Annotated in this window: 40 protein-coding genes, 1 tRNA gene and 1 pseudogene (1 of these 42 running past the window's edge); 23 read left to right on the top strand and 19 right to left on the bottom strand. The window is 61.7% G+C overall.

Annotated elements, in window-relative coordinates; translation table 11 throughout:
• A protein-coding gene (locus tag V7M64_RS05775; RefSeq protein ID WP_333677700.1) for a M48 family metalloprotease crosses the window boundary here: on the bottom strand, positions 1–100 show its 5' portion. Its footprint begins 1595 nt before the window's first position; the window shows 100 of its 1695 coding nt (coding positions 1–100); the start codon lies at positions 98–100; its stop codon lies beyond the left edge, outside the window.
• A gap of 111 nt (positions 101–211) precedes the next feature.
• Between V7M64_RS05775 and grxC the strand changes: the two genes are divergently transcribed.
• The 3 genes from grxC (at position 212) to V7M64_RS05760 (ending at position 2219) form a co-directional block, all read left to right on the top strand.
• Positions 212–475 carry a glutaredoxin 3 gene (grxC, locus tag V7M64_RS05770; RefSeq protein ID WP_333677698.1) on the top strand — a complete coding sequence of 88 codons (264 nt, stop codon included), beginning with the start codon at positions 212–214 and terminating at the stop codon, positions 473–475.
• Complete coding sequence (locus V7M64_RS05765; protein WP_333677697.1) at positions 472–864, top strand: carboxymuconolactone decarboxylase family protein; 393 nt, start codon at positions 472–474, stop codon at positions 862–864. Before grxC ends, V7M64_RS05765 begins: the two co-directional genes overlap by 4 nt.
• A gap of 341 nt (positions 865–1205) precedes the next feature.
• Positions 1206–2219 carry an isocitrate dehydrogenase gene (locus V7M64_RS05760; protein ID WP_333677696.1) on the top strand — a complete coding sequence of 338 codons (1014 nt, stop codon included), beginning with the start codon at positions 1206–1208 and terminating at the stop codon, positions 2217–2219.
• Between the two features lie 44 nt (positions 2220–2263).
• Here the strand turns inward: V7M64_RS05760 and V7M64_RS05755 are convergent, their stop codons facing one another.
• From V7M64_RS05755 to V7M64_RS05725, 7 genes are all read right to left on the bottom strand, one after another.
• The gene (locus V7M64_RS05755) at positions 2264–2725 is read right to left on the bottom strand and encodes a carboxymuconolactone decarboxylase family protein (protein WP_333677694.1); all 462 of its coding nucleotides are present in this window, start codon (positions 2723–2725) and stop codon (positions 2264–2266) included.
• 39 nt (positions 2726–2764) lie between these two features.
• Positions 2765–3664, bottom strand: a complete 900-nt coding sequence (gene sigJ / locus V7M64_RS05750; protein WP_333677692.1) for an RNA polymerase sigma factor SigJ — start codon at positions 3662–3664, stop codon at positions 2765–2767.
• Positions 3665–3724: 60 nt separating this feature from the next.
• A complete protein-coding gene (locus V7M64_RS05745) occupies positions 3725–4648 on the bottom strand; it encodes an aspartyl/asparaginyl beta-hydroxylase domain-containing protein (RefSeq protein WP_333677780.1) in 924 nt (307 codons plus the stop codon).
• Between the two features lie 90 nt (positions 4649–4738).
• Positions 4739–5521 carry a bifunctional hydroxymethylpyrimidine kinase/phosphomethylpyrimidine kinase gene (gene thiD / locus V7M64_RS05740; protein ID WP_333677691.1) on the bottom strand — a complete coding sequence of 261 codons (783 nt, stop codon included), beginning with the start codon at positions 5519–5521 and terminating at the stop codon, positions 4739–4741.
• 139 nt (positions 5522–5660) lie between these two features.
• Positions 5661–7040, bottom strand: coding sequence for a PhoH family protein (locus tag V7M64_RS05735; RefSeq protein WP_333677690.1), 1380 nt, complete (start codon positions 7038–7040; stop codon positions 5661–5663).
• 62 nt (positions 7041–7102) lie between these two features.
• A complete protein-coding gene (locus V7M64_RS05730; RefSeq protein ID WP_333677689.1) occupies positions 7103–7564 on the bottom strand; it encodes a peroxiredoxin in 462 nt (153 codons plus the stop codon).
• Positions 7565–7837: 273 nt separating this feature from the next.
• Positions 7838–8401, bottom strand: a complete 564-nt coding sequence (locus tag V7M64_RS05725; RefSeq protein ID WP_333677688.1) for an ACT domain-containing protein — start codon at positions 8399–8401, stop codon at positions 7838–7840.
• A gap of 118 nt (positions 8402–8519) precedes the next feature.
• On the opposite strand from V7M64_RS05725, the gene dapA reads away from it, so the two are divergent.
• Together dapA and V7M64_RS05715 are read left to right on the top strand one after the other, a co-directional pair.
• Complete coding sequence (gene dapA, locus V7M64_RS05720) at positions 8520–9413, top strand: 4-hydroxy-tetrahydrodipicolinate synthase (protein WP_333677686.1); 894 nt, start codon at positions 8520–8522, stop codon at positions 9411–9413.
• A gap of 51 nt (positions 9414–9464) precedes the next feature.
• A complete protein-coding gene (locus V7M64_RS05715) occupies positions 9465–10058 on the top strand; it encodes a hypothetical protein (RefSeq protein ID WP_333677684.1) in 594 nt (197 codons plus the stop codon).
• A gap of 73 nt (positions 10059–10131) precedes the next feature.
• On the opposite strand, the gene fdxA is transcribed toward V7M64_RS05715, so the two are convergent.
• Positions 10132–10455, bottom strand: a complete 324-nt coding sequence (fdxA, locus tag V7M64_RS05710; protein ID WP_333677683.1) for a ferredoxin FdxA — start codon at positions 10453–10455, stop codon at positions 10132–10134.
• Between the two features lie 31 nt (positions 10456–10486).
• Positions 10487–10562 (bottom strand) — tRNA-Glu (locus tag V7M64_RS05705).
• A 136-nt stretch (positions 10563–10698) separates the two neighbouring features.
• Here V7M64_RS05705 and pcnB point away from each other — a divergent pair.
• The 5 genes from pcnB to panD all read left to right on the top strand — a co-directional run bounded on the left by pcnB (position 10699) and on the right by panD (position 14826).
• Positions 10699–12096: a polynucleotide adenylyltransferase PcnB gene (pcnB, locus tag V7M64_RS05700; protein ID WP_333677778.1), complete on the top strand. Its 1398-nt coding sequence runs from the start codon at positions 10699–10701 to the stop codon at positions 12094–12096.
• A complete protein-coding gene (folK, locus tag V7M64_RS05695) occupies positions 12093–12575 on the top strand; it encodes a 2-amino-4-hydroxy-6-hydroxymethyldihydropteridine diphosphokinase (RefSeq protein WP_333677776.1) in 483 nt (160 codons plus the stop codon). The genes pcnB and folK overlap by 4 nt, the downstream gene beginning before the upstream one ends.
• A gap of 54 nt (positions 12576–12629) precedes the next feature.
• The gene (gene panB, locus V7M64_RS05690) at positions 12630–13460 is read left to right on the top strand and encodes a 3-methyl-2-oxobutanoate hydroxymethyltransferase (protein WP_333677682.1); all 831 of its coding nucleotides are present in this window, start codon (positions 12630–12632) and stop codon (positions 13458–13460) included.
• Positions 13461–13473: 13 nt separating this feature from the next.
• Positions 13474–14319, top strand: coding sequence for a pantoate--beta-alanine ligase (gene panC / locus V7M64_RS05685; protein WP_333677681.1), 846 nt, complete (start codon positions 13474–13476; stop codon positions 14317–14319).
• Positions 14320–14439: 120 nt separating this feature from the next.
• Positions 14440–14826 (top strand): aspartate 1-decarboxylase, encoded by a 387-nt coding sequence (panD, locus tag V7M64_RS05680; RefSeq protein WP_188792548.1) that lies wholly within the window; start codon positions 14440–14442, stop codon positions 14824–14826.
• A gap of 58 nt (positions 14827–14884) precedes the next feature.
• On the opposite strand, the gene queG is transcribed toward panD, so the two are convergent.
• Positions 14885–15946 (bottom strand): tRNA epoxyqueuosine(34) reductase QueG, encoded by a 1062-nt coding sequence (queG, locus tag V7M64_RS05675; protein ID WP_333677676.1) that lies wholly within the window; start codon positions 15944–15946, stop codon positions 14885–14887.
• Positions 15947–15981: 35 nt separating this feature from the next.
• Between queG and V7M64_RS05670 the strand changes: the two genes are divergently transcribed.
• From V7M64_RS05670 to V7M64_RS05650, 5 genes are all read left to right on the top strand, one after another.
• Positions 15982–17466, top strand: a complete 1485-nt coding sequence (locus V7M64_RS05670) for an NAD(P)H-hydrate dehydratase (RefSeq protein ID WP_333677674.1) — start codon at positions 15982–15984, stop codon at positions 17464–17466.
• A gap of 241 nt (positions 17467–17707) precedes the next feature.
• The gene (gene tsaE / locus V7M64_RS05665) at positions 17708–18190 is read left to right on the top strand and encodes a tRNA (adenosine(37)-N6)-threonylcarbamoyltransferase complex ATPase subunit type 1 TsaE (protein ID WP_333677672.1); all 483 of its coding nucleotides are present in this window, start codon (positions 17708–17710) and stop codon (positions 18188–18190) included.
• 225 nt (positions 18191–18415) lie between these two features.
• The gene (locus V7M64_RS05660; RefSeq protein WP_333677670.1) at positions 18416–19948 is read left to right on the top strand and encodes an N-acetylmuramoyl-L-alanine amidase; all 1533 of its coding nucleotides are present in this window, start codon (positions 18416–18418) and stop codon (positions 19946–19948) included.
• A gap of 117 nt (positions 19949–20065) precedes the next feature.
• Complete coding sequence (gene mutL, locus V7M64_RS05655) at positions 20066–21889, top strand: DNA mismatch repair endonuclease MutL (protein WP_333677668.1); 1824 nt, start codon at positions 20066–20068, stop codon at positions 21887–21889.
• A gap of 309 nt (positions 21890–22198) precedes the next feature.
• Positions 22199–23068: a DUF1684 domain-containing protein gene (locus V7M64_RS05650; RefSeq protein WP_333677666.1), complete on the top strand. Its 870-nt coding sequence runs from the start codon at positions 22199–22201 to the stop codon at positions 23066–23068.
• A gap of 95 nt (positions 23069–23163) precedes the next feature.
• On the opposite strand, the gene V7M64_RS05645 is transcribed toward V7M64_RS05650, so the two are convergent.
• Positions 23164–23946 carry an enoyl-CoA hydratase-related protein gene (locus V7M64_RS05645; protein WP_333677664.1) on the bottom strand — a complete coding sequence of 261 codons (783 nt, stop codon included), beginning with the start codon at positions 23944–23946 and terminating at the stop codon, positions 23164–23166.
• Between the two features lie 303 nt (positions 23947–24249).
• Here V7M64_RS05645 and V7M64_RS05640 point away from each other — a divergent pair, with 303 nt between their 5' ends.
• The 3 genes and pseudogenes from V7M64_RS05640 (at position 24250) to V7M64_RS05630 (ending at position 26664) form a co-directional block, all read left to right on the top strand.
• On the top strand, positions 24250–25002 hold the full coding sequence (locus tag V7M64_RS05640) for an FKBP-type peptidyl-prolyl cis-trans isomerase (protein ID WP_333677662.1): 753 nt from the start codon (positions 24250–24252) through the stop codon (positions 25000–25002).
• A 35-nt stretch (positions 25003–25037) separates the two neighbouring features.
• Positions 25038–25819 (top strand): annotated as a pseudogene (locus tag V7M64_RS05635) (CoA pyrophosphatase).
• A complete protein-coding gene (locus V7M64_RS05630; protein ID WP_333677661.1) occupies positions 25816–26664 on the top strand; it encodes a sulfurtransferase in 849 nt (282 codons plus the stop codon). Before V7M64_RS05635 ends, V7M64_RS05630 begins: the two are co-directional and overlap by 4 nt.
• A gap of 97 nt (positions 26665–26761) precedes the next feature.
• Here V7M64_RS05630 and V7M64_RS05625 read toward each other — a convergent pair whose 3' ends face one another.
• On the bottom strand, positions 26762–27520 hold the full coding sequence (locus V7M64_RS05625; protein ID WP_333677660.1) for an enoyl-CoA hydratase/isomerase family protein: 759 nt from the start codon (positions 27518–27520) through the stop codon (positions 26762–26764).
• 373 nt (positions 27521–27893) lie between these two features.
• On the opposite strand from V7M64_RS05625, the gene V7M64_RS05620 reads away from it, so the two are divergent.
• The gene (locus V7M64_RS05620) at positions 27894–28361 is read left to right on the top strand and encodes a hypothetical protein (RefSeq protein WP_333677659.1); all 468 of its coding nucleotides are present in this window, start codon (positions 27894–27896) and stop codon (positions 28359–28361) included.
• A gap of 391 nt (positions 28362–28752) precedes the next feature.
• Here V7M64_RS05620 and V7M64_RS05615 read toward each other — a convergent pair whose 3' ends face one another.
• The 4 genes from V7M64_RS05615 to V7M64_RS05600 all read right to left on the bottom strand — a co-directional run bounded on the left by V7M64_RS05615 (position 28753) and on the right by V7M64_RS05600 (position 36747).
• Positions 28753–32559 carry a membrane-targeted effector domain-containing toxin gene (locus V7M64_RS05615; RefSeq protein ID WP_333677657.1) on the bottom strand — a complete coding sequence of 1269 codons (3807 nt, stop codon included), beginning with the start codon at positions 32557–32559 and terminating at the stop codon, positions 28753–28755.
• 284 nt (positions 32560–32843) lie between these two features.
• On the bottom strand, positions 32844–33395 hold the full coding sequence (locus V7M64_RS05610) for a SpvB/TcaC N-terminal domain-containing protein (protein ID WP_333677655.1): 552 nt from the start codon (positions 33393–33395) through the stop codon (positions 32844–32846).
• 48 nt (positions 33396–33443) lie between these two features.
• Entirely contained in the window at positions 33444–33764 is a 321-nt protein-coding gene (locus V7M64_RS05605; RefSeq protein WP_333677653.1) for a SpvB/TcaC N-terminal domain-containing protein, read from the bottom strand.
• 154 nt (positions 33765–33918) lie between these two features.
• The gene (locus tag V7M64_RS05600) at positions 33919–36747 is read right to left on the bottom strand and encodes an RHS repeat-associated core domain-containing protein (protein ID WP_333677651.1); all 2829 of its coding nucleotides are present in this window, start codon (positions 36745–36747) and stop codon (positions 33919–33921) included.
• Positions 36748–38109: 1362 nt separating this feature from the next.
• On the opposite strand from V7M64_RS05600, the gene V7M64_RS05595 reads away from it, so the two are divergent.
• The 3 genes from V7M64_RS05595 to V7M64_RS05585 all read left to right on the top strand — a co-directional run bounded on the left by V7M64_RS05595 (position 38110) and on the right by V7M64_RS05585 (position 51216).
• On the top strand, positions 38110–42750 hold the full coding sequence (locus tag V7M64_RS05595) for a SpvB/TcaC N-terminal domain-containing protein (protein WP_333677650.1): 4641 nt from the start codon (positions 38110–38112) through the stop codon (positions 42748–42750).
• Between the two features lie 93 nt (positions 42751–42843).
• A complete protein-coding gene (locus tag V7M64_RS05590; protein ID WP_333677649.1) occupies positions 42844–46440 on the top strand; it encodes a Tc toxin subunit A in 3597 nt (1198 codons plus the stop codon).
• Positions 46441–46467: 27 nt separating this feature from the next.
• Positions 46468–51216: a neuraminidase-like domain-containing protein gene (locus V7M64_RS05585; RefSeq protein WP_333677647.1), complete on the top strand. Its 4749-nt coding sequence runs from the start codon at positions 46468–46470 to the stop codon at positions 51214–51216.
• Between the two features lie 86 nt (positions 51217–51302).
• On the opposite strand, the gene V7M64_RS05580 is transcribed toward V7M64_RS05585, so the two are convergent.
• Positions 51303–52757, bottom strand: coding sequence for a DUF4139 domain-containing protein (locus V7M64_RS05580; RefSeq protein WP_333677645.1), 1455 nt, complete (start codon positions 52755–52757; stop codon positions 51303–51305).
• Positions 52758–52988: 231 nt separating this feature from the next.
• On the opposite strand from V7M64_RS05580, the gene V7M64_RS05575 reads away from it, so the two are divergent.
• On the top strand, positions 52989–53657 hold the full coding sequence (locus V7M64_RS05575) for a response regulator transcription factor (RefSeq protein WP_333677774.1): 669 nt from the start codon (positions 52989–52991) through the stop codon (positions 53655–53657).
• A gap of 100 nt (positions 53658–53757) precedes the next feature.
• Here the strand turns inward: V7M64_RS05575 and V7M64_RS05570 are convergent, their stop codons facing one another.
• Positions 53758–56763 (bottom strand): ATP-binding protein, encoded by a 3006-nt coding sequence (locus tag V7M64_RS05570; RefSeq protein ID WP_333677644.1) that lies wholly within the window; start codon positions 56761–56763, stop codon positions 53758–53760.
• Positions 56764–57671: the final 908 nt, after the last annotated feature.

Below are 57671 nucleotides of genomic sequence, written 5' to 3'. Positions count from 1 at the left end.
AGCGGACGTCGTCGGGCTTGTCTTGCGCGCCTGCCCCCAAGGCCACCCCGGCGGCGGCCAGCGTGATGAGCAAGCGGTAACGGAAGGGTGAATGCGGCATGGTCATAGATGAACGACAATAGCACTCAGACCGTTCGGCAGTGTGGCAGTTCAGCTTGCTTTCGACACCGCTGCCGCCATCTATGCCGCAAGTTATCCCGGAGTTTTGGTGATGCCCAAGATCGAAGTTTATTCCACCGCGGTATGCCCGTACTGCGTGGCCGCCAAGAACCTGCTGAAGGCCAAGGGCCTGGCGTGGGAAGAAGTGCGGGTGGATACCGATCCGGCCCAGCGCGACCTGATGCTCCAGCGCAGCGGCGGGCGCCGCACCGTGCCGCAGATCTTCATCAACAACCAGCACGTGGGTGGTTACGACGACCTCGTCGCCGCCGACCGCAGCGGCAAACTCGCCCAGTTGCTGGGGGCGGCCGCATGAGCGCTGGGAAGGATCGCATCGCCGAGTTCACCGCCTTTCGCCAGCGCATGAACGAACGCATCCTGGCCGAAGACAACCAGGTGGTTCGCCGTTTCTTCGCGCTGGACACGCAGACCTACAAACCCGGCGCGCTGGACGTGAAGACCAAGGAGATGCTCGGCTTGGTCGCATCGATGGTGCTGCGCTGCGACGATTGCATCAGCTATCACGTGGCGCAGTGCAAGGAAGCGGGGGTGGGGCGTGATGAATTCTTTGAAGTGTTCAGCGTGGGCCTGGTCGTGGGCGGATCGATCGTGATTCCGCATTTGCGCCGCGCGGTGGATTTCCTGGATCAGCTGGAAGCGGGCGCGGCAGCCGGGCAGGCGGAAGGCTGCGGCGAGCACGCGTAACCTCCGTAGCGGTTGACTCCCTCTCCCTCTGGGGAGAGGGCTGGGGTGAGAGGCAACCTCGCGGTGAGCGCAAATGGAAGCGTCGCTCTGCGCTCTGATTGGAGGTTGCGGCAAGCCCTCTCCCCTCACCTCAATCCTCTCCCCAGAGGGGAGAGGACGCGAACGCGAAAAGCACATCATTCGAATAAAGGCGATGCTCCATGCGAGCATTTGCAACGCCCCGTGGCCACGCCCAGGCTATTCGCCGACAAGCCCATCAGGGATAATTACGCGGTTTTCAGCCAGGCGCCTCGTCTCAGCGCGCCGGCATCCCCGCTTCATTCCCCAAGGAGTTTCCCCTCATGAGCAAGACCATTGCGGTGATCCCGGGCGATGGCATTGGCCCGGAGATCATGGCCGCCACGCTGCACGTGCTCGACGCGCTCGATTGCGGTCTCACCTACGACACCGTGGAAGCCGGCATGATCGCGCTCGAAAAGCACGGCGATCTGCTGCCCAAGCCCACGATCGACGCGATCGCCAAGCACAAGGTAGCGCTGAAGGGGCCGCTGACCACGCCGGTGGGCGGTGGCTTCACCTCGATCAACGTTACGCTGCGCCGCCACTTCGATCTCTACGCCAACGTGCGTCCGGCGATCAGCTTCCCCGGCACCAAGGCGCGCTACGACAACATCGACATCATCACGGTGCGCGAGAACACCGAAGGCGCGTATCTCTCCGAGGGGCAGACGCTGTCGGAAGACGGCGAACTTGCCACCTCGATGATCCGCGTAACGCGCAAAGGCTGCGCGCGCATCGTGCGCTATGCCTTCGAGATGGCGGTGAAGAAAGGCCGCAAGAAAGTCACGGCCGTGCACAAGGCCAACATCATCAAGACCGCGTCGGGGCTGTTCCTCAACGTGGCGCGTGATATTGCGAAGGATTTCCCGCAGATCGAGTTCAACGAGATGATCGTGGACAACGCCTGCATGCAGCTGGTGATGCGTCCGGAGCAGTTCGACGTGATCGTCACCACCAACCTGTTCGGTGACATTCTTTCCGACCTGTGTGCCGGCCTGGTGGGCGGTCTCGGTCTTGCGCCCGGCGACAACATCGGCGAGCACGCGGCAATCTTCGAAGCCGTGCATGGTTCCGCGCCGGACATCGCCGGCAAGGGCATCGCCAATCCGTGCGCGTTGCTGCTTGCCGCTGCCGACATGATCGATCACTTGGGGCTGGTGGAGAAGGGCACCAAGCTGCGCGAGGCCATCCGCGACACCATGGCGAACGATCGCGACCACGTCACGCCGGATATCGGCGGCAAGGGTTCGACGCAGAGTTTTGGCGAGGCGATTGCCAAGCGGGTGAAGGCTTAATCGTTGTGCGCCCCTCTCCCTTTGGGAGAGGGGCGTTGTGCAAGTTACGCCACCTTGCGCTCCGGCAGCTTGTAATTCGGCTCCGTCTTCGACGGTATCGCGATGCGATTCCAGCCGTTGATCATGATCACCAGCAGATTCAGATCCATCAGCTCCTTCTCGCTGAACTGCGCACGCGCCTGCTCGTAGACCTCATCCGGCACGCCGTGCAGCGGATCGAGCCGCGTTACCGCTTCGCACCATGCCAGCGCTGCGCGTTCGCGATCGCTGTAGAACGGCGCTTCGCGCCATGCCGGCAGCACATGCAGGCGCTGCTCGGTTTCGCCTTCGGCGCGGGCTTCCTTGCTATGCATGTCCATGCAATAGGCGCAGCCGTTGAGTTGCGATGCACGCATCATCACCAGATGGGTGAGGCTCTTCTCAAGGCCGGATTTGTCGATGTGCGCCTTCATCGCAAACAGCGGCTTCAAGGCTTCGGGATAGGTGTAATAGGAAAAACGTGACATGGCTTTAAGTCCTCATGTGGACGGCCGTTATTGACCGTTTCAATGCAAGGACGAACCGCCTGGCGATTTCGTGACAGCGGCCAACCGCGCCAGTTTTTCCGGATTGCGCAGCGCATGTACGGCTATGATGTGCTCGCCGTCGCACTCGATCCAGCATGCGGTGACCAGTTGCCCATCTGCCCACGTGAGCAGCACGGGCGCGCCATTCAAGGTGCGCAGCTGGCGGCGCACTGTATGGCCGTCTTCCTGCTTGGCCACTTGCAGATACAGGCGGGCAATGCGTTCGCTGCCCAGCAACGGGCGCAATGCCGCCGTGACGATGCCACCGCCGTCTGAAATATGCACGGCATCTTCGGCAAAGAGCGCGCGCAGGTTTGCTTCCGTCGGTTGCTGCAAGGCTTGCGCAAATCGCTCGAGCAGGCGCCGTTGCGTTTCCAGGTTGGTGGTGAAGCGTGCACGTTCATCGTGCAGGCGCTGCTTGGCGCGGTGCGCGCGCTGGCGGCAGGATTCTTCGGTAATGCCAAGGATGGATGCAGCTTCCGCATGGCTATAGTCGAACACCTCGCGCAGCAGGAAGGCAGCGCGCTCTTCGGGATTCAAGCGTTCCAGCAGCATCAGGAACGAAAGAGTAAGCGTTTCGGCCTGCTCGGCCTGCGTATCAGGCTGTTCCCGCGTTTCGATCAGCGGTTCGGGCAGCCAGGGGCCGGTGTAGTGCGCGCGCTCGACCTTGGCGCGGCGCAGCCGGTCCAACGCCAGGCGAGTGGTGACGGTGACCAGCCAGGCTTCCGGATCTTCCAGGCTGGCTTGGTCCTGCGCGTGCCAGCGCAGCCAGGCGTCGTGCAGTACGTCTTCGGCATCCGCTTGCGTGCCGAGCATGCGATAGGCCAGGCCCAGCAGGCGCGGACGGTGTTTCTGGAAGAGTTCGGTAGCTGCGTCCATGGTCGTTTCCGGTAAGGGCCTAGAGCCAGGACGCTGGAGCTGCCGGAAACGTGACAAGCCTCAGCGCACGAACGGCCAGGGCGCGAGGAACACCAGCCAGATGAAGATCAGCATGCCGATGTACTTTATCGTGCGGAACAGGCGCGGGAACTTCCGTTTGAACATGCGGCTGCGCTCGCGGCTGCGCGCATTGAGTGCGAACACGCGATTGACGAAGCCGGTTTTTTCTTCCGGCGATTCGGTATTCGGCGAGGCGGTGATTTTGCCCATAAAGGCCCCCACGCGATGGTTGATGGCGCCCATGGCCCGCGTGCGCAGAGGACGCTCGACATCGGCAAACAGGATCACGCGCGTCTGGTCGGTGTTGTTTTCCACCCAGTGCACGTAGGTTTCGTCGAACACGACATCTTTGCCGTCCCCCCAGGCGTGTTCTTCGCCGTCGACGAAGATGCGGCAGGCGCGCGAGTTCGGCGTGATCAGGCCCAGGTGATAGCGCAGCGAGCCGGCGAAAGGATCGCGATGCGGGTTGAGCTTGCTGTTCGGCGCCAGCGTGGCGAACATCGCCGCCTTGATGGTGGGAATGGAGTTGAGCAAGGTCACGGTTTTCGGGCACAGCGTTTCGGCCGAGGCCAGCGGCTCGCCATACCACTTCAGGTAGAAGCGCTTCCAGCCTTGCTTGAAGAAGCTGTTGAAGCTGGCGTCGTTGTGCTTTTCGGCGGCGCGGATATGGCCATCGTCGAACAGCTGCAGCGCTTCGTCGCGGATGGTTTGCCAGTTGTCTTTCAAAAGATCCAATTGCGGAAAGCCGCTGCGATCCAGGATAGGCCGCGCCGGTACCGCCGAGAAGGCGTACATCAGCAGGTTGTACGGTGCGAACACGGCGGAATGGTCGACCAGCTGGCGATCGAAGCGCAGGCGCGTGCGGCCGCGCAGGTGGACCAGCAGCACGCACAGCACGAAGGCCAGCAGCACGTAGAGGATGATGAAGCGGGGACTGAGGAAATCCATCGTGAAGGCGGCTTGGCCTGGACATGTGGCCGGATGGCCGCCCGCCGATTTTACGGCAAATGCCGCTTAGTGACGGAGCACGAATGCGGCCCCGCCGCCGGGCCGGTAGCCGCTTTTCAGCGCGCGTTGCACGTAGGCCACGGCGCGGCGCACGGCCAGGCGAGGCGTCGCGCCGTTGGCCAGCTCCGCGGCGATGGCCGAAGCAAGCGTGCAGCCGGTGCCGTGGCCTTCGCGCGGCAGGCGGGCATGGCGGATTTCCATGACGCCTTGCTTGTCGAAATAACGGTCGACCACTTCGTTGCCGCGGCCATGGCCGCCTTTCAGCAGCACACCGCGTGCGCCCAATGCGAGCAGGGCTTGTGCAGCGTCCGCAAGTTGCTTTGCCGTACGCAGCGGACGGCCGAGCAGTGCCTCCGCCTCTGGCAGGTTGGGCGTGAGTACGTCGGCTAGCGGGATCAATTCGCTGATGACCGCTTCGATCGCATTTTCATCCAGCAAGCGCGAGCCGGTGGTCGAGATCATCACTGGATCGATCACCACCCATTGGGGCTTGTGTTTGCGCAGCGCCGTGGCCACCGCCCGTACTGTCGCCGCATTGCCCAGCATGCCGGTCTTGACGGCAGCGATGGGGAAGTCGTCGAACACCGCTTCGATCTGGCTGCGGATGTGCGCAAGCGGCACCGGATGCACAGCGGTAACGCCGCGCGTGTTTTGCGAAGTCACCGCGGCGATGACGGAAAGGCCGTGCACACCCTGCGCATGGAAGGTTTTCAGGTCAGCCTGGATGCCCGCGCCACCGCCGGAGTCGGAGCCGGCGATGGTAAGGGCGATAGGGGGTTGGTTCGGCATTACCTTTGCTCGTCATCCCGGCGAAGGCCGGGATCCAGTGAAGTGCGATGTGCGAAGCACGCGAAACCTTTTATGTTGCGTGCTTCGCACTGGTTATTTAACTGGATTCCCGCTTTCGCGGGAATGACGGCAGTGAGGATTACAGTGCTTCCGACGCAAAATCCGCCAGCCGCGAACGCTCGCCACGCCGCAGCGTGATATGCGCCGAATGCGCCCAATGCTTGAAACGATCCACCGCATACGTCAAACCCGAGGTGGTTTCAGTCAGGTAAGGCGTATCGATCTGCTCCACATTGCCCAGGCAGACAATCTTGGTGCCGGGGCCGGCACGCGTAATCAACGTCTTCATCTGCTTCGGCGTGAGATTCTGCGCTTCGTCGATAATCAGGTAACGCGACAGGAAAGTACGTCCGCGCATGAAGTTGAGCGAGCGGATCTTGATACGCGAAGCCAACAGATCGTTGGTGGCCTGTCGTCCCCAGCTGCCGCCTTCTTCCGGATTGGCAAGCACTTCCAGATTGTCGGTGAGGGCACCCATCCACGGCGTCATCTTTTCTTCCTCGGTGCCAGGCAGGAAACCGATGTCCTCGCCGACCGATACCGTCGCACGCGTCATGATGATTTCGCGGTAACGCTGCTGGTCCATCACCTGCGCCAAACCGGCCGCAAGCGCCAGCAGCGTCTTGCCGGTGCCGGCGGTGCCGAGCAAGGTGACGAAATCCACATCTGGATCCATCAATACGTTGAGTGCGAAATTCTGCTCGCGATTGCGCGATGCGATGCCCCATACGCTGTGGTTGGTATGGCTGTGATCGTCGAGCAATACCAGCGTGGCGCGTACTTCATCGACATGCAGCACGCGCAATTCCACGCTGTTGTCACCGGGCAGGAACAGGCATTGTTGCGGATGCCAGTCTTCGTCTTCGCGACGGTCGACCTTGTAGAACGTGCGGCCACGTTCGTTCCACGATTGCACTTCCGGATGGCGATCCCAGAAATTCTCCGGCAGTTCGGCCGAGCCGGTATACAGCAGGGCGAAATCGTCCAGCGCGCGGTCGTTTTCATAGTCCTCCGCATCGATGCCGTAGATCTTGGCCTTGATGCGCAGGTTGATGTCCTTGGTGACCAGGATCACCGAACGGCCCGGATTTTCTTCCTTCAGCTCGATCACCGCGGAAAGAATCAGGTTGTCGGCCTTGCCATGTCCGTTGGTGGTGCGCTGCTGGAAATATAGTCTGCCAACCGCGGCGCCGCGTCGGAGCGAAATGCCTTGAGGGCTTTGCAATGCCAAGCCGTTGCTGATGCCGTGGCCGTTGCCGCGTTCGATCAATTCATTGAGAAAGCGGCTGACCTGGCGGCCGTTGCGCGAGACTTCCGAAGCGCCTTTCTTCTTTTCGTCCAGTTCCTCCAGAACGGTCATCGGGATGAAGACGTCGTGCTCCTCGAAGCGAAACAGCGAGGTCGGATCATGCAGCAGCACGTTGGTATCGAGGGCGTAAATGCGCTTGCTTCCGGTCATGCGGAAGTAACCTCACGGGGCAGGAGGGATGGAAACGTTGGTGATGCAAACGGACGTAAGAGTCACCGAGCGGGAATGGCGTCGAGCACCGCCTGCGCATGGCCGGGCACTTTCACGCCCCGCCATTCCGCCGCGAGCTTGCCGTCGGGATCGATCAGGAAGGTGCTGCGCACCACGCCCATGTGACGTTTGCCGTACAGCACTTTTTCGTGGATCACGTCGAAGGCGCTGCACCAGGTTTCGTCCGCGTCGGATACCAGCGGGAACGGCAGTTCCTGCTTGGTGGCGAAGTTGGCGTGGGATTTCACCGAATCGCGCGAGACGCCGATGATTTCGGCATGGCGTTTCAGAAACTTGGGATAGAGGTCGCGGAAGTCTTTGGCTTCGGTGGTGCAACCAGGGGTGCTGTCCTTGGGATAGAAGTAGACCACTACCCATTGGCCTTTCAGTGAATCGAGTTTCAGCATGCTGCCGTCGCCGGTGACGGCTTGCAGCTTGGGGACTTTCTTGCCTAGTTCGGGCATGGGCTCTCCGGTAGCCAGACTTACGTTTAGCAACTGCTGGAGCGGAGACTAGCGCGTGTTATGTGACGGAAACAGCCTTGTCAGATGGCAAAAGGCGGAGCATTCTGAGGGACGCGCTAATCCATTTTCGTGGGCGTCACCAGCCCTATCTGTTCGCATCCCTTCGGTCCATCGTCTCGACAGACAGCCAGTCTGCCTTCGCCGATGGCCCTGTGGTCTGAGAACAGATAGGGCTGGCCCTAAGGGTGATGTCCAGAGGGGGTTAGCGCGGCCCTAAAATTTCACTGGATCCATGATGGCGTCGAGATTCAAGCCGTCGCAGAACTCAAGGAAGTCATCGCGCAAGGCGGCGATGTGCAACTTATCCGGCACCCCGATCGTGAACTGCGCCTGGAACATCGCGGCACCCGTTTGCATGGCCTGGTAGCGCATGGAACTGAGCTGCTCCACGCTGATGTCGTGGCGGCTGAAGAAATCGACGATCTTGACCAGGATGCCGGGTCGATCGGACGACACCACTTCCACCAGGTACGGCAGCAGATGGCCGCTCGGTTCGCGCGGACTGGTGCGGTAATGCGTAAGGCGCAATTCTTCCTCGCGCGCCAGTTTGGCCAGAGCCGTTTCCAGCTTGGCCACCGCATCCCACGCGCCGCTGGCGAGCAGGGTAAGCGAGGTATCGGCGCCGATCGTCGACACGCGTGCATCGGATAGATTGCAGCCGGCATCGGCAATGCGTCGCGCCAGTGCGAGCAACGGCGTGCGCATGGCGGGCGTCAGCGTCTGGATCAGCAGTTGATGGTCGTTGCTGGATCGCGCGGAAAAAGGGTTGGTGGACATGGATGGTGGCGACCCCGCGTCGTGCGGGATGACGACGAACGATACGCCAGCTTACTTGCCCGTCCCGCGAGGCCGCAAGTAAGATGCCATGTCCATTTTTTGTTGTGCGGTACGCGCCATGAAGATTCACGGAAGCGTCTGCGCGCTGGTCACTCCATTCGGTTCGGATGGGGCTCTCGACCTGGCGGCATTCGGCCGCCTGCTCGATTTCCAGATCGCGGGCGGCACCCAGGCGGTGGTCGTCGCCGGTTCCACCGGTGAAGCCCACATGCTCGAACACGATGAATACGATCGACTGCTGGCCTTCGCGGTCGAGCACGTCGCTGGTCGTATCCCGGTGGTCGCCGGAACCGGCGAAGCCGGCACCGCCAAAACCGTGGCGCTGACGCAGCGTGCCCGCGTGCTCGGCGCGAATGCCGCGTTGGTGGTGGCGCCGTATTACGTGCGTCCCACGCAGGAAGGCCTGCGCCGCCATTTCCTGGAAGTGGCCGATCGCGGTGGCCTGCCGGTGATTCTCTACAACGTACCCAGCCGCACGGCTTGCGACCTGGCGCCGGAAACCACGGCGGTATTGCGCGATCATCCGGCCATCATCGGCATCAAGGAAGCACGCAGCGACGCCGAGCGCATCCAGCGCACCGCGGAACTTGTGCGATCGGATTTCGTCTATCTGTCCGGCGACGATGGCAGCGGGGCGCAAGCCATGCTGGCAGGCGCCGCCGGCGTCATCTCGGTAGTGGCCAACCTGGCGCCCAGGGCTTTCCGTGCGTTGTGCGATGCGGCCACCTCGGGTGACCGCGCCGCCACCGCACGCTGCCACGCCGCGCTCGAACCGCTGGTGCAGGCGCTCAACTGCGCGCCCAATCCGATCGCGGTGAAGGCCGGCTTGCCGGAGCTGGGCCTGGGCACGGCCGTGCCGCGCCTGCCACTGATGGAGCTGGAACAAGGGCCGGCGCGCGAGCAGCTACGCAAGGCCTTGGCGACTCTGGCATCCTTGGCGGATGCCGCTTAAGCCTCTCGCCGGCTACTCACACTCATTTCGGAACACAACGGAATCCATTACATGAAGAAATCTTCCCTCGCCGTCGCCCTGCCGGCCTTGGTTTTGACTGGCTTGCTCCTCTCGGGCTGCGGCATCTTCCGTTCCGAAAAAGCCTGGCAGACGGCCAAGCAGGAGTCGCCGCTGGAGATTCCGCCGGGCATGGATACCCCCAACGCCAGCGCCGCGCTGGTGATTCCGCCGACCGGCAGCAACCAGCCGACTGCCAATGGTGCCACCGCGCGCGTGGGCAACAACGTCGGCACGATCACCGACGGCTTCATCCTCGCCGATACCGTGGACAACACCTATCGCCGTGTGGGTGAGGCACTGGGTAACGGTGAAATCGGCACGCTGAAGAGCCATGACGATGCCGCGCACAGCTACAGCCTGAGCGTGATGGCCTCCGATCAGCCGGCGGAAAAGCAGGGCTTCCTGAGCCGCATGTTTGGCCGCGGCAACGGCGGCTCGGGTGGTCCGAATGTCGCACCGCGTCAAGTGGTGATCACCGTCAACAGCAGCGGCCAGGGTTCCGCCGAAGTTCGTGCACAGGGCGAAGCCGCGGCGGTGGCCAAGGTGGTCGACAGCCTGAAATCGCGCCTCGGCGGCAAGGGCTGAGCGATACGCTCAGTCTGCGGTCAAAAGAAAGCCGCTCAATGAGCGGCTCTTTTTTTGGCCGGACCGGCGCCGCTCAGCGTTCGAGCAGCGCGAGTTTGTCCGGTTTATTCTCCCATTCCTTCGCATCCGGCAGGGCATCCTTGCGGACGGTGATGACCGGCCACGCTTTGGCAAGCTCTTTGTTCAGAGCGGTGAAGCCTTCCTGGCCGGCGGGCACGTCATCTTCCGGATAGATCGCATTGATCGGGCATTCCGGCTCGCACAAGGTGCAGTCGATGCACTCGTCGGGATCGATTGCCAGGAAGTTGGGGCCTTCGTGGAACGCGTCGACGGGACAGACTTCGACGCAATCGGTGTATTTGCACTTGATGCAGTTGTCAGTGACGACGAAGGTCATGCTGCCGTGTGCCTGCTGCTGAAATGGGCGGTGGCGCTCCCAACGAGGTTCGAACTCGTGTTCCCGCCTTGAGAGGGCGGTGTCCTAGGCCACTAGACGATGGGAGCGGATTGTTGCGAAGCGCGCTAGTATAGCTGAATTGTCTCGTCCGGCAACGCCTTGGGACAGTGCCCTCGCCTAAGCGGTAACGCTTGCAGGACAATGCCTTAAGACCGGCCCAGGATGGTTCGACGCATGCCGGACATGCTCGGCCACACCGCTCCGGATTTGGAAACCCGCAAGGATTTCGATCGCTTGAATCCCACAGCCGCCAAGCTTGCCCTGCGCATCTTTCCGCGCGAGCAGCACACGATTTCCCGCAAGAACATCAGCAAGGCCGCCTTGCGCGTGCTCTATCGCCTGAACGAAGCCGGTTACGACGCCTACCTGGTGGGTGGCGCCGTACGCGACCTGTTGCTGGGCGGGCACCCGAAGGATTTCGACGTGGCCACCAACGCCACGCCGGAAGAGGTGAAGAAGCTATTTCGCAATTGCCGGCTGATCGGCCGCCGCTTCCGCCTCGCGCACGTGGTGTATGGCAGCGAGATCATCGAAGTGGCCACCTTCCGCGGCACCAGCGATGAAGAGAGCGAGGGCGACCGGCACATCGTGGATGGCCGTATCGTGCGCGACAACGTATGGGGCAGCATCGAAGAAGATGCCATGCGCCGCGACTTCCGCGTCAACGCGATGTACTACGACATCAGCGATTTTTCCGTGCGCGATTATGTCGGCGGCATGCAGGACCTGCAGAATCATGCGCTGCACCTGATCGGCGATCCGACCACGCGCTATCGCGAAGATCCGGTGCGCATGCTGCGCGCGGTGCGCCTGGCGGCCAAGCTGGATTTCCGCATCGATCCGTCCGCGTCCGCGCCCTTCGCCGAACTCGGCCCGTTGCTGAGCGGCGTGGCGCCGGCGCGGTTGTTCGACGAGTCGCTGAAGATGTTCCTGGCCGGCTATGGCCGCAAGAGTTTCCGCATGCTCGAAGAATGCGGATTGCTCAAGTTCATGTTTCCCGCCACGGCGCGCGCGCTCAAGCGCGGCGACAAACCGTTGCGCGTGCTGATCGAGCGCGGCTTGGAAAACACCGATGCGCGCGTGGCGGAAGGCAAGTCGGTCACGCCGGCGTTCCTGTTTGCCGTGCTGCTGTGGGGCGAAGTGCGCGACCTGGCTCACACGTGGGGCACGCAGGGCAAGGACATCAACGAGGCCTGGGCACGCGCTGCCGTGCAAGTGGTAAGCGAGCAGTGCCAGCGCGTGGCGATCCCGCGCCGTTTCACCATCACCATGGAAGAAATCTGGTCCTTGCAGCCACGGTTCGAACAGATCCAGCGCAAGAAAGTATTCCGCTTGCTGACCCATCCACGTTTCCGCGCCGCGTTCGACTTCCTGCTGCTGCGCGCGGCGGAATCACCGGCAATGGGCGAGCTCGGCCAATGGTGGGCGCATGCGCAGCAACTGCCGCACGAAACCCTGGCGGCCGCGCTGCCGCTGCATCAGGCCAACGCAGCAGGCGACGCGGAGCCGGTGCGCGCAAGCGCCCCGCGCAAGCGCAAGCGACGGCGCAAGCCCGCCACCGGCAAGTCCGGAGCTGCCTGATGCGCGCTTACGTCGCGCTTGGCAGCAACCTCGGCGATTCAAAACAATACATGCTCGATGCCATCGACGCGCTGGCCGTGTTGCCGCACACGGAGCTGCTGGCACGTTCGCGCATCTACCGCACACCGCCGTGGGGCAAGCTCGATCAGCCGGATTTCCTCAACGCGGCGGTGGCGCTTGAAACGGCATTGGAACCGCATGATCTGCTCGATGCCTTGCTGAACATCGAGCGCTTCGCTGGACGTGAACGCAACGGCGAACGCTGGGGACCGCGCACGCTTGATCTCGATCTGCTGCACGTCGTAGGCAAAACCGTGAACAGCGAGCGCTTGAGCTTGCCGCACCCGCACATCGCCGATCGCGCCTTCGTGCTGCTGCCACTGCATGACGTCGCGCCCGCGTTGGACATTCCCGGGCAGGGCAAGGTCGAGGAGCTTCTACGGGCCGTTGATACACAAGGCTGTACACCGCTCGCTTGAGCGCGGGCCGTTCAACGCCTGATAATTGTTCACCGCAACATCAAAGGAACCACCGTGTACGTGGAAAACGCCAGTGCTCCTGTCCGCAAACCGGTCACGGTTCCCAGCCTGCATGCGCTGAAGGCGGAAGGACGCAAGATCGTGATGCTCACCGCGTACGATGCAAGCTTCGCCACGCAACTGGAAATCGCCGGTGTCGACGTCGCGCTGGTCGGCGACTCGCTGGGCATGGTGGTGCAGGGCCAGCGCAGCACGCTGCCGGTGACGCTCGATCAGATGGTCTATCACACCAGCATGGTGGCGCGCGGCTTGTCCGCGACCTTGCTGGTCACCGACATGCCATTCATGGCCGATCGCCACGTCGACCACGCGCTGGAAGCCGGCGCGCGACTGGTCGGCGAAGCCGGCGCGGCGATGGTCAAGATCGAAGGCGCCGCGCCGCACATTCTTGAATCGATCCATGCGCTGACCGAACGCGCCATTCCGGTGTGCGCGCATCTGGGGCTCACGCCGCAATCCGTGCACAAGTTCGGCGGCTACAAGGTGCAAGGCCGCGAGCACGAAGCGGCCGAGCGCGTACTGAGCGAAGCCTTGGCCGTGCAGCAGGCGGGCGCCAATATCCTGGTGCTGGAAGGCGTACCCACGCCGTTGGGTGAACGCGTGACCAAGGCGCTGGACATTCCTGTCATCGGGATCGGCGCTGGCCCGCATTGCGATGGCCAAGTGCTGGTGATTTACGACATGTTGGGCATCACGCCCGGCAAGCGGCCCAAGTTCAGCAAGGATTTCCTTGCCGGCCGCAACTCGGTGCAGGAAGCCATTGCCGCTTATGCCGCCGACGTGCGCAGCGGCGCGTTCCCCGCCGCCGAACACGGTTACAACTGAAGAAGACGTCCACATGCAAACGCTTCAAGATGCAGCAGGCCTGCGCGCCACCATTCGCGGTTGGCGTGCGCAAGGGCACACGATCGGCTTCGTGCCGACCATGGGCAACCTGCATGCGGGGCATCATTCACTGGTGAAACTGGCGCGCGCCCGCACCGATCGCGTAGTGGCCAGCGTATTCGTCAATCCTACGCAGTTCGGGCCGAGCGAGGATTTCGAGCGCTATCCGCGCACGCTCGCGCAGGATCAGGTGGGCCTGGCCGAGTCGGGTTGCGACGTAGTGTTCGCGCCGGACGTGGCGACGATGTATCCGTTCGGTGCGGACAAGAGCGTGAGCCTGCACGTGCCGGAAATTACCGAGACCCTGGAAGGCGCGCATCGCCCTGGCCATTTCGATGGCGTGGCAACCGTGGTGTGCAAGCTGTTCAACCTGGTGCAGCCCGATATCGCGATCTTCGGCCAGAAGGATTTCCAGCAGCTGAAGGTGATCGAGCGCCTGGTGCGCGACTTGTCCCTGCCGGTAAAGGTCATGAGCGCGCCCACCCAGCGTGCTGAGGACGGGCTGGCGTTGAGTTCGCGCAACCAGTACCTGTCGCCGGACGAACGGACGACGGCGCCGCTGATATACGAGACCCTGCAACAGATGCGCGAGCTGATCGCCAAGGGCCACGCGCGCAAGGTGGTGGAGCAGGCGGCGGCATCCAAGCTGGAACGTGCCGGTTTCGCCCCCGATTATGCCGCCATTCGGCAGGCCGACGACCTGGCCGAGCCGGCCGATGGCGAGCATGAAGGGCTGGTGGCGCTGATCGCGGCCCGCCTGGGCGCCACCCGCTTGATCGATAACCTGCTGTTTGATTGAAACATCAAGGGTATTGAATGACCCTCGGCTACCCCCATGTACGGGCCGGTGCCGTTGCGGCCATGGCCGCGGCGGCAGGATAATATCGGGCTACGCAGGCAGTTCCTGCTGGAAAAAGTCATGCACCTGAACATGCTCAAGGCGAAAATCCATCGTGCCACCGTGACCCACGCGGAGTTGCACTATGAAGGTTCGATCGCCATCGACGGCCTGCTGCTCGACGCATCGGGCATTCGCGAATACGAACAGATCCACGCCTGGAACATCAACAACGGCAAGCGCTTCGTCACCTATGCGCTGCGCGCCGAAGAAGGCTCCGGCATCATCTCCGTGAACGGCAGCGCCGCGCATCGCGCACAGCCGGGTGACCTCGTCATCATCGCGGCCTTCGTCCATCTCGATCAGGCGGAAGTGGAGAAATTCCAGCCGACGCTGGTGTACGTGGACAAGGACAACCGCATCAGCCATACCAATCGCTCGATTCCCAAGCAGATGGCCGCGGCGTAAGACGCCAATTTTTCCTGGTCGTCATTCCCGCGAACGCGGGAATGACGACTATGAGGTTTTAATGGTGCCGCGCGAGCGCCCAAGCCACGTGCTCGCGCACGATCTCCGACGGATGCTCTTTCCGCGCCAGCAACGCCGCGCGCACTTCCTCCGACGACGGCGCATTGCCCAGCGCCACCGCAATATTGCGCAACCAGCCTTCATAACCCGTGCGGCGAATCGCCATGCCTTCCGTGCGACGCAGGAACTCCTCTTCGCTCCACGCGAACAGTTCCACCAGCTTGGCACCATCCAGGCTGTGCCGTGGCGCGAAATCCGGCTCGGTTGCATCCTGCGCAAATTTGTTCCACGGGCAGATCAACTGGCAATCGTCGCAACCAAAAATTCGGTTGCCCATCGGTGCGCGCAGATCTTCCGGAATCGGGCCTTTCAATTCGATCGTGAGATAGGAAATACAGCGGCGCGCATCCAGGCGATACGGCCCGACGATGGCCTGCGTCGGGCAAATGTCGATGCATTTGCGGCAGGTACCGCAATGCGCCGTGGCCGCCTCGTCAATCGGCAACGGCAAGTTGGTGTATAGCTCGCCAAGAAAGAAATACGACCCGGCCTGGCGATGGATCAGCACCGTATGCTTGCCGATCCAGCCCAGCCCCGCATTGCGTGCGAGCGCTTTTTCCAGCACCGGCGCGGAATCGACATAGGCGCGGTAACCAAAATCACCGACCGCCTGGCGAATGCGCTCGGCCAGCTTCTGCAATCGGTGGCGCATCAGCTTGTGATAGTCACGGCCCAGTGCATAGCGCGCCACGTAGCCGGCTTCGGCATCGCGCAATACATCCCATGCGTGCTGGGTGCCCGGCGGCAGGTAATCCATGCGCACGGAAATCACGCGCTGGGTGCCGGGTTCAAGTTCACTCGGCCGGCTGCGCCTGGTGCCATGGCGCGCCATATAGTCCATGTCGCCGTGGTAGCCGTCCTCCAGCCAGTTCTGGAGATGTTGCTCGTCCTGTTCCAGCGCCACCCCGCTGATGCCTGCATCGGCAAAGCCGAGTTCGCGCGCCCAGCGTTTGATGTCGCGGGCGAGGGCGGCGTAGTCAGGGGAAACGGGGGTAGACATGCGCAATAGTGTAGTGCGCTCCCTATAATCCGCCGATGCACGCTGACCGGCACCTTCGCGATCTCTACACCGTCGAACAGGTGCGCGCCATCGACCGGCGCGCCATCGGCGACCTGGGCGTCAGCGGCTTTGAGCTGATGAACCGCGCGGCCACCGCGGCCTTTGCCTGCTTGTGCCGCCAATGGCCGCATGCGCGACGCATCGTGGTGTTCTGCGGCCCGGGCAACAACGGCGGCGACGGTTACCTGCTGGCTAACATCGCCTATGGTTCGGGTGTCGGCGCCGAAGTGGTGGAGTTGAGCGACACCGTGCGCGGCGATGCGGTGCCGGCGCGTGAAACATGGTTGCGCAATGGCGGCATCACCCATCGCTGGCATCAGGATGCCTCACTGCCGCACGCGGACGTCTACGTCGATGCGTTGTATGGCACCGGTTTGAATCGCGCGCCGGAAGCGGCCGCAAGCGCCTTGATCGAACGCATCAACGCCTCCGGCATTCCCGTGCTGGCGCTGGATGTCCCGTCCGGTTTGAATGCGGATACCGGCCATTGCCCGGGCGCGGCGATTCGCGCGCAAGCAACGGTGAGCTTTATTGCTGCCAAGCGCGGCATGTATACCGGGCAGGCGGCGGCCAGGGCCGGCGTGCTGCATGTCGAGACGCTCCGCTTGCCGGACATTCTGTGGCAAGGCATGCCCGCCGATGCCACGCTGCTCGATGCCATGCATCTGGGCCCGCGCGCTCGCGATGCGCACAAGGGCGATGCCGGCCATGTGCTGGCGATTGGCGGGGATCACGGCACGGCAGGCGCCATTCGCCTGTGTGGCGAGGCGGCGTTGCGTTGCGGTGCCGGCTTGGTGAGCGTGGCGACACGCGGCGACAACCTCATTGCGTTGAACAGCGCGCGCCCGGAATTGATGCCGCATGGCGTGCATGGTCCGCAGGAACTGCAACCCATGCTGGAACGCGCCACCGTGCTCGCGGTCGGGCCTGGCCTGGGGCAAGGCGCATGGGGCCACGCCCTATGGCTGACGGCCTTGGATAGCGGCAAACCGCTGGTGCTGGATGCCGATGGCTTGAACCTGCTGGCGCGCGAGCAGCGCCGTTTCACCACGCCTGTCGTCCTTACGCCGCATCCCGGCGAAGCGGGGCGACTGCTAGAAAAAAGCACCGCCGACGTGCAGGTCGATCGATTCGCCGCCGTGCGTGAACTGGCGCAACGCTACGGTGCCGTGGTCGTGCTGAAAGGCTCCGGCAGCCTGATCGCCAATCCGGATGGACGTCTAGACGTCTGTACCTGGGGCAACCCCGGCATGGCCAGCGGCGGCATGGGTGACCTGTTGACCGGCGTCATCGCCGCCCTGATGGCCCAAGGTTGTTCGCCCTGGGATGCCGCACGCATCGGTGTCGGTCTGCATGCCCGCGCCGGCGACGTGGCTGCGCGGAAAGGCGAGCGTGGCTTGCTGGCCAGCGATCTGCTTGATCCGCTGCGTGCATTGGGCAACGGGTTAGGGGTGCTCTGATCCATTTTTGCGTAGGCGGCATGATGTCCAGAAGGCACGCAGAGCGTGCTGCGTGGCGCAGGGAAGGCTGGTTGTCTTTTCAAGCCGTGCGGCGCAGTCTGCGTGCCTTCTGGACATCACCCTTCGGGCCGCCCCTGTCTGTTCACATGCCTTCGGTTCATCGTCTCGACAGACGGCCAGTTTGCCTTCGACGATGACGCTGTGGCCTGTGAACAGACAGGGGCGGTGACGCCTACGCAAAATGAATCAGATCACCCCACGCATGACTGAAGAACATTGGGAGCTGCCCGACGAGGACGCGACCCGCACGCTCGGTGCGCAACTGGCCGGGGCCTTGGACAGCGGCCTGGTGGTTTATCTGCGCGGCGAGCTTGGCGCCGGCAAGACCAGTTTCGCGCGCGCCTTGCTGACGGCGCTGGGCGTGGGCGAACGCATCAAAAGCCCCACCTACAGTCTGGTCGAGGGCTACCAGACCCGGGATGGCCGGCCGGCCTGGCACCTGGACTTGTACCGCATCGCCGATCCCGGCGAACTCGAATGGCTGGGGTTGGACGCGCTGGCCGAACCATCGGCGGTGGTGCTGGTGGAATGGCCCGAGCGCGGGCAGGGAGCATTGCCGGCACCGGATCTCGAAGTTCACCTCGGCTACCACGGCACCGGCCGGCATGCGCGCCTGCAGCCCAAGACCGCCCGTGGTGAGCAGGCGCTCCATAGGCTGGGATGACAATCCCGGCCATCGCCAGCATGCAGCGTTAGATTGTCATCGCGGCATGCATAAGTGTCCGTATTTATTGGGAAAACTGAACGGGCGGCGCATTCCTGTCGCGTCGGCAGAATGGTCCGCTTAGACCCAATATCTTGATCTGGCCTGACAAAAGCGTCGCAGGTCATGGAAATTTAAAGGAAAACCTCTTGCATTCAGGAATGTGGTGAGCTTCAATGCGCCACCATGAGGGGCTATCTCACTCGCATTTGTTGCCTGACTGCCACCGCGCTGCTTGCCGCGGCACCCGGCTTTGGCCTGCAGGCTGCCGAAGTGAAGAGCGCCCGCGTCTGGGCCGGTCCGGCTTACACCCGCGTGGTGTTCGATCTTTCCGGCCCCGCGAAGTACAAGCTCAGCCAGCAAGGCGACCAGGTGGTGCTGGAGCTGGCGGACAGCAGCACCGACGGCAAGCTCGCGCCTTCCGCGCAGGGCCTCTTCAAGGGGCTCAGCAGCACGTCCCAGGGTGACGTACTGCGCTTGACCGCCGCCGTGGCGTCCAACAGCCAGCCCAAGACCTTTATGCTCGGCCCGTCTGGCCAGGCCGGTTATCGGCTGGTGCTGGATCTCTACCCAAGCAACGGCAAGTCGCCCGCGGCTGCGGCCAAATCCGCTGCCGACAAGGGCGACGACACGCTCGTGGCGTCGAGCAAGCCGGCGCCGGCCAGTGCCCCCGCCGCCAAAGACGACGCCCCCGCTCCGGTGGTGATCAATGCCAGCAGCAAGCTGACGTCCCACAAGGGCGTCACCACTCGCCAGGCGGCCGTGCTGCTCAACAGCCAGCGCCAGGTGGTGGTGGCGGTCGATGCCGGCCACGGTGGCAAGGACCAGGGCGCGCATGGCCCGGATGGCACGCTGGAGAAGAACGTCACGCTGGCCGTGGCGCGCAACCTCGCCGCCTTGATCAACCGCCAGCCCGGCATGAAGGCCGTGCTTACCCGCGATGGCGATTACTTCATTCCACTCAAACAGCGCTACGAGATCGCCCGCCAGAACCAGGCGGACCTGTTCGTCTCGATCCACGCCGACTCCTACACCAGCAGCGACGCCAAAGGCTCCTCCGTGTGGGTGCTGTCGCCGCGCGGCAAGAGCTCGGTGGCGGCGCAGATGCTGGCCGATCGTGAAAACAGCTCCGACCTGATCGGCGGCGTATCGCTGGCGGCTGAAAACGACAGCCTCGCCTCCGTGTTGCTCGACATGCAGCAGGGCTGGGCCGTGCAGGCCAGCGAAACGGTGGCGCAGGACGTGCTGAATGCACTTTCCGCACTAGGCCCCACACATCGCGGCTACGTCGAGCGCGCCAACTTCGTCGTGCTGCGTTCGCCGGACGTGCCGTCGATCCTGGTAGAAACGGCTTTCATCAGCAATCCGACCGAAGAGCACCGGCTGCGTGATCCTGGCCATCAGCAGCAGCTGGCTACCGCCATCATGGATGGCGTTAAAGGTTATTTCCTGAGCAATCCGCCGCAAGGCACCTGGTTTGCAATGGAAGCGGCGCGCCGCAAGGGCGTGCTGCCGAACGATGCCAAGACCGATACGGTGGCCAGCACGGACCAGCCTGCCGACGCCGACGTGCGCGACATGCACCGCGTCGTCACCGGCGAAACCTTGCGCAGTATCGCCAAGCAGTACGGCGTAAGCGTGGATACGCTCAAGAACGCCAACGGCATCAACAGCAACAGCGTGCGCACGGGCACGATGCTGGTCATCCCGAACAGTTGACGTACTCGGCTTCGCGGGGCGCAGTCTCCTCCCCTGCTAGCGCAGGGAAGGGAGCAGAGCTGCGCGCTTCGAAATCCGGATAGTTGATGCCGCCGCACGCTGCTAAGCTTGCGCCCCATGTCGCGCATCCGTCCCCTTCCGCCCGAACTCATCAACCAGATCGCAGCCGGCGAAGTGATCGAACGGCCGTCCTCAGTGGTGAAGGAACTGGTCGAAAACAGCCTTGATGCCGGCGCCGGCCGCGTCGAAGTCGATATCGAACTTGGCGGCGCGCGCCTGATTCGCGTACGCGACGATGGCGACGGCATCGCTGCCGACGATCTGCCGCTGGCCGTTGCCTCGCATGCCACCAGCAAGATCGGCAGCTTCGATGATCTCGAACATGTCGCCAGCATGGGCTTTCGTGGCGAGGCGCTGGCGTCGATGGCTTCGGTCGGCCGTTTCGCCATGACCTCACGCTTGCGCGGCACCGACAATGCCTTTCGCATCGAAGTCGACAGTGGCCGCATGCAGGACGTGCGACCCGCCCAGCATCCGCAAGGCACCAGCGTGGAAGTGCGTGATCTCTTCTACAACGTGCCGGCACGTCGGAAATTCCTGCGCGCGGAACGCACGGAATTCGCGCACATCGACGATCTGCTCAAGTCGCTCGCACTGGCACGTGGCAGCGTTGAATTTCGCCTGAGCCATAATGGCAAATCGGTGCGCGTGTGGAAGGCCGCGCGCGACGACAACGCCATGCTGATGCGTGTGGCGGACATGCTCGGCGAGACATTTCCGCAGCAGAGCCTGCGTATCGATCACGCCTCGGCAGGTATGCGCTTGTCCGGCTGGGTGGGCTTGCCGACTGCGTCGCGTCCACAGGCCGATGCGCAATATTTCTACGTCAACGGCCGGTTGGTACGCGATCGCGTGGTGGCGCACGCGGTGCGCCAGGCGTATGCCGACGTGCTGTTCCATGGCCGTCATCCGGCGTTCGTGCTTTACCTGGAGCTGGACCCCGCTGGCGTGGACGTGAATGTGCATCCGGCCAAGAGCGAGGTGCGTTTTCGCGAGCAGCGCCTCGTGCACGACTTCCTGTTTCGCACCTTGCATGAAGCATTGGCGCAAACGCGTGCCGGCCAGCATGTGTCGACCGAGGCGCCGGTGTGGAACGCTGCGTCGAGCGTCGCCACGGCGGTGGTGCAGGAGGCGAGCCGGCAGGTGAGCCATTGGCCGGTAGGCGCATCGCAAAGCCGTCTTCACCTGGGGGTTCGCGACGAGCCGTTGATCGAGTACGCCACCTTGCTGGGCGAGCCGGTGGCGGACCTGCCCCATACCAGCTCGCAACCCATGCCGGCGGTCGATGAGAGCGAAGCGCCGCCGCTGGGATATGCCATCGCGCAACTGAAGACCATCTACATCCTGGCCGAGAACACGCATGGTCTGATACTGGTCGACATGCACGCTGCGCACGAACGCATCACTTACGAAAAGCTGAAAACCGGTCGTGCATGCAGCAATCTTCGCTCGCAAATGTTGCTGGTGCCGTTGTCGGTGCCAGTCAGCGCGAAGGAAGCCGCTGCCGCCGAAGAACACGGCGATGCCCTGGCCGATTGGGGCCTTGAGCTTTCGCGCAGTGGTCCTTCCGCAGTGGTCGTGCGGCGTATTCCCGCGTTGCTGGACGGCGCGGACGTAGCCGAACTTACCCGCAGCGTGCTCGGCGAACTGGCGCAGCACGGCAGTTCGCGTCAGCTGCAGGAACTGGAAAACGAACTGTTGTCGAGCATGGCTTGCCACGGTTCGGTGCGCGCCGGCCGGCGCCTTACCATTCCAGAAATGAATGCCTTGCTGCGCGAGATGGAGGCAACCGAGCGCTCCGGTCAGTGCAATCACGGTCGCCCCACCTGGGTGCAGCTGGGCATGACCGAACTGGATAAACTTTTTCTGCGCGGCAGGTAGATTGCATGAAGTATGCATTCCCTCGCCGCCGTCATTTCCGCGAAAGCGGGAACCCATCTTCGATTTTGCCTCAAAGCAAAATGGATTCCCGCTTTCGCGGGAATGACGGCCCCCTCAGTGTGATCGTTGGCTTTGCCGTTCCTATGCGATATGGCCTGACCGGATAAGCTTGTTCTCCGTTGTCGCCGAGCAGTTCTTGTTTCCCCCATAAATAGCCGCCCATACTCGGCATGACTTGCATCGAGCGGAGCAAACCCCATGTGGCGCCATGTCCTGGCCGGATTGATCCTAAGTACTGGAGTAGCCCTCGTGCATGCCGATACCCCCCACCAAGCCGCAACATCCGATGCCTATCAGCAGAGCATCGAGCAGTGGCGCGCCCAACGCATCGCGAAACTGACCGCGCCGGATGGCTGGCTCAGCCTGATCGGGTTGGAATGGCTGCAGGAGGGCGCCAACAAAGTCGGCACCGCCACGGACAACGACATCGTGCTGCAGGCCGGTCCCGCGCATCTTGGCGTGATTACGCTGGACAAGTCCGGTCAGGTGCGGATCAAGCTGGACAAGAGCAGCGCCGCGACGGTGGATGGCAAGCCGGCCGACGACGCTACGTTGATCGACGACATGCACGTCGCCGCCGATGCAGCCCCCACCCAGGTGGCTTTCGGGACGGCAAGCTTCTACGTGATTGATCGCGAAGGCCGCAAGGCGTTGCGCGTAAAGGATCCCGACGCTGCCACGCGCAGGCATTTCCTTGGTATCGATTACTTCCCGATTGATCCGTCGTGGCGCATCGTGGCCGAATGGGTGCCATTCGACCCGCCGCATGATCTGAAGATGGGCTCGGTGATCGGCACCATCGACACCGTAAAGGTACCGGGCAAAGCCGTGTTCACCCGCGATGGCCACACCTACGAACTGCTGCCGTACCAGGAAGAGCCGGGCGGCGAATTGTTCTTCGTGCTTGCCGATCGCACGTCCGGCCACGAAACCTATGGCGCGGCGCGCTTCCTCTACGCCGCGTTGCCGCAGAACGGCAAGGTGGTGCTGGATTTCAACAAGGCTTACAACCCGCCTTGCTCGTTTACGCCGTTCGCCACCTGCCCGCTCGCGCCGCCGGAGAATCGGTTGGATTTGCGCATTGCCGCGGGCGAGAAAAAATACCGCGGCGGGCATTGATCGTTTGAATCTCCATCTTGCGCGATCAACTCCCTCCCCTGCGTGTAGAAGGGGATAGGCTCTCAATTTCGCCAGTAGTAACGTGTGCGTCGCTCTTATTTTCCTTTGAACGCCGCCTTGCGTTTCTCCAGAAACGCACTCGTCCCTTCCTTCATATCTTCCGTCGCGAACATCAGCGCAAACGCCTGCGTCTCAAACTCCAACCCTTGATCCAGCGACGTTTCGCCGCCCTGCAACACCGTATCCAGAATGCTTGCCGCCGCCACCGGCGCCGCGGCAGCGAGCTGGTCAGCCAGCGCATCGACCGCGTCATCCAGTGCTTCGGGGGCCACCACGCGGGTCACGATGCCCAATTCATAAGCGCGCTGCGCGCTGATGGTGCCACCGGTCAGGCATAGCTCCAGCGCCGCGCCGCGGCCGGCCAGGCGCAGCAGGCGCTGGGTGCCGCCGAAGCCCGGGATCAGGCCCAGGTTGATTTCCGGCTGGCCGAACTTGGCTTTCTCGCTGGCAATGCGCAGATGGCAGCACATCGCCAGTTCCATGCCGCCGCCCAGGGCAAAACCTTGAATGCGCGCGATGACCGGCTTGCCCAATCGTTCGACGCTGCTCATCAGCCGCTGGCCGGCGCGCGAGAAACTTTGCGCCTGCATCGGCGTGTAGCCATTCATTTCACTGATGTCCGCGCCAGCCACGAACGCCTTGTCGCCCGCGCCGGCCAGCACGATCGCCCGTACCGCGTCGTCTTGCGCGGCCTGGCTGAAAGCGAGGGTCAGCTCGTTCAAGGTTTCGCGGTTGAGCGCATTGAGCTTGTCCGGCCGGTTGACGGTGATGGTGCGCACGGCACCGCGGTTGCCGATCTCGAGATTGCGATAGGCCACGTAAGGGCTCCAGCAGAGGTAAAGCACTGATTTTAGCAGCGGGAACCTTTGCTGCTCCCGGCTTTCTCATTGCCAGTCCGGTGTCTCCGCCGTGCCGTTCCGAGCCATCCCTCGCTGCGCGAAGCGTTACGGTGTAGCTGCATCGAGCCACCGATCTGCCTACGATGACGGCTTTCGCCGTATGCTTAGAGCCTGCCCCATGCCTCCAAGTCGTACTCACCAGTTCTGTTTGCCCGGATCGCGGCCGCTCAAGGATGCCGGCTGCACGGAGGCGTTGGGCGGTTTTGCAGCCTGGAGAATGTAATGACACCTACGCGTTGGTTGCTTCCCGTTCTGCTGCTGCTTGCCGCGTGCGCGGTTCAGGCGCAGGGAACGAACGCGTCCGGTTCGTCATCGCCGCAAGCCCCGGCGGCGAAGCTCGACAAGCACAAGCTTTCCTACGCCATCGGCTACCGCATCGGTACGCAGTTCTCCGACGGCGATATCCCGGTCGACATGGCCGTGCTGCAGAAAGCCATTGAAGACGCCTACGCCAAGCGGGCACCTGCCGTATCCAGGCAGGACATGTACAACCAGCTGGTCGGCCTCGGCGAACGCATGCATGACCAGGCGATGGCCGAGTTCCATCGCATTGCCACCGAAAACGCCAAGAAAAGCGCTGACTTCATGACGCACAACGCCACCCTCCCGGGCGTGGTGCAGTTGCCTTCGGGCATCCAGTACTCGGTGATCAAGAAGGGCGACGGCACGGTCAGCCCGGGCATCGACAGCCAGGTCACCGTCAACTATCGCGGCATGCTGATCGATGGCACCGAATTCGACAGTACCTGGGCGCACGGCCACCCCGTGACTTTCGGCGTCGACAAGGTGCTGCGCGGCTGGCAGTACGTGATTCCGCACATGCACGTGGGCGACCGCTGGAAGGTAGTGATCCCGCCCGCGCTCGCCTACGGCGACCAGGGCGCGCTGCCGCGCATCGGCCCAAATCAGGCACTGGTGTTCGACATCGAGTTGCTGGACATCAAGCCGCCGAATCCACAAGCGCCAAACCCCTGACGCCGGTACGGCATGTGCGTTAGCATGTCCGGCGCATGTCGAACCCATCCCCGCTTTCCCCGCAAGCCATTCTCAGCCCCTGTGTCGGCATCTGCCGGCTGGATGCGCATGGCTATTGCGAAGGCTGCTATCGCACCGGCGATGAAATCGCCCGCTGGCGCAGCATGAGCGAACTCGAACGTTCACACTTCATGGACGTGGTGCTGCCTGCACGCGAGCCCACATGATGGAAGCCTTGCAGCGCGTCCTGCGGCCGCTGTCGCAACCGCCGCTGCCGCCGGGTTGGAACCATGCCGAGATGACCGAGCTGATCGGCGAGGTCGAGCGCCGTCCGGCCGCCGTGCTGATAGGCGTGCGCGACGAACAATCATTGCGCATGGTTTTCACAGTCCGCACGGATCATCTCAGCTCGCACGCGGGACAGGTCGCGTTTCCCGGCGGCAGTGCCGATCCCACCGACGCCGATGCGCTCACCACCGCGCTGCGCGAGACGGAAGAGGAGATCGGCTTGCCGCGCGCCCTGGTGACTCCGCTGGGTTACCTGGATTGCTTTGAAACCATCAGTGGTTTTTGCATCACGCCGGTGGTGGCGCGCATCGATGCCCAGGCGCGCTTTGTGCCGGCACCCGATGAAGTGGCCGAAGTATTCGAAGTGCCGCTGGCGTTCTTCCTCGATCCATCGAACCTGAAACGCTACGCCATGAACTACCGCGGCCATCGACGCGAGATGGTGGAATTCCAGCACGAAGGCCACCGCATCTGGGGCGCCACCGCCGCCATCTTGATGAATCTTCTGCAAAGGATGGAACAGTCATGAAAAGCACGTTGATCGCCGCCGAAGAACTCGCAGCCCTGTCGCCGGATGGGGTGCTGATCGTCGATTGCCGCTTCGATCTCGCTGATGCCAAAAAAGGCGAGCGCGATTACCACGCCGACCACATTCCCGGCGCCGTCTTTGCCGACCTCGATCACGACCTTTCCGACCTCAGCCGCATACCGCTCGGGCTTGGCCGGCATCCATTGCCATCCGAACAAGCGTTCTCCGCCGTGCTGTCGCGCCTGGGCTGGCGCCCGGGTTTGCAGGTGGTGAGCTATGACGCCGGCAATGGTTCGCTGGCGGCAGCGCGCTTGTGGTGGCTGCTGCGCCTGTGCGGTGTACGCGAAGCCGCGGTGCTCGATGGCGGCTATGCGGCGTGGAAGGCGGCGAACCTGCCGATATCGCAAGAGCCGTCACCACGACAGCCAACCCAGGTGAGCGTGCATTACGAGGGCAGTCAGGTAGTCATCGATCACGCTACCGTCGGTAGTCTGCAAGACGGCTTGCTTATCGATGCACGTGCCACGGCGCGTTATCGTGGCGAAGTGGAACCGATCGATCGTGTTGCAGGCCACGTGCCCGGCGCGGCGAATCGGCCGTTTACCGAGAATCTGCAAGCCGATGGGCGTTTCAAATCACCCGCCGAATTGCGCGAAGCGTTTCGCGCGGTGATCGGCGATCATGCGCCCGAACACGTGGTGCACATGTGCGGCTCCGGCGTTACTGCCTGCCACAATCTGCTGGCCATGGAGCATGCCGGGCTGGCCGGCTCGCGCTTGTACGCGCCTTCGTGGAGCGGATGGATCAGCGACGCATCACGGCCCATCGCAGCAGGGAATACGTAGATGGGAGTGAGGCGCAGCGAACGCCAACATGGTATGCACGCGTGGAATGTTGGCGCGCGCGTTCCGCGCAGGCTGGATTGTCATGCCAGCCCGCAAATTACTTCGCCTTGCTCTTCAACCTCGCCACCAATGCCTGCAACGTCGCCTGGGTCTGCGGATGGAAGAAAGCGTCCACGAACGCATCGATCGGCAACGCATCCACATTCGCAAACGTGGCCATCAGATCCGCCCGTGCGATCAACCGCGTTCGAAGCATCGCATGCGAGGGCAGGGCGAGCGTTTCATTGAGCCAATGCAAGGCACGCGTGGTTACCTGGTCCACCGCGACCAGTTCGTCCACAAACCCGAACGCCAGCGCCTGCTCCGCATCGATCAATGCGCCGGACACCAGCAAGCGTTCCGCCCGATACGAACCCACCACCCGGCGCAGCGCCATCTGGATGCAATCGGGCGCAATCAATCCCACCTGTACCTCATTCAAGCCGATGCGATAAGGGCCTTGTGCCATCACGCGGTAATCGCAGAACAGCGAAAGCACCGCGCCGCCCGCAGGACTGTGGCCGGTGACGGCGGCGACCACCGGTATCGCCGAGTGGGCAAGGGCGGTGCAGGTGGCGAAGAACTCGCGCCAGAATTCGCGCACGCCGGGACGGTCGCGCGTCAGCAGCTCCGGGACATCCACGCCGGCGGAGAACATGCCTTGTGCGCCGGATAGCACAACGCCGCGCGCGCCGTCGTGTACGGCTTCTGCCAGGGCTTGTTGCAGGGCTCCCAACAAATCCAGGTTCAAGGCGTTGACCGGCGGACGCGCCAACTGGATTTCTACGACGGCATCGTGCTTGGTGATAGTGAGCATGGGTGTTCCGGAAGCAGTTCAAGATTGCGGCTGGTCGTCAGCCGCCCCGGTGTAGCGTACGCCATAGTCAAGCACGGTCCCGCCATGAACGGGTACCTTCGACCGTGATTCCAGTGGGTCGGTAGCTTGCTTGCTCGGCTTGGGGAGGGATGGCCTCACGGCCATTGCCACAAATGGTTTGGATGTTCGTGCTCCGTGACCGTGCATTCTCGCCGGGGGAATCGTGCAAGCCCTGGCATGTGCGAGCGCGCGCGAGGCTGGCGCGTCCGCGCTTCACCTTTTCGTAGTTCGTTGCTACCCACGGAGGCAGTTTCATTCCGCGTTGCTTGCGACACAGATCCATACATCTCAATTCATCATGAGGAAAATGATCATGTCCAACGTACAGGAGCGCACGGTGGTATATGGACCTTTTGATAAGGCGGGCAAGGCTCAAGGCGAGATGCAGGCGATCATGCAGGCCAGTGTCGAATCCGTTGACCTTCAGTTCAATGCGCAGCATTTTTATCGAGATACGAGACGCGGGTGGCTATATTTTCACGCCAGTATGCGGGTGGGGCAGGATCGAGGCGTAATTATTGCCCTCGCGCTGCGTGACAAAGATGCGGCCAGTGGTACGTACACGGTGCCCAGTGACGACGTGGTTCTTCTGTCTTACATCCGCGAAGGCAATGATCCAGACTCAAGAATTGAATATCGCGCCACCCATGGCAGCATCGAATTTGAGAATCACCAGCCTGCCGAGCGCATTAGCGGAAGGTTTCAGTTTACGACCGAGACCGTGAATGGGATTTCTTATCGCGCGATAGGCGGACGGTTCGATATTGTGGGAATGAATTAGACACGCAGTTTTTCACGGTGAACCAGTGCTGGCTTACCCCGGTTTGATCCTGTCTATTGATCACCTCTTTTGGGCTCACCAAGCGCAGGCCGTTGACCGGAAAACGCAGCGAATACATGCCCTCCCTACTGCCGTAGGGAGGGATCGATCATCGTGAAGGCTGGCACTGAGCTGGCGTCAGATTTGTAGAAGATTGTCGAGTCGATGTGAATCGATAAATTTTTACCGTCGCATCGCAGGGAATGTGCCGAGGGCGGCCTGTATATCCGCAATCCGGAAGCGCGTGGCTGCATCGCCTACGGCAGGCCGGACGTATCCGGGACAGGCGCCCCAGCGCGGCCCGAAAAGCATGGAAACCCCGGGGTACGGCCTACGATCCACATGCTTGGCGTCACCTCGTTCCCGGACGGCGCCCTCTTGCAACATCATCGATGTTCAGGTCGATCCGAAGATCTCCGCTTTGTATCTGGAGGAGGCGATTCGGAATTCCCTGCCAGCGTTCAATGGGGGTACTTATCGAGGTGGGTATACCCTTCGAAGTAGGGTGAATCTCGACACCGACCGCTCCCAGAATTTCCGACAGCCCCGGCACGAGAGGCCTGCCGCTCGTTTTCATATGCCCTTGCCCGACCAGCGCAAGCCATTTTCCCGGATGCAGTCCCTGATCCATCTCTATGACTGTTTTTCCCCAGTAGTTCATTGATTTCAATCTTGTATTGATACCTGCCGTGGGGCTGGTGTACAGATGGTTGTCTATCCCAACAATTCGGATGCCGAGTTCTTCTGCCCGTTCAAATAAATTTCCTACCGTATAGGGCCATCCATATCGCCCCCTGTCCCAATCGCCGTCCGCGGCAAGTCGTTGCCTCCTTGTTTTCGCCTGGGTTATCCATTCGCCATCGAATCCCTCGACATAGATGGTAGTGACACCATTTCTTTTTAGATTGGACAGGTTGTCGTAAAGAAATTTAATCGAAGATACGTTGGTGTGTTCTTCGCCAAGCACGAGGCCGTTTGAATTTCTATACACGGCATCGATGAGATCTGTTGTGGTTGCATTTTTGCCAAGTGAAGGAATGGCAGGCCGGGGTGGGTAGGTGCTTACGGGAACATTATTGTAGTAGTCGTTATAAAGATTTTTGAATGCAGTGCGCCGCTGCTTATAAGTTTGCGCATGGATGAATTTAGCCAGCAACGCGGCCTGGTTTCCCGATTGAGACGTTGAAGGCGCGGCGCTTCCTGCACTCGAACTTGAGCCGGGCGTGGACTGGTTTGCTCCGGCCGCCTCGATCCGGATGACTTTGGGCTGCCACACCTCCTTGCCATTGCGTAGCTCTGGCTTGGCAATGATGCCGGCGCTGACGAGCTGGCCTTCATTGTCGGGATCGATGGTACGCAACAGGTAGTGGCCATTTGGCTGGTCAGGCATTTTCGGAGCCAGATAACGCTGCCGCTGTCCTGGCACGTCTACGATAGTCATGCGATGGACCGCAGCGGCTTCGTGCAGCGCGCTGTCCCCGGTTGCGCGCCGTGGAACGACACGCGCCATGGAGGTTGCCGGGCGCTTGGCGCCGTTCTGCACAATGGCAGCAAAGTTCGGCAAATCCTTGAGGCTCGTGATGGCTTTGTAAGGATTAAGCAAGCGCCGCAGCCCCTTCATTGCAGCCCGGCCTGGTGCCACGATGTCCGCCGCCGAGGTGGCTATATCCATGGCAGCAAGAAAGAGATCTCCCATCGTTTCTGCATCCAGCTGCTGATTGGATTTGGACAAGGTCTGCGTGTCGGCCAACAGCCGTCGTACGTGAGCGTCGTAAAGCGTGTCTTCGAGCTGTCGGAACGACGCAGCCTTTATGTCGCCGCGATCGAATATGTCGTAGCCCCTTTTGAATTGTTGATCCAAAAAGGATTTCATATTTTCAGAGACATGATTTTTAAAATAAGCCTGCCAGTCGTCTCCTCTGAATCGGCGGTCCCTTTTCAGATCGTCCATGCCTCGCGGGTAAGTCGCAAAATCGTTGCCATCGGGCGCGTTGGGCGTGTAAAGAAGCAGGCGGGCGTCGGGTTTGGCATTCCTCTTAGCGATCAGTAACGGCCCTTCGACGCTGGCGCCTGTTCGACTGCCTCGGCCGGCGCCGATGGCTAGATGGAAAATCTGCAGTGGTTCGCTGTTATCACCGAGCCCATCGGGATGGTCCAAGAGTGCCATGACCTGGGCATAGCCTTGGTCGTCCAGCGCGCCACTGAGCCTCGCTTCTTTCGCATCAGCGCGCATTTGCGCGGCGTAGCTGTCCTTCCAGCCTTGGCGCAGTTCATTGCCCTCAGCGGATAACATGCGCCGCTTGAGCAGGTCCTGATGGCCCTGGCCCACATTCAAATCGCGAGCCAACCTGTGCAGATCGCTTTGCAGCAGGGTGATCTGCTTCCCGTTGCGGTCCGTAAAGCTGGCTCGCGAGTTGGGATTCACTGCGGCGTTGGGAATGAGATCCCATTTGGTCTTGACGTTATTGAGCGCGAATTGAGTCAAGGAAACCGACGGCTGAGGGAGCGGTCGTCCTGCTCGGCTCGCATACGATTGCACCTGGATGGTATCCGGATCGATGTCCGCATCGGGATATTTCGCCTGCAAGCTGTCTTTGATGCGCTGGGCGGCATACTCCTGCAATGTAGGGATTTGCTCTTGCATGCTGTCATGGAGCGCTTCGGCCTTCTGCTTCGAGTCCCGTTCCAGTTGGTCCAGCTGTGCACGATCCAGCTCGCTGGCGTTCTTCCACCACGCCGGACGATTGTGTTCGACCACGGCGGCATTCCGCCGGGCCTCTATCTGGTCGGCATCGAACGAGGCTGTCAGGGGTTCGGAGAGATTCCCGGCGACCGCATTCAAGTCATTCAGATCGGTGATCCCTCTTTCCTTGGCCTGCTTGAAAGCGTACGCGGTGTCGCTCTTATGGCGATCCAGCTGCGTTTTGACGCTGTAGTTGAAGATATCTTCGCCAAGCGGATTGAGACCCAAATGGAGCCCATCAAGGCGGGATGGCAGCTTGTCCGCGTCTTCGTCTGGTAGTGCACTCAACAGCTCTTGGCGATTCTGCTTCAGAACATGATCTTGAAAATCCTGCAGCGAATCGAAGGTTTGGATACCTCGGGTTGGCGAATAGAACACCGCTACCGTCTTGCCCGACGTGGAATGGTTATCAGCGATCAGGAACGCCCCTGGCACGGTCAAGCCGGGGGGCGGGATGTTGTTCGCAATGATCGATACGCCATACACCGCCGGCGTGGTGGGCTGCTTGCGCTCTTCCGCAGTTGGAGCGGGGTTGGCGAGGACTGCGTCGATGAGCGCCCTGTGCTCCGGTTTTAAGGTGCCATCGATCGTACGAAGGTCGGCCTCCGCCCTGAACTGCGCCCCTCGATTCAGGCGCAGGTACGCTAATGGGCTGGTGTTGGCGGGAGCCCCGGGTGCGAACTCGCTGGGCGTGTCGAAGTAGTTGTCCGTGCTGCTCTGCATGGCGGCGGCCGGATCGCGGACCAGCTGGCCGAGCCGGTTTTTGAAGTCTGCCGGATCGGCTCCGTCGAGGGCCAAGTCGGCATTCACGGCGCTTGGGCTGGTGAAAAGGCCATAGCGCGTCTGGGGGTCGTTCAAAAAGGACGGTATCTGCCCTGTCTTGAGGGCTTCCGACAGCACATCCGTCAGTTTATGGGGAGCGTGCAGGTTGCGCTTCAACCCGGCGGCGCCACCGCGGTCATTGAACGTGCCCACATAGTCTTCCGTGTACTCATTGACATACACGCTATCCAGGTCAATCGGCAGCTTGCTGTTGGGAAACAGCGCCCTGGATACGGCCTGCAGGAAGGTAGGCCGTCGATCGACAATCGCCTGGACTTGCTGGGAACTGGCGGCCAGGCCTTCATTGCTTTTTTGCTCGTTGTCTACCTTGGCGGGATCGGTGGTCTGCACGTCGGAGCTTGCCTGCGCATGGTCGGCTGCCGAACGGGTGGTACGCAAGGTATTGGATGGTGCTCCGAATCGGCCGACGCCGGACGACTTTCGTGCATAGCCGGCGTCGGTAGACGAGAACGACTGCGCTTGTGGCTGGGGCGAATGAGGTTTGGCAGCTTCCTTGTCGGCGGCCTCCGATGGCGGTGCATGAGTGTCAGCCACAGGCGCGTTGGATAGCGAAGGAGTGGAATCAATGGCCATAGATATGCTCTCGATCGAGGAGACGCCATCTATGTCGCCCAAAAGGGGTGTGCATGTGAGGTAATTATGTTCGGTCTTCAGCGATGGCTTGGCGTGTTTCCGTCGCTTCGCCGATGCTGGCCTTCCTCGCGCGGTATTGGACACGCCCGGTGGTCGCTCGCCACGCAAGTCCGAGGCATACGCTGGGCGAACGTGTTGCTGGGTAACGTGAAACGTACAACGTATTGCTGCATCAAATAGACCGTCGTGCGCAGGCCAGTGGTTTGCGCCGGGCTGGGCGGCCGCTACGTCAATACGTTGTGTGGGGTAGTGGTTTGCTTACCGGGCGCGCTGCGTTCGAATTCACTTCGAACGACGTCGATGGCTAATGAGAGATGCCGGCGAGTTTTTGGTATAGCTATCGAGCTGCTTGAATTTGCAAAAAGTCGGTTTTGCGGTGGCGTGAGGGTGCGTTTTTCAGCAAATGCCTGGGTGTCCGCGGCGGTGGCGCGCTCGCCGTAGTCGATGATTGCTTCGAAATGCCACGTGACGCCGGGCAAGGCGCTTTCATCCCACAGATAGAGTGGCGCGTGAAAACGCGCGTTGCCGTAACGGATCCTGCTCAGGTAGCGCTGGGCTTTCGTGTCACATCCGTCTTGCTCCGCGCCCGCGGCATCTTCCGGCAGGTAGTCGTACAGAATATGTTCGCCATAAGGATTGACCGATTCCTCCAGCCACCATTCCGTTACGCGCACTGTTGGATCATCCGGATCGGCCACGCGCGCTGCCGCCCGAGCCTTCCACGCGCGGCTGGTAACGAGACACCTGGTGCGGCATCGGCAGCACCAGGCCGCCATACTCGGTCACCGTGCTGACCACAGGACGGCCGTGCGCATCGCGTTCCATCAGCAGGATGTCGCCGCTGGGCCCAGTATCTCGTCGTCGGGAAGATACGCCGGCACCCCTCTCGCGGTATGCCGCGTGAAACCGGGCAAAGGCAGCGACCAGCCGATACCGAACGGGCCGTTGCCTTGATTGCTGCCGTATTGCAGCGCCAGCTCGGGTGCGTAGCCGCGGCCAGGCGACAAGGGCAGCGGGATCGATAGCGTGGCGGCGCCGGTCGGGCCGACCGCGCCCCAGCTTTTGCCGATGCTCTGGATCGCGCCGCCGCCCTTCGGCAGGCTGGGCGGCGCGATGGCGAGCGTGTCGGGGGAGCGCTCGGTCATGGCAAGCGTTGCGCCGGGACATGCGATCGAGATCTGAAGGGCGACATACGACGCGCTGCCGAACCGGGGCGGTAACACCGGGATCCGGCGCCTGGGCGACTTGCTGCGAGATATGGGTAGCGTTCGCCAAGGCGCGTCATGTGGCTGCCTGTCCCTAAAACAAACCGGCAACCGACGCTTTGCTGGGACGTGGGAACCAAAAGTTTTGTGGATTCAGGGGCAGCTGCCGATCAATTGTTATGCCAATGGGCACCTCGGTTACATCATAGGAACCGGATGCGAATGCGCCCTTCACGCGGATATCGGAACTACCTTGCGCAACGTCTGTTTTTAACAGCGACCGGAATTCGCTCGGAAGCTTCTCCGCCCAAATTCCCACGAGATCATTGATCTTGTTAGCGTCCAGCGACGAATTCACTAGCGGGGTGACGACCATGCTCAACAGATGCCCAGCGTTGCCGGCGGCGGCGCGCAGCATGGCGGCATCGGCCACCTTCTTGAATTCCGGAACCTTCAACTGGTTACGGTCTTCCGGCTTTGGGACTTTCAGTTTCGAATTCGTCCATCCCCCGCGCGTGGCTGAGCCGGTGGCGGCGGCCGTACCGGCGACAAGTGCGGACACGTAGATCTTGTCGACCGCTTCCGGTACGGCCGCGCTGGCGAAATAGTTACCGACCAGGGTCAATGCATGGGCCGAAGCGGACACCGCCACGCCCGTTGGGTCCGGCTCCCCCTCCCATTCAACCGTTGTCCCGAAGTTGGAAACGCTTTGCGCAATAGCCTCTCGCGTGCCTGCACCCAACAAGGTTGCTATCTGTTTCGTTGCGTCCGTGTTGTAAGCGGGGTTGTTGAAGTAACCAAGTACCGAGGGAAGGCCACCGAGCACGCCGCCGATCACCGCTCCGCCCAGTCCAGCGGCAAGTTGAGCCAGGGAGCTATGGTCGCTCTTCTGGGCCGCCGCACGCATCACGCTGAATCCTACGTAGCTACCGGGGATGGCACCGGCGAGGGCACCCGCACCGGTCAGTGTCAAATTGACGGTGGCGCTGGCGGCACCGGCCGCGTATTGAAGCCCTTTTGTTACGCCAAATTGCACCGCGGCCGGAGTGAGCGCGGCGAAGGATTCGCGCCCGAAAGCCGACAGGGATGCTTGCAAAGATTGGGTAGGCTCGACCCAAAGCCCCGCCGTATCGATATTGACCACCGGATTGCCGCCCACGAAGCGATAACGATTGCTGCCATCGATATCGCCCGCAGGATCGGGATTGAGCCAGCGCTGCAGCCATGGCGCGTAATAGCGGAACCCGTAGTAGTACAAGCCGGTGGCGTCGCGCTCCTTGCCCGAATAGCGGACCGTCTTGTAGCCAGCCTCGATCTCGCTGCGCGCGCTCCATCCCGCCGTGCCACCGTACGGGTAATACCACTCGTGGCTGATGCGCTGGGCGTCCTGGTCCAGCTCCTGCACGCTGGAGCCCAGATGATTTTCCAGCACATAGCGCAATTGATCGTTGGGCAGCCCTGCCGGCGGCTCGCCCTCCCAGTGGAGCGCGCGCAGGTTGACACCGCCCGCGCTCAGGCCGATCACCTGCAACACTTCGCCAGTCGCCGTATCGGTACGTAGTTCCAACCCCGGCAAGTAGCGCACTTCGCGGATATGCGTGCGCGCCTGCGCCTGGGTGCTGTGCAGCTTGCGCGTGCGCTGTTGGCTGCCGTCGTAGACATAGCGCTCCTCGTCATCGGGACCGAGCGTGCGGGTGACCGGTGACACGCCTTGCAACCGATTCCGGCCATCCCACCTCAGGGCTTGGCCGGGCTGCAACGTGCGCAGATTGCCGTTCGCGTCGAAGCTTGCCGCAAAGTCCGCCTCGCCGAGGTCCGGCTTGGGCAGACTGCGATTGCTGGCCGGCGCCACCACCATCTGCCGCGTGTAACGCTGATCGCCGACATGACGCAGTTCGATAAGGTTGCCAGCCGCATCGTAGTCATAGGTTTGGGTATAGGGCACCAGCGCGTGCGGATCCGGCTGCACGTGCAGCTCCGGCGGGCCGGCGCCCATCGTGATCCCGGCCATTTCGCTGCCGGTGGCTTCGACCAATTGGTACAAGGTGTCGTGGGCATAGGTGCTTACGCCGTCGCTGCGCCGATTGGCGTAATAGCGGACGGCTTGCGTGGCGTCTTCGACCTGCACCAGATTGCCGACCGGATCATAGGCATAGGCAAAATGCTGCAGCAGCGTGCCGTCGTCCTTATGCATCTGTGCCTGCAGCAGCCGGCCATCGGCCGGATCGTAGGCGTACGTCGACGTGACGTCATTGCCGGCGGTCTGCGCCACGATCTGGCCGGTCGGGTCGTAGGTAATATCGCTGACCAGACGCTGCTCGCGGATTTGCCCAGGCCATTGCAAATAGCTCTCCTGCAACTGGCCGGCCACGGTATAGGCGTAGCGCTGAAGGTTGCCCTTCGCGTCGGTACGCTCGCTTAACTCGCCGAGTGCGTTGTAGCGCCAGCGGCTGGTGAAGCTTTCGGCTTCGAGCAAGGCATCGCGTTCGATCAAAGCCTCCGGCCAGTCCGGCTCGTCCAGGCTAGCCAGAAAACGACGGGTGTCAGTGAGCGCGGTACCACCGAGACCGTAGTCGGGGAGATGGCGCGTGCCGGCCGGATCGTCATGACGAATCAGCCGGCCGCAGCGATTGTGCGCGGCTTCCGTATCGATGGCGTCACCATAGGTGAAACGTTCGAGCACGCGTGGTGCCTGTCCGGCAATCTGCTCCGTCACCGCCGTAGTGCGCAGAGCAGGATCGTAGCCAATGCAGTGCGTGCTGCCACGGCTGTCCCAGGTTTGCAGTGGCTGTCCCGCCTCGCCATACAGGCCGATCGTCCAGCCCGCGTCTACACTGTCCGTGCGCAGCACGGCGCCTGACAAGCTGGTCAGGGTGCGAGTGTTGGCGGCGACGGTTTCGCCGGCCTCGGTCAAGGCCCACAAACGGGGATCCCATCGCAGTGCCTCGCGGCCTCGCACGTTATACGCGAAGCGGTGTACACGCGATTGGGCTTGCTCAGTGACCGAAGCCGTTGGCGAGCGGCAGTACGCCACTTTGCGCACTGTCAAACCGCGCGGATCCCATGCCGTTAACGTCGGCGTGTGAGCATGGAGGGCGGCATGGACATCCGGACTGGATTGCATCAGCGCTGCCTCACTCGCCGCCGCAAGAGGCATGCATAGAGTGCGGTCAGCAATGGCCCGCACGCACCCTCCGCGTCATCACATGCTGACGCAATGTGATTGGTCAGTAGCGTCTGCCGTTGAATGATTTGACCAGGTTGAGCCAGCACTGACTGCCGTGGGTCCATGTGCCACTCCATCCCGAAGTTTTACAAGTGGACTGGTGTGTGCGACTACGACATCGCAACCAGCACCTGACTTTAGCCATGACGTTATGCGAGAGCGACTGATGCTACATGTGGCGTGTTCTTCGGCGCTGCTGTGTCATCGCATCGGCAAAGACGGCCGCTCGCATGGGCGAACAAAGTAAAAAACGAGAACGCTGCACAATATTAAAGGCTGCTTAAGCAGACCCACCCCACTCGCGCGCCGCAATGTACGTTATATCATGTGAAAAAAACGCGCATGCGGCATGCGCAGGTCAATGGCATGCGATGGAATGGCGACATTGCTCATTTGCAACGGGGATGCCCAGCATTGCCGTCCGCCTAGTGGGGTGGCTCAGGAGTGCGTACGGCTGGGCAAACTCGTAATGGATCTCGTCGGTACGACAAGTAAAGCAAATGTCCTCTGGTTGAAGCGGTGCTGCATCTCGATGTGTCGATGGCCATCTGGCGCTCCACGCTCTTGGGTAATGATGATCTTGGCGCAGGATTTGCGACGGAGCTCCCTGAGGTTGCATTGATGTCGACCGTGCGCTGCATGTGCGCGTTTCTTTCACGCACGGCCATGTAGGTTCTTGGCCAAACTAGGAGTCGCTCCGTTTCTGCTGACGGCAAGGATGCTTGATACGTGCATCGTGATTCGTTCTACTTCGCGCTACCGATGCCAGCGTTTCCGAGTACTGCAGGTTCATCGGTGCTAAACGGTAATGCGTAGCCAGATTGCTGCCGGATGACGGCACTGTCCCCCCATGTCATCCGGTCACCGCGGGAAGCTTCGTTCCTGCGGATGATGGAGTTCTTCTGTAAAAACCACCGGCATGGTGGTCACTAGCACATTCGTCAAGATCAGCCTTGCGCAAGAGTTTGCCAGTTGCGACATGTCACGATCTGGAGGCTTGAACGGAAGGCCCTGGTAGGGTGCTGCCATAGCGGAAGGTAGCCCGGCGTAGGAGGCGTCGTGACGGTTGAGGACAAGTTTTCGATCGCGGCGCCCACGCTGCCCAAAGGTGGCGGCGCCATTCAAAGCATTGGCAAGGGATGGGGCGCGGTCGGCGCGACCGGCGCAGCTTCTTTTACGTTGGCATTGCCGATCAGTCCGGGGCGAGGTTATGCGCCCGGCCTGGCCTTGAGCTATAGCAGCGCCGCGGGTAAGAGCGAGTTCGGCCAGGGATGGTCGATGCCGCGTCCGGCGATTGCGCGGCGGGCCGGCAAGGGCGTGCCTGCTTACGCGGAGGATGACGAGTTTGTCTCGCCCAGCGCCGACGTGCTGATGCCCGAGGTCGACGCCACGGGCACACCCGTGCTGCGAACGGCCGCCATTTTGCGTGGCGTTGCGCTGGGCGAAACATACACCGTGCAGCGCTACTTTCCGCGCGTGCGCGGTGATGGTGCGCGCTGGGAAAGTTGGCGCGGCGACGACGACTGGTTCTGGCTGGTGCACGATGCAAACGGTTCGTTGCATGTGTACGGGAAAACGGTTCGAGTTTCGCAAGCGCGTACCGAGACATCGCCGGAGCGCATCGCCGAGTGGCTGCTCGAAGAATCGGTAGCACCCGATGGCGAACATATCCTGTACGAATATTTGGCCGAAGACGACGAAGGTTTGTCTGCGGCTGACACCTTGCGTGACTGCACGCGGCGCCGTTACCTGTGGCGGGTGCGCTACGGCAATACCCATGCGGACCCATTTCCTTTCCTGCTGCGCAGCGAGGCCGTTTCGAATACCTGGCATTTCGATCTGATCTTTGACTACGGCCAGCGCGATACGGGCTACGGCGAGACGCCAACCTATGCAGCGTCCCATCATTGGTCGAAACGGCCGGATCCCTATTCGAGCTTTGCCTACGGATTCGAGGTGCGCACGCTGCGTCTGTGCCGCCAGGTTCTCATGTTCCATACGTTTGCGCCGACGCAGGCGGAGCGCCGCGCAGGCGAAGAGGAACACCCTCTGGTAACGCGTCCACTGGGCGAAGCGCCCGTGTTGGTGAAGCGCCTGCTGCTGGAGTACGACTGCGATGCGCTTTCGTCCAGCCTGGTCGCAGCCCACTCGATGGGCTATGGCGCGGAGGGCGAGATCGCACATCTGCCGCCGGTCGAGTTTCGGCACATACCATTTCCCGCCCCGCAGGATGCCCGGTTCACACCCTTCGCGGCACTGGCCAATTCTCCGGGAATCCAGTCGGAGCGTCCGGTGCGCGAACCCTATCAATGGGTGGACCTGTATGGCGAAGGATTGCCGGGCGTGCTGGCGCGAGACGAACGCGGCTGGTGGTATCGGGAACCGCTACGTGCCGATGCTGACGTCGATGCACACGCGGACCCGAATGCGGTGGCCTACGGTGCGCCAACGTTGCTCGAACATATTCCGACGGCGAACGCCACGGCGACGTCCACGCGCCAATGGCTGGCGGATCTGACCGGCGACGGCAAGCTCGAATGGATCGTGGCGCGCCCGGGAATAGCCGGGTTCTTCGCGCTCAATCCCGATCGGAGGTGGTCGAGCTTTGTCACGTTCGGGGCTTTTCCGCTCGAATTTTTCAGCCCGCAAGGGCAGCTAGCCGATCTGATGGGCGATGGATTGTCCGATCTGGCGATGATCGGCACGCGCAGTGTGCGCCTGTATGCCAATCGACGCGAAGCGGGTTTCGCGCCGGCTCGGGATGTTGCACATGACGAGGATGCCTTGCCAGGCTTGGGCGACGGCCGAGGCGCGCTGGTGGCTTTCAGCGATGTGCTGGGCTCCGGCCAGCAGCATTTGATCGAGATCCGCCACGACCGGATCAGCGTGTGGCCGAACCTGGGACGAGGGCGTTTTGGCAAGCGACTGGCGTTCGCGCCGCTGTCGTTTGACGCGAGCGAGTTCGATGCCAGCCGAATCCGACTCGCCGATCTCGATGGATCGGGTGCCACGGATCTGATCTATCTGCGCAGCGATCGCATTCAGGTGCTCATGAACCAATCGGGCAATGGATTCGCCACCGCGGTGGATGTCCCGTGGCCGGACGGGGTGCGCTATGACCGGTTGTGCGAAGTGAGCGCCGCGGATCTGCAAGGATTGGGCTGCGCCAGTCTGGTGCTGACGGTGCCGTATATGACGCCGCAACACTGGCGGTGCGATTTCGTTTCGGGCGTGAAGCCGTATCTGATCGAGGCCAGCGACAACAATATGGGCGCAGGCAGCGAGATCATCTACCGCAGTTCTGCGCAGGAATGGTTGGACGAGAAACAACATAAGCTGGCCGCGCGCCAGCCGGCGGTCTCGCAGCTGCCGTTCCCGGTCCATGTCACCTCGGTGCAGCGCCAGCTCGACCAGGTCAGCGGCAATACGCTGAGCCAGCATTTTGCCTATCGCGAAGGCTATTACGACGGCATCGAACGCGAATTCCGCGGGTTCGGCCTGTTGCTAAAAACGGATACCGAGACGGCGCGGTTGCCCGAAGACGGCGCGAGCGCGCCAGTGCTCACCAAGGCGTGGTTTCACGTGGGTGCGGCCTTGAACCCGCCGCGTGCCGGCTTCGATGATCGGGATGAGCAGGCGATACAGCTGGGCGCGACGCTGTGCAGTGATTTCCAGGCGTCGACGGAAGAGGACACGCTGGTCACCGGCTGGGAGCAGGGCACGCTCCTGGATGCTGCGCGCACGCTTAGCGGCATGGTCCGCCGCGTCGAAGTGTTCGGTCTTGAGGACAACGCGCCGGATATGCCGTTCAACACGGCCGAGACGCGCTATCTGGTCCGCAGGTACGAGGCGCGCGCACTGCATCGATGCTATTCGCAAATGCAGCCGTTCGTGCTCGAAACCATCAACTATCAGTACGAGCGCGACTTCGGCGATCCGCGCTGCCAGCAAGTTATTGGCTTGCGCTGGGACAGGCATGGCGGAGCGATTCATGGCGCGGTGATCCATCACGCGCGGCGAGGCAGCGCCACGCCGCCATTTTCGCCGGAGATGCCTGACTACGCGCATCACCTGCGCTGGTGGGAAGATGCCCATGACGATCAGCAGGGCAGCTACTACCTCACCGAGACGAAGAGCGAGTCGATCCACCTGGAGGGAACGGATTATTGGCGGCTGCATTTTCCGTACATGAGTCGCGAGCGTGCAGGTGAAATCCGCGCGAGTGACTTGCCCATGAGCAAGCTCAACTACGAAGCGTTTCGCGCGGCGGGATCACCGCTTGAGAACGCAGGTTTCGTGCTCGCCGGGCAGAGTCTGCAACGCTATAAGGACAAGCCCTGCGGCCAGGCGAATTTCGAAGGGCTGGCCGATTACTGCCAGACGGCCGTTTTGGACGACATGGACCTGGCCGTCTACGCGGATGTCATGTTGCCGGAGGTGTTGGAAGCCCGATTGATCGAAGCCGGCTACCACCGCATGCCGCTGCTCGATCCGAGCCCGCTTATCACGCAGGCGGCGAACGAGCCGTCAACGGTTGATCCGGTGGTGTGGTCGATCCATGCGGGGTTCGCGACCCATGCGGGGCTGGAAGGTTTTTACAAGGTCATCCTGTTCCAACCAACCCGAAGCATAGGCTTGACCACCGTCACCTACGACCCTTGCTGGCTATTCCCCGTAATGGTTAGGGGGCCGGACCAATGTACTTCGCTAGCCGAGTACGACTACCTGTCGCTGCAACCCGTGCTGATCAGGGACGCGAACCACAACGTCAGCGAAGCCCGCTATGACGCGCTGGGCCGCTTGCTGGCGATGAGCTTCCATGGCACCGAGCATGGCGGGCAGCCGGTGGGCTTCGCACCGCTGTCGGATTACGTGCGTGCGTTCGATACGCCGGATGAAGCCATCGCGGCGCCCGAGGCTGCGTTGCGCGACGTTGCCGGAGCCTATTTTGTGGACGCCTTTGCCTGGATGGGACGTGCGAGCGAGGCATTGCGGCAAGCGGTGCACGCCGCGGGTGAAGCGCGCTTGCTGTTGCCGGCGGGCCATCTGCGCGCGAGCGCGCGTTGGCGACTGGCGCGCGATGGCGGATCCGTATTGTCGGATTCCTTGCGGCAGCAGTTGCTGGCGCTGCCGCGTGAACCGGTGCATGGCGCGGCGCTGGTGGCCGATCAGTACACCGTTCCGGCGACGCCGCCGACACAGGCGGACTCGCCGCGGGCGCAACCCGACAAGCAGATCCGCATCGGCATCGATACCTATGATGGTTTTGGTCGGCTGCTGCAACGCAAGCAGAAGGTGCCGCCCGGCAACGCGTACAAGACCATCGACGGCGTGCTGGAACTGGACGGCAACGGCAAGCCAGTCGAAGTGCAGGCCCAGACGCGCTGGCGCGTAAGTGAACCGGTGGAATACAACAACAAGGGACTGCCGGTGCGCGTATACCGGCCGTACTTCGCCGATACGCATCGGACCATCCGTGACGAAGGGTTTCGCCAGGCAATGTATTTCGATCGGCAGTATTACGACGCGCTGGGGCGACCCACCGTGAGCTTGACGGTGTCGACGAACGGCGCGGGCGAGGCGGTCTACCGCATGCGTCGCGAGACCTACTACCCGTGGCACATCGTGTCGGAGGACGAGAACGACACGGCGGAGGAAATGAGACTCAAGCGCCGGGAACAGGGCGTTACATCGAGGTAGCGAGAGCGCCGTGCGGAAAGTTCGCGCTCAAGCATCTCTTCCGTTCCGTTGAAGATCCGCGTGTTGGCAGGACCATGAACGAGGAACTATCCGATGGATCAAGCAAGCAGCCCGCTCATCGCCAAGCTCCCGATAGCACCGCACGACGGAACGCCGGATGCCGTTGTCCAACAGGACTTTGCCGCGTTGATGGCATCGCTGGACTATCACTCGGTGTTCGACATCATCCGGGATTCCCGCGCGACCTTTGTGACCCGCACGCGCGGACGATGGGCCGGCGACAGCGGCACGGCTTACGACAACGCCGTGTGCTACGCCACCCAACTGGTGCTGCTGTACCGCGAACAGGAAACATCGTCCGGACAAATGCAAGCGAGTACGCGGCGCTCCGGCGTCCGCGCGCTGGTCGACATCGGGCCGACCTATCCGAACCTGTTCAAGGAAAATTGGGACAGGTTTTGCAAGAGCGGGGCCCTGGAGGCCAAGGACTCCCCGGCGGCATACCTGACTGAGCTGTATCGGTGGGCGCGTGCGCGCGAGGCGGAGGGAGGACCCGGCAAGATTCCACTGGATACGCGCCGTCCGGATCTGGCCGGTTTGCGGATCGACCACGCCAGTACGTTCGAGGCCGTTCCTGTCCTTGGTATCGTCAATGACGTATTGATGGCGAGCATTGATCGATACCACGCTCAAACGGGCAATAATCAACCGATCTATGCCTCGCTCGCGCAAAGACGGCATCCGTTCCTTTTTCCCTATGATCATCAGCACCGGCAGATTACGCTGTGGCTGGGAGAGATGAAGACTTCGCTGGGCGAGTTGATGCTCAGGCTGCGCCCGGACCTGCCTCCCACGGGCGAACCGATCGACGTCAGCAGCCCCCTGGGATATGTGCTCGCGGCACTCACCGGGCTCGCTCCCGCGCAACAACGCTGTGCGATCGAAACACCGATCTTCAGCACGTTTTACCTTACCGCGGCCGATTTGCTCGCCACCGATCGCTGGCGGGGACCGGCGCTGGCGACCAGCCTGCCGTGGTCCGACATTCGCAGGCACGCCTACGTGGTCGCGCCGGAGCAGCCGGAAGTACAAGGGCCTGCGGAAATCGATCGTGAGCTTGCATCAACGATTACCGTGACGTTTCATCCGGCCAGCGGCCCCGGCGTACCGCGCACGCTCAATGCCATCCTGGTGGAAACGGGGAAGCCGAGGTTCGAGGATTACAAAGCCTTGAACAACAGCGTGCCGATCGATACGGAAAACCGGTCCAAGTTTTTGGTGATTGGCTATCTGCCGGGGAATAACCAAGGTGATCCATTGCCAGCGGATGGCCTTTACACGAGCCGATTTGCGTTGCGCGCGCGGACACCGGCTGGCGTGTTGGCGCCGCAGGCGCGGTCATTCCTGGAGTTGAGCTTTACGCTGGTCGTCGATACCGAGCAACCCGCCGGTTTCGCGTTGACGCCCGAGCAGCATGCTTTTTTCAAAACACATTACGGTATCGAGATTTTCGACGGCGAAGCTGCGATGCTCGCCGACGTGCCGACGTTTCTCGATCGGACAGGCCTCTCGAGCGAACTGCTTGATGCACTGATTGCACGGGGTGCCTATGCACCCAGCGTATCGGCGAACTGCCTCCCCGCCAATCCATTGATGCTCGATCCAGTGGTCGATATCAATCATCGCGACGTCCGATTTCCCTATCCCCGGCACTACGGGGCCAGTTTTGTGAATGGCGTTGGCGCGGCGGTCACGGATGATCGTCTGGATGGTTCGCTGAATTTGCAGAGCGAAAAGACCAATGGCCAGACTCGCTGGCGTTTGATCAACACCTCGCTGGACCGATATGACCGGCTGCAACGCATGATCCGATTGCAGCGCTGGCTGGGGTTGAGTTTTGCCGAACTCGACGCGTTGCTCATGGCGTCGATACGTGCGGAAGGCGAGGCCAACCTGGGCATGAAGCTCAATGCCAACAGCGTGCGTACCCTGGGCGCATTTCGCTATTTCAGCAGAAAATTCCGCATCCGCGCCGAAGAGTTTGCGGCCTTGCTGGATGAAATCTCGCCCTTTGCATGCGGACAGGCGACACCGCTGTTCGATACGGTATTCAACCGTCCTTCGTTGTTCGAAACGCCGTTTGTGCTCGACCATGGCGAGTTCAGCGAACAGGCCGAAGACGAGGCATCGCAACGTACCATCGCGCAACTGTGCGTGTCGCTTGGACTCAAGCCCACGCCTGAATCCTACGGCCGTATCGCCGGGCAAACCAAAGCCGCCTTGGGGTTGGCGGCGCTGACCCGATCGTTGCCCACGGTCTCGTCGCTGTATCGCCAGGCCCGCATTGCCCGGATGTTTGGCCTCTCGCCCGAGGATGTGCAGGATGTACTGCAATGGCTGGGAGGCGATGCGTATGTGCGGATAGTGGCGCGCGGGCAGCTCGAACCGGTGCCTGAGCCAGAACCAGAATCAAAATCAAAATCAAAATCAAAAACGGAGCCGCCCGCAAAACGGGAGCCCGCGTCGGTGACGCGTTCCGTGGACATTCTGGACGTGCTGATGCAACTGGACTGGGCCGTCGGTTGGCTCAAGGACAGCGGGCAGACGGTCGAATCGGTGCAGCGCGCACTGGGGCGATTGCCATCGACCGAATCGGCGAACGCGGCGTTCATGGAAGGGCTCAAGCATCTGGCACAGGCGATCGAGATGGTGCGGGTGACCGAGGCGAGCCTCGCGCCGCTGCAGCTTCCCGCCGAGGACGACGAGGGTCGGGATATCAACTGGATTGACGTGCTTTATCAAGTGCTGAATGAAGACGGCTTCGTCTGGCAGTACATGCCATTGCGGACGCAGCAGGCAAGCGAGCGGCTGCGGGAAGAGATAAGGTTCAGGGTGGCCCATCTGAAATTGGATCCCGCTGTCAAAGAAGCGGTGCTCTCGAGGCTCATGGATGTCATTGAGCCCGCGCGTCTGGCCCAGATCGAAGCGATCGGAGCCGAGCTGTATCAGGCGACAGGATTGCCGCCCGCGAGCGCGGCCTTGGTGATAGCGTGGGCGGGGATGCGCGAGCCGATGACAGGCTGGTTTGATGCCATCTTGCTGCATGATGTGTTGTCGCTTGCGCTGGCGGCGGCGAAGACGCCGGCCGATGCCGGCGCGGTGAACGCGTATGTCGAGCGATGGGGCACGATTCAGCGCTACGCGAAGGTTGCCCTCCAATTGGAATTGAGTCCGCTTGCCCTGCACGCGCTGCTGACCAACCAGCGCTGGTTTACGGAAAGTAATCATTTTTCGGCGCTGACATTAACGCTGCGCACCCTTTATCTTCTGCAACGTTATCAGGCCTGGCTTAAACAAGCGGGCGCGCACGAGGACGACGTGCTGCACTATTTCGAGATTGCCGATGCTTCTGCGTCCACCCCGCAACAGTGTGCCTCGGCGCTGGCGCCCATGGTCGGGCTGAGCGCCGACGATGTGCGAGCGGCCACGGCGTTGATGCACCGGCAGATCGCCCAGACATTTCCCCAAATCGAATGGCTCCTGCGCGTAAGCGAATTGTCGCGCGATACCGGACTAACCGTGCGCGGACTGTTGGAGGCCGGCAGTCTGAACGTCGATAGCGACCAGGCTGCCTGGGCGCGTGCGAGCGGAGCGATTGGTGCTGCGCGCGTTACCCCGGCCGAACAGTAGGGTGCGCCGCATCCTTGATGGTTCACCTTGAAGTGGAGAGTCGCTATGTCAACGTCCATAGATGGTCAACTTGACGAGTCGCTGCGCGATGCATTGGTCGCCTACTATCTGGACGAGGTCGTTCCCAACGACGAGACGCTGCAGCAACTCAATCTCTCGGACAAGCTGACCACGCCCAACGACCTGTACGAATATTTCCTGTTGGACAATCAGGTGGGTCACGAGGTCGAGACGAGCCGGGTAGCTTCGGCGATCAGCAGCCTGCAGCAATACGTCAATGGGATCTTGCTCGGCATGGAACCGGGATATGGACAGGCGCCGGAGTGGGAAACGTGGTTGCTCGAGCAATGGCGCGACCAGCTCAGTCAATATCCGCTGTGGGCGGCAAACCGGCAATTGTCGCTGTACCCGGAGGTGTATATCGATCCGACGCTGCGCCTGAAAAAATCCGGTTACTTTTCGGATCTGGAGATGACGCTGAACCAGGGCAGGATCCAGATCGACACCGTGCAGGAAGCGGTACTGGCCTACCTGGGCAAGTTCGAGGAAGTGGCGAACTTGTCGATCGTCAATGGCTACGCACACTTCGTCGGCAATCCCGACTTCGCCAACGCCACCTATTATTTCGTGGGCAAGTCACGCGGCGAGAGCGCGTATTACTGGCGCAGCGTGGACATGTCAGACCGAGCGGCCGATCCGGACACCGGACACAAAGTCGACACGATCAATCCGGGCGCCTGGACCGACTGGAAGAAGATCGCCTTGCCGGTCTCGGAGTCCACGGTGGAGCGGACCATTCGGCCGGTGTACTTCAACAACCGCCTGTTCGTGGTCTGGGTGGACTGGTTTATGGCGGGATCCCCGAAAGGGGAGCCGTTGCCCAATGGAACCTCGGAGACGTGGAAGCATCCGCAGTTGCGGATGTCCCTGGTTTACAAGCGCTTTGACGACACCTGGAGCCCGCCGGTCCTGTGCCTGGACATACAGGCCACGAATAGGCCGCCACTGGATAGCTTTTTCGACCTGGTGTTCTACGACCAAAGCGAAACGCCGGCCAAGTTGTTTCTAGGCGTGGCCTCAGGATATAAGCCAGGGCAAGCTCAGGATGGCAGCGAGGATAGATATGACTACCTGCAGACGGTCCGGCTCGACCCCAATTACAACATTGAGGCGTCTTGGCCAACCACACCTGAAGTGAGTGCATCGACCGCCACGGATGCGGAGCGAGACGCGTCGGGCGAAAACTATACGCGCCTGGCCTGTCGCTGGTATTTGAAGGACGACCTCAACGGTGGACGCATGCAGCATGCCTATAGCAGGGCCTTGCCGAGGATCAAGTCGGTGGTCTCCACCATGGAGAACACGGGCGATGACGCATGGAATTTCCGCCGGCTGCAAGGCAGCGTCAAGTCGCTGGTGAAGGACGTGGATGTGGTCCTGATACCGCATAGCGAAAGCGACCGGCCTCATCGGTTGACCGTTACCAGTCGCGTGAATGGCAAGGTGGAATGCCCTGGGGATCGAATCGGCACCCGTATCGAGGCAGAGGGCCATTTTAGGGCAACGATAATGCATCCTTTGATCTTTCCTTGGACACCGGCGCTAGAGGGCTCGACGTTCACGCCCCTTCGGACACTGGGGTCAGGTACAGCGGACTTCACTCTTACCGCCTATGGCGTTCTCATCCTGCTTTGTGGTCATGTTTTTGGCGACGCTAATCGCACCTCGCAACTAACGAGCTACAGTGGTTTTGCGATCGGCTTTTCGCCGATACCGACAGTCCCATATCGAATTGCTTACGGTCACTGGGACGAGGGTACTGTTCTTTCCAAGCCACCAACAGTTGAGCCGATCTTGTCCTCTGCCTTCCATGTGGGGCTTGATATTTTTCACCCTACGTTGGCGAGCAATCCAACGGGAACGCTTACCATCCTCAAAGCTGGCTCTTGGACAGCGACCCTGACGCCCGATAATGCTTTAAACACGGATCCCATCGACATCGATCCGGAAACACTGCTGCCGCCTTGGGGCGGCGTGGCTGGAACCAAGAAATTCCACGTGATTCATGGAATCAGCTTCAGGAAGGAGGATGACGGCTCCCGTCCGGGGCGTGCGCTGAAACTCGTGGAGATCGAACTGGAGTTGATCCAGACCGACAAGAAGGCGCCGAGCCTGAAAGTTTACGAAGACCCCGCGTTGGGAGTCGTCGAATATATTGATTTTGCCGGTTCGGCCATCGAGTTCTCCGACGGCAGCACCACGAACAGGCGCCGGCCGATTCGCATGAACACGTTATTTGCAAAGGAACTGGTGGCGCGCGCCAATATCGCCCTGGAAAACCTGCTGTCCTGGCAAACGCAGATGCTCGAAGAGCCGCCGATGGGAAGCGACGCAGCGAAGCAATACATGGATTTTGCCGGCGCCAACGGCAAATATTTCTGGGAGCTGTTTTTCCATCTGCCGTTTCTCAATGCGTACCGCCTCAATGCCGAGGCGCGGCATTCCGAAAGCGACTACTGGCTCGGCTACATCTTCAGTCCGGCCCGCAAAGCGGATGACTATGGCCGGCCTGACTACTGGATGGTGCGGCCGATCGCGCCGGACACGGAAGAGCGGGCGATGAGCCATGCGCTGCGCGCGGTGCAAGACCCGGATGCCATCGGTAGTGCATTTCCCGTGCATTACCGCAAGGCGATTTTCTTTTTGTACATCCGCAACCTGATCGACCAGGGCGACAGCGCCTATCGCCAATTGACGCCGGATGGCCTGGGCGAAGCCAAGCTATGGTATGTGCGCGCGCTGGATTTGCTCGGACCGCGCCCGGATGTGCGGCTGGTGAGCGACTGGACGCCGCGCGAGCTCAGCACGATCGCAGCGTCGACCAATCGCGCGCTGCGCGCGTTCGAGCGGCAGATGGCGTCGATGCCCTTGGATGACGCGCGGCGCCCGGGCAAGAAACCCATCGACACGGCGCTGATGCTGTATCAGCACGTTGGGCATGACGCCATGCTGTCGCCCGAGGATACGGACTATTTTCTGCGGCCCATGAGCACGCTGCTGGTGGAGTACTGGAACCGCATCGAGTCTCGCTTGTTCAACCTGCGCCACAACCTGACCCTCGATGGCAAGGCTTTGAAGCTGCCGCTGTTCGCGCCGCCTCCCAATCCCAGGGATTTGCTGGCCCAGGCGGCCCAGGGCGGCTTGCTGGCGGGCAGCGGCCGGTTGGGCATGCTGGTGATTCCGCATTATCGCTACGCAGCAATGTTCGCGCGCGCCAGTGCCGCGGTGGATGCGCTCAGCCAGCTCGGCAACGCATTGCAGTCGCTGCTCGAGCGCAAAGACCAAGCCGCGCTGCAGGACTTGCAGCAGTCCCAGCTCGGCGAGATGTCACAGTTTGCCATCGACCTGCAACGTCAGGCGCAGGATGTCGAGAAAGCTAGCCTGGAAGCGCTGGCCGCCAGCCGGAGCATTGCCGAAGATCGCGCGTCGCATTACGGAAAGCTGGCTGACGAAGGCCTTTCCGGCATGGAAATCATCGCGGAGGCGTCGAAGATGGTCGCTACCTCCGTTAGGTTGGGCGGCAATGCGATTCGCTCTGCAGGCCAGTCCTTGAAAATTTCGCCCAACGTTTTCGGGCTGGCCAACGGAGGCATGCGGTATGAAGGTCCGGTTGAAGGGGCGGGGAGCGGGGTCTCGTATGCCGCTGAGTTCGCGCAAACGCTCGCTACGTTGACAAGTCAGGCGGAGTTTTACCGGCGCCGCGCGGAAGAGTGGCGCCACGCAAGCGAGCAGGCCAAGCTTGAAATGGCGCAGGTGGATGCGCAGCGCGAGGTCTACCTGTTGCAGGCGGAGCTCACCCAGACCCAATTGGACCAGGCTCTCAAGGCGCAAAAGCACGCTGAGGACACGCTGGCTTTTCTGAGTACGCGCTTTACCAAGCCCGCGCTGTACCAATGGATGATTGCGCAAATGTCAGCGTTTTATTACCAGGCGTATGACGCGACGTTCTCGCTCTGCCTGGCCGCGGAAGCCTGCTGGCAGTACGAAGTCGCAGATTTTGGTACCCGCTTCATCCAGGCGGGCGGTTGGAGCGATGCCTATCGTGGCTTGCTGTCGGCGGAATCGCTGCGGCTGAATCTGCTCAGGATGGATTCGGCTTACTTGAGCCGAAACGTGCGTCCGCTTGAAATCGTCAAGACCGTTTCGATCAGGTCGCTGGTAGGACAAGAAGCATGGGAAGCATTCACCTCCAGCGCCTCCAACGGCAAACTGGATTTCGACCTGCGCCAAGCGTTGTTTGACGAAGACTATCCAGGCCACTACCTGCGGCGCATCCGTAGAGTTGCCTTGTCGTTTCCGGTGGTGCTGGGTGCGTACGAGGACATTCGGGCCACCCTGACGCAAACGAGGAATGCGTTTGCGATCGAACCCAGCATCGAGGCGGTCGCGTATCTGCGTGATCCGACGGACGGATCGTCGGCCGACGTCATGACGAACTTACGGGCGACGCAGCAAATCGCCATGTCCACGGGCATCGATGACGACGGCCAATTCCAGATGAATTTCGATGATCCGCGCTACCTGCCGTTTGAGCTGACCGGGGCAGTATCGAGCTGGCAACTGGCGTTGCCGCGAGTGAGCACCATTCGTCAAAGAGCCGTTTTGGAATCCTTGAACGACATCATCCTGCACCTTTGGTATGGCGCCATGGATGGTGGCGCAGCGTTTGCGGCAGAGGTGATCGAGCTTGACGCTCGCGCAAGAGAAGCCGTGTGAGAGGGAAGTTGGCCTGCGCTGCCATCGGGGCGAACGGGAGGATGGTGCGCAGGCATGGAACAGCGGGCTGCCAAAGCGTGCCGCGATCAGGATTGCGGTTGATCGCCAGCCGTCCAGCTGTAGCGTACGCCATAGTCGAGCACGGCCTTGCCGTTGGCGGGCACGTCGACCTTGAATTCCAGCGTATCGGTAGTCTGTCTGCTGGGTTTTACACTCGATGAAGTAACTGCCCACTGGCGCCAACGGTTCGGATGCTCGCGCACGGTAACGGTGCGTGCGTTCTCGCCGGCATTGGTCAGCGTGATGCGGAATGCTTCATCCAGCGTGCGGCCGGCCTTGTCGACATGGAAGCGGGTGCGCTCGCGCTGGCCGCGCAGGTCGAACGCCGTACCCAGCGTGATCGTGGCATCGCTGCCCTTGGGCGTGTCATTGATGCGCCCTTCGCCGACGAATTGCGGCACGCCGTTGCGATCCGCCGTCAGCACGCGCAGGTAACCGGCGGGCAGGCTATCGAAAGCGGCGAAGCGCAGCGTGCTGACTATGCTGGTGTTGCTATCCGTATTGAACGTTTCGTTGAGCATCGGTTGCGGCGGCATCCAGTTGCCGCCGTTTTCATAAAGTTCGGTGCGCTCGCAACCCAGTGTGCGTGCTGCATAAAGCGGCACCTGGCTGATGCTGCCGTCGGGCAGCTCGACCGGCGCGGGCAGGGTATAGCTGCGGTAGTCGCCCATCGACGATTGCTCCGGCATGGCCTCGGCTGCTGCGGGCGCAACCATCGCACGCATCATCGGGCGCGGGCCGGTGGATTTGGCGAAATTCGGTTCGCCGGCAATCAGCGTGAGGTGGATGTCATGCCAATCGCGCCCGCTGCGGTTGGCGATGCTGGCGCGCGATTCAAACTGCATGCTGCAGGTATTGCCCGGCTGCAACGTGGCCACATAGGCAGCACGCCAGCCGATGCCGGAGGTGGGATAACTCAGCACCGCATCGGCCTGTCCGCCACGCGATGCATCCACGCGCAGGCGCAAGCTGGAACCGGTGGGGAAATTGCCGCCTTGCGTGTTCACCGCCGCATACTGGCGAATCAGCGTCGTGCCGTTGCTGCCGCGCACGACCAATCCATCTTCGCCGGCGCGCAGCAATGTACCGCTCGCCAGCGCCTGGCCGTTGTCGCCCAGCACACTGATGCTGCTGCCCGTCAAACCGGTCAACGCGGCGTTTGGGCCTTGACCGAGCAGCAGCCGCTGGGAAATCACCCTCGCCTCGCCGCCAGGGAAGCCGAGCGCCATCGCTTCGGCATCCAGGTGATTGGGCAGGTCGCCCAGCACCAGGTCGTGCACACCGGATTGCAGCGTAACGCTGCGCCGTTCCCGCACCACGGCATAACCATCGTTGGCATTGCCCTCACCGCTGCTTGCGTACAAGGCGGGGCTGTCACTGCGATACAGGGTGATCGACGCACCATCGGCGGCGTGGGCCTGCGAAACGCCAGCCAGCGTGGCGATGGCGACGACCAGGACGGTTCGGCGGTTGATCGGCATGATGCACTCCTTTGACGACAGATGGCGCCGATCATAACGAGCCGGCCGCAACGCCGTACGTACTGCGGCGACCAGCCGTTCTTTCACGCTTCAGGACCATGCTCGCCCATGCTGCACGCCGTCATCGACTGGCTTATGATTGCCCCCGTTCCCGTTCACCCATGCGACGCGTCGTTCCACACTGGCACGTCGCCTGCATGCTTGAATGCGCTATGGATTTAAAGGGTGCAAATGGATGGCTTTTCACTAAGAGTGGTGCTTGCGGACGATCATCCGGGCATGCTCGCGGGCGTCGAACACAGCTTGTCTGCCGTCAACACGATCCAGTTGACCGGCAAGGCCGGCAACTCGACCGAGCTGATGCGTATCCTGGATACGGATTGCTGCGACGTGCTCGTCTGCGATTACGCCATGCCGGGTGGCGAACACCGCGACGGCCTCGCGCTCTTTTCGTTGCTGCGGCGGCGTTATCCGTCGATAAAGCTGGTTGTGCTGACCATGCTGGATAACCCCGCCGTGTTGGGCGCCCTGCAGAAGGAAGGTATCGCTTGCGTCGTCAGCAAGTCGGATGCGCTCAGTCATCTGGTTCCAGCCATTCACGCCGCCGCCACGAGCGGCACGTATTACTCGCCATCCATCGAGAAGATCCTGCGTGGCAGGGGGCAGCGCGAAGGCGATGCGCCGGCGTTGAGCAAGCGCGAGTTGGAAGTGTTGCGTCTTTACGCCAGCGGCTTGACCATCAATGAGATTGCCGAGCGGGTCAGCCGCAGCAAGAAGACCATCAGTACGCAGAAAACGCGCGCCATGCAGAAGCTGGGTATTGAGCGGGATGTCGACTTGCTGCGCTATGCGATGGAGCACGGGATTGTGGCATCGCAACCGCAACCTCCGGAAGAGTAGATGGGTAGGCTGGGGCGCAATCCCAGCATGGCCGTGCACATATACATCGCGATGCTTGCAGTTCGTCATTTCGGCGAAAGCCGGCCGGCGAATAAATAACCTACGTGTCGGCCGGCGTGGCGGTGCGCCGCTCCAATACCGACGTCGCGTGTTCGGCAAACGCCTGCATCGCTGCTTTAAGCGCCTCGTGATCACCGGCGTCGGCCAGCGCTTCCATCTGCCTTGCCCTCTCCGCCGTGTCCATCTCGCGAATCATCGCAAACGATCCGCGCAGCGCATGCAGGTGGTCGCGCACATATGCCAAATCCCTTTTGTCCAATGCGGCACGCATCGACGTCAGCGACTGCTGCAAGGTCTGCTGCATCAAGGCATGCACGTTGGCCGGCAACGGGCCATAAGCCAGGTCCGCGACATGTTTGCGCAGCGACGCAGCGCTGACGAAACGCCGCACCATGCGGTCGATCGTATCGAGCAGCATCGGTTTGACGAGCACGGCATCCATGCCTGCCGCAACGCATTGTTCATGCTCGCTGGTGCTCGCCGTTGCCGTTATCGCGATGATCGGAACGTCGGTCCCTTGCGCACGCAAATTCCGCGCAAGCGAATACCCATCCATGCCCGGCATATTGAGGTCGGTCATCACGACGTCATAACGGTTCTGGTCAAAGCGCTGCAAGGCCTGGCCACCTTCATCCGCAAGGTCGACCTCATAGCCCAGCGTTTTCAATTGCTCGCGAATAAGCACGCGATTGGCCGGATGATCGTCTACCACCAGTATTCGTATAGCGCGCGCGTTATCCAAGGGCGCCGCCTTCTCCTGGGGGGAGTCGGCAACTTGCTCGGCAACCGTGGCCACCTCCAGCGGCAGCGTGACGATAAACGTACTGCCGACGCCAGGCTCGCTTTTCACGGCAATCGTGCCATGCATCAACGCTACCAGGCGTTTGCACAACGCAAGCCCAAGACCGGTGCCGCCGTAGCGCCGCGCGATCGATGCATTCGCCTGCGTAAACGCTTGAAACAGCTGCCGCTGCTGCGCCGGTGCAATCCCTTCGCCGGTATCGCTAACGCCGATGACAACCGCCGCACTGCCGTCCAGATAGACCTCCAGCGTGATATCGCCCTGCGCCGTGAACTTGACGGCATTGCTGAGCAGGTTGGTGACAACCTGCCGGATGCGCGTAGGGTCGCCCAGGTAATGCGGCGCCAATGCATCATCGATCACGCAATCAAACTGGACACCTTTTGCCTCGATGATCGGCGCAAACATCGCGCCCATCTGGCCAATCAGGCCGGCGAGATCGAAGCGGATCGCCTCGATCGGCATCTGTCCGGATTCGATCTTGGAAAAATCCAGGACGCTGCTGATCATGTCCAGCAGGGCATAAGACGACGACGTTACAGTGCCAAGGCGTTCGCTCTGTTCCGGCGACAACGGCGAGCGATCCAGCAATTCCAGGTTGCCCAGGATGGCGTTGAGCGGCGTGCGTATTTCGTGGCTCATCGTATGGACGAAGGCCGATTTCGCCTCATTCGCCGCATCGGCCGCGCGGCGCGCTTCTTCCAGCTTGCGCTCCGTATGCTTGCGCGTGGTGATATCCGTGAAGTTGCACAGCACCACATCGTTGCCCTGGTAACGGGTGCGCATCAGGCTTACCAGCAGATCGGAACGGCTGCCGTCGCGCATCGCAAGGCTGGTTTCCAGGTCATGCTGCCAGGCTGGCGCCGACGGGGCGGGGTCAAGCAGGCAAAGCAGTTTGCGATGAAGCGGTTCATCGCCTTGCATCTGGTTGTCGTAGGCACGCATCACGTCGTTCTGCAGTAAGACGGCTTTGTCGTGAAAGCCCAACAGCGCAAACCCGAAGGGCGCGGTGGTGATCATGGTGCGATTGAGATTCTCGCTTTCCATCATGCGTTGCGTGCGCTGCACGGCAGGCCTGAAGACCTTGCGGTCCAGCCACACAAGCGCGCTCCAGATAAGGCCGAGCACAACCAGAAGGGTAGCGATGCAGACCGTCAGCTTTGGCCAGAGCGCCACCACCAGGGTTCGCCACGAAAACGCATGCACCAGGGTCCAATCGGTGCCGCGAATGCCCTGGCTGATCACGAACAGCCCATCGCGGAACGTGGGAACCGCTTGCTGGCTATGCAGCGTCGGTCGTGCGCGCAGCACCCGCTCGACAACCGGATAGGCCGATTCGTTCTGCCGCGTACTGAGCATGACCTGGCCGTCGTTATCGAGCAGCAGCGAAGCATTGTCGTATTGATCCGCCGGCAGCCGCATCAGCAACGATTGCGTCGGCAAATTGCTGACCAGAATGGCGAATGGCTTGCCATCGTCGAACGCCGCGGCCACCAAGCGTATCACCGTCTGCTTCTGGATGGGGTCACGTGCCGGTGCAAGCCAGATGGGGCTATTGGATGAATCCGTTGCCATCAGGCGGTGCAGGCTCGAAGCAGGCGGCGCCAGCGTTTCAATCAACCGGGGTACGTCAGCGGCCTCACTCGCCAGGGCCGCGCTGCCTGGCTCCGGCGCGGGAATAAAAACAATGAAACGCTGATCGGGGCTATACAAATAACCCGACATGGCTTGCGATTGCGCTTGCAGTTTGAAATAAGCGCCAGCGCGATAGCTGAGTTCATTGGCCAGTGCGAGATAACGGCCGAAGGCGTCGGGCGATGCCTGCGGCGCAAGATCGCCCAGCGCCAACACCGGATAGAACTGCGGATTACCATGCAGCTCGATCCGCCCATGCTGCGTGGCAAAGCTGTTGATCAAGGCCGGGTTGGCCGACGCTCGCGTCGACCATACGGCTTCCTCGTGATGAATGAAGGTGAGTACCGCGAATTCGCGTGCCTGGAATTCGAGCTGGACCAGCAGTTTTCTCACCGCGAAATCGGTATAGCGCCGCGCCACCTCGTCGCGCGCCATCGCGTAGAGCAGCACCCCCGTGGCGATAGCCAGAATGATCGAAACAAGCGCGCCACCCCCATACAGCAACCGCCGCTGATAGTGGTTCACCATGCTGGAGTCTGCCGAGGGTTCACCCGTGCGGGCAGGCTTGGCGAAAGTGGATGCAGGGATGCGCTCGGCGTTGTCTTCCATGGGTACGAAAGCCTGTAAGAAGGGTGGGTGCAGCCATGCCATATCTCATGCATCACCGCCAGCCGGAAGTGGGAATGTTGGGCAGGCGGTCTTTATCGCGCTTTGCCGTGATTTTTACGCTGGATTATCGAGGCGCGCGACCTGTTTTTTCACGCGTCTTCCATCTTCATTCGCGCACTTGAAAGGCGCGGCGTGTTCGATATGCGATGTCGTGCACATCGTCTTTATCGCAACTTGCCCTGCCTTTCACGCCGGATTAGCAGCGCACATGTCACCTTTTCACATGCCTTCCATCTTTGATGATGTGTCGGGCAGTCAGAGCTTCAATAGCTGTTGTTGATACGCGTCACGGCCGCCATGCCACCGGGCGGCCATATGTTTAGCGAAAACCCTTGCCGCATGCCTAATACCCCAGCAGGCGGCACGGCGTGCTGCGCCTCGTATTCGCTTTGCAGAAGGAGTCCATCGAGCGGCTGCTCCAACGCGTTCGCCATCGTCCATCGCTGCCCATGCTGATTCTCCCTTCGTTTCGACGGAGGCTTGTCGCATGACGCGGGCGTGTTCAAGCCATCCTGTTCGAATCCGTCCCTGAAGCCCGAAGCAAGCGCGCTGCGTACTGATGCCGGGTGCCGAAAGCGTGACGGTGTTGCTGAACGTCAATATTTCGGTGCGAGCCGGATGGAACGCGGCCGCGTGATTGAACCCCACTCCCTCCTCATTGCTGAAAGGATGCGTCGCCATGAAAAAGCACAACGGCCACTCCAACGGGCATGGTCATGTCTCATCGCCACCTTCTCCTGTACCGCCAGGCTATCTTCAAGCCACCTTGGCAACGGAACCGGAGCCGCTACGTGCAGAGGGCCGGCCATTGATCGGCCACGCACCGCGTCATTGGGAAAGCGCCCTGG

The sequence above is a fragment of the Dyella sp. genome (assembly GCF_036746095.1).
Classification (GTDB): domain Bacteria; phylum Pseudomonadota; class Gammaproteobacteria; order Xanthomonadales; family Rhodanobacteraceae; genus Dyella_B.
Note: the sequence above shows the minus strand (reverse complement) of the source record. Positions and strands in the feature narration are given on the sequence as shown.

Coding starts and splice junctions, on each gene's coding strand:
- grxC (WP_333677698.1), top strand. CDS start 212: ATGCCCAAGATCGAAGTTTATTCCACCGCGGTATGCCCGTACTGCGTG.
- V7M64_RS05765 (WP_333677697.1), top strand. CDS start 472: ATGAGCGCTGGGAAGGATCGCATCGCCGAGTTCACCGCCTTTCGCCAG.
- V7M64_RS05760 (WP_333677696.1), top strand. CDS start 1,206: ATGAGCAAGACCATTGCGGTGATCCCGGGCGATGGCATTGGCCCGGAG.
- V7M64_RS05755 (WP_333677694.1), bottom strand. CDS start 2,725: ATGTCACGTTTTTCCTATTACACCTATCCCGAAGCCTTGAAGCCGCTG.
- sigJ (WP_333677692.1), bottom strand. CDS start 3,664: ATGGACGCAGCTACCGAACTCTTCCAGAAACACCGTCCGCGCCTGCTG.
- thiD (WP_333677691.1), bottom strand. CDS start 5,521: ATGCCGAACCAACCCCCTATCGCCCTTACCATCGCCGGCTCCGACTCC.
- V7M64_RS05735 (WP_333677690.1), bottom strand. CDS start 7,040: ATGACCGGAAGCAAGCGCATTTACGCCCTCGATACCAACGTGCTGCTG.
- V7M64_RS05730 (WP_333677689.1), bottom strand. CDS start 7,564: ATGCCCGAACTAGGCAAGAAAGTCCCCAAGCTGCAAGCCGTCACCGGC.
- V7M64_RS05725 (WP_333677688.1), bottom strand. CDS start 8,401: ATGTCCACCAACCCTTTTTCCGCGCGATCCAGCAACGACCATCAACTG.
- dapA (WP_333677686.1), top strand. CDS start 8,520: ATGAAGATTCACGGAAGCGTCTGCGCGCTGGTCACTCCATTCGGTTCG.
- V7M64_RS05715 (WP_333677684.1), top strand. CDS start 9,465: ATGAAGAAATCTTCCCTCGCCGTCGCCCTGCCGGCCTTGGTTTTGACT.
- fdxA (WP_333677683.1), bottom strand. CDS start 10,455: ATGACCTTCGTCGTCACTGACAACTGCATCAAGTGCAAATACACCGAT.
- pcnB (WP_333677778.1), top strand. CDS start 10,699: ATGCTCGGCCACACCGCTCCGGATTTGGAAACCCGCAAGGATTTCGAT.
- panC (WP_333677681.1), top strand. CDS start 13,474: ATGCAAACGCTTCAAGATGCAGCAGGCCTGCGCGCCACCATTCGCGGT.
- panD (WP_188792548.1), top strand. CDS start 14,440: ATGCACCTGAACATGCTCAAGGCGAAAATCCATCGTGCCACCGTGACC.
- queG (WP_333677676.1), bottom strand. CDS start 15,946: ATGTCTACCCCCGTTTCCCCTGACTACGCCGCCCTCGCCCGCGACATC.
- V7M64_RS05670 (WP_333677674.1), top strand. CDS start 15,982: ATGCACGCTGACCGGCACCTTCGCGATCTCTACACCGTCGAACAGGTG.
- tsaE (WP_333677672.1), top strand. CDS start 17,708: ATGAATCAGATCACCCCACGCATGACTGAAGAACATTGGGAGCTGCCC.
- V7M64_RS05660 (WP_333677670.1), top strand. CDS start 18,416: ATGAGGGGCTATCTCACTCGCATTTGTTGCCTGACTGCCACCGCGCTG.
- mutL (WP_333677668.1), top strand. CDS start 20,066: ATGTCGCGCATCCGTCCCCTTCCGCCCGAACTCATCAACCAGATCGCA.
- V7M64_RS05640 (WP_333677662.1), top strand. CDS start 24,250: ATGACACCTACGCGTTGGTTGCTTCCCGTTCTGCTGCTGCTTGCCGCG.
- V7M64_RS05630 (WP_333677661.1), top strand. CDS start 25,816: ATGAAAAGCACGTTGATCGCCGCCGAAGAACTCGCAGCCCTGTCGCCG.
- V7M64_RS05625 (WP_333677660.1), bottom strand. CDS start 27,520: ATGCTCACTATCACCAAGCACGATGCCGTCGTAGAAATCCAGTTGGCG.
- V7M64_RS05620 (WP_333677659.1), top strand. CDS start 27,894: ATGTCCAACGTACAGGAGCGCACGGTGGTATATGGACCTTTTGATAAG.
- V7M64_RS05615 (WP_333677657.1), bottom strand. CDS start 32,559: ATGGCCATTGATTCCACTCCTTCGCTATCCAACGCGCCTGTGGCTGAC.
- V7M64_RS05610 (WP_333677655.1), bottom strand. CDS start 33,395: ATGGCGGCCTGGTGCTGCCGATGCCGCACCAGGTGTCTCGTTACCAGC.
- V7M64_RS05605 (WP_333677653.1), bottom strand. CDS start 33,764: ATGACCGAGCGCTCCCCCGACACGCTCGCCATCGCGCCGCCCAGCCTG.
- V7M64_RS05590 (WP_333677649.1), top strand. CDS start 42,844: ATGGATCAAGCAAGCAGCCCGCTCATCGCCAAGCTCCCGATAGCACCG.
- V7M64_RS05580 (WP_333677645.1), bottom strand. CDS start 52,757: ATGCCGATCAACCGCCGAACCGTCCTGGTCGTCGCCATCGCCACGCTG.
- V7M64_RS05575 (WP_333677774.1), top strand. CDS start 52,989: ATGGATGGCTTTTCACTAAGAGTGGTGCTTGCGGACGATCATCCGGGC.
- V7M64_RS05570 (WP_333677644.1), bottom strand. CDS start 56,763: ATGGAAGACAACGCCGAGCGCATCCCTGCATCCACTTTCGCCAAGCCT.